Here is a 57,347-nt window from a genome sequence, read left to right as displayed (position 1 = left end):
GCGGTGCCGCTGAATGCAGCTCGTGGCGTCTGAGCTGCCAGCCAGCGAACAGTGAGAAGAGCAGAAACGGCACCAGCCAGACGCCCAGCTGTTCCGCCTGCAACAGCGCAATCAGCAATGCCGTCACGCAGAGCATCAGCCAGCCGCTGCCCGCCAGGTTCAGCGGCTGCGACTTCTCCTCCTTCTGGTGCGACGGTAGCCAGCGCCACAGCATCAGCATGCTGATCAGGCCGATGGGCAGATTGACCCAGAAAATCACCGACCAGCTAAAGTGCTGTACCAGCCACGCGCCGGTCAGCGGCCCCACTATCGCCGCTACACCCCAGACGCTGGAGAGCCAGCCCTGCACGCTGGCGCGTTCGCGCGGCGAATAGATATCCGCCACGATGGTGGAGCTGAGCGGCATGATCGCCCCCGCCCCCAGGCCCTGAAACGCCCGGAACAGGATCAGCCAGGTCATGGTATGGGCAAAGCCACACAGCACCGACCCCACCAGGAAAATCGACGTGCCGACAAAAAACATCGTTTTGCGACCCACCATATCCGCCAGCCGCCCATAGAGCGGCACGCTGACCGCCTGGGTCAGCAGATAGATCGAGAAGACCCAGCCAAACTGCGAAAAACCGCCGAGGTCAGCAATGATGGTGGGCATCGCGGTGGCCACAATAGTGACTTCAATGGCCGCCATAAACATCGCCAGCATGCAGGCGATTAAGATCCAGTGGCGATGTCCGGTCCGGAGTTGTGCGCTTTCAGTCATAGGGTTCCTTTTTTAATCTGCAAGGCTAGCTGAAAAACAGACAATGCAGTTTCCCGCGCGTGCGCATTTTCTGCGCCCCCTGTGACAGTGTCACCAGAAATCGATGAAAATTTTTTATTGTCGCATTAGCCCAGCGGCTACGCGGCTTTAACACCATTTTAACCTGTTTCTATCTCTCTGATTTGTGGCTTAAAAGCTGGCTTGTGCAATAAAGGGCTGCTATAGCATTACACCATCTTATTCAGTATTCACTGAAAAAGAGTGGGTAAACAGTCATTTTATCTACATTTTATCGCAGTTTCGGTATTGGGCGCGGCGGCATTTTTTGCCGTACCTGTCGGGCTGTTTATGGTTGTTATAACAATTGAGATCGTAATCAGGGAGATTCTCCTATGCAAAATGCTTCACTGGCCCGACGCGCCGGTCTGGCACTGCTTGCAGTGGTCGCGGTGATCGCGGTGCTGATCTGGGGCCTTGGCTGGGATCAGCTGGTCGCACGTAAAGTCGATCTGCTTTATCTCGGGCAACAACACCTCTTCTTAGTCTTCTGGTCAATGCTTTTCGCTTTGCTGGTCGGTATCCCCAGCGGCATCCTGCTAAGTCGCCCGTTTGCACGTCGCTGGGCAGAGTACGTGATGCAGATTTTCAATGTCGGTAACACCCTGCCACCACTGGCGGTACTGGCTCTGGCGATGGTTATTATCGGGATTGGCGACCGTCCGGCGCTGATTGCGCTGTTTCTGGCTTCGCTGCTGCCTATCGTCCGCAACACTTTCTCTGGTCTGAGCGCAGTTCCCCCGTCGCTGATTGAGGCGGCCAACGGCATCGGCATGACCAAATGGCAGCGTCTGCGTCAGGTAGAGCTGCCGAATGCCTTGCCGGTCATCCTCTCTGGCGTGCGCATCGCCACCGCCATCAATGTCGGCACCGCCCCACTGGCGTTCCTGATTGGCGCCAGCAGCTTTGGCGAGCTGATCTTCCCGGGCATCTATCTGAATGACTTTCCGACGCTGATACTCGGCGCCGTCGCCACTGCACTGGTGGCACTGGTACTGGATATGATGCTGGCCGCGCTGGGCCGCTTTCTGAGTCCGCACGCTGCGGCCTGACCACAAGGAGCTTTGCAATGCTAACGCGTTGGATTAAGAAAAGCGTTGTCGCGCTGACCGCGACACTGCTGTTAAGCCAGACGGCACAGGCTGCTGCACCGCTGGTGATGGCGACCAAAAGTTTCACCGAGCAGCATATCCTGTCAGCAATGACGGTGCTCTGGCTGCAGAAGAAAGGCTTCGAGGTGGTGCCTAAACGCAATATCGCCACCACCATTGGCCGTAATGCGCTGCTGAATAAGCAGATTGATATGGTCTGGGAATATACCGGCACCTCGCTGATCATCTTTAACCATATCAACCAGCCGATGTCTTCACAGCAGGCATATGAGACGGTGAAAAAGCTGGATGCCAGACTGGGGCTGGTCTGGCTTAACCCGGCACCAATGAACAACACCTATGCCTTTGCCATGACCCGTGAACGGGCCGAAAAAGAGGGCATCAGCACCATGTCGCAGCTGGTTGCGAAGATTGAGCAGGTGCGTAAAACCGATCCGGATCATAACTGGCGACTGGGTCTGGACCTGGAGTTCTCGGGTCGTTCAGACGGCATGAAGCCGCTGCAGAAAACCTACAACCTGACGCTGGATCGCCCGCAGATCCGCCAGATGGACCCCGGTCTGGTCTATAACGCGATTCGCGACGGATTCGTGGATGCCGGTCTGATCTACACCACTGATGGCCGGGTTAAGGGCTTCAACATGAAAGTACTGGAGGATGATAAGCACTTCTTCCCAAGCTACAACGTGACGCCGGTCGTGCGTCAGGATGTGCTGGCGAGTCATCCGGGGCTGGATACCGCGCTTAATCAGCTTTCTGCGCAGATCACCGATGAGGCGATTACGGAGCTGAACAAGCGGGTCGATATCGATCATCAGTCACCGGAAACCGTGGCGCGTGATTTCCTTAAATCCAAAAACATGCTGTAAGGAGGCACTGTGGATACCCTTCACTACATCATGGATAACTGGAGCACCCTGCTCACCCTGAGCTGGCAGCACAGCTGGCTGGTGCTGGTCGCGGTCGGACTGGCAATTGTGATTGGCGTGCCGCTTGGCATTCTGATCGTGCGTGTAAGATGGCTGGCAACGCCGATTCTCGGTATCGCCACCGTGGTGCTGACTATTCCCACCATTGCGCTGTTTGGTCTGATGATCCCGCTGTTTTCACTCATCGGTCAGGGCATTGGCGCGCTGCCGGCGATTACCGCCGTGTTCCTCTACTCGCTGCTGCCGATTGTTCGCAACACCCACACCGCGCTGGAAAATCTGCCGGACGGTCTGCGTGAGGCGGGTCGTGGTATCGGCATGACGTTCTGGCAGCGCCTGCGCTGGGTTGAAATCCCGATGGCGCTGCCGGTGATCTTCGGTGGCATCCGTACCGCCGTGGTGATGAACGTTGGCGTCATGGCGATTGCCGCCGTGATTGGCGCGGGCGGTCTGGGCCAGCTGCTGCTGGATGGTATCAGCGGCAGTGATATTCGTATGTTGATTGCCGGGGCATTGATGATCTGTCTGCTGGCTATTTTTCTTGACTGGCTGCTGCACCGTTTGCAGCAGGCGCTGACTCCAAAGGGGATTCGATAATGATTACGCTGGAAAACCTGACGAAAACCTTTACCCAGAAAAACGGCACCACCAATAAAGCCGTCGATAACGTCAGCCTGCACGTGCCAGCCGGTGAGATGTGCGTGCTGCTGGGACCCTCGGGCTGCGGGAAAACCACCACGCTGAAGATGATTAACCGCCTGATTCCCGCCACCAGTGGCCGGATCCTGATTAATGGCGAAGATACCAGTACGCAGGACACCACTACCCTGCGCCGCAACATTGGCTATGTTATCCAGCAGATTGGTCTGTTTCCCAACATGACCATCGAGGAGAACATTACCGTGGTGCCACGCATGCTGGGCTGGAACAAAAAGCAGTGCCACGAGCGGGCTACCGAGCTGATGAGCATGGTAGCGCTGGATCCCACCAAATTCCTGCATCGCTATCCGCGAGAGATGTCCGGCGGTCAGCAGCAGCGTATCGGGGTGATTCGTGCCCTGGCGGCGGATCCACCGGTGCTGCTGATGGATGAGCCGTTTGGCGCCGTTGACCCGATTAACCGCGAAGTGATCCAGAACGAGTTTCTCGACATGCAGCGTCAGCTGAAAAAAACCGTGATGCTGGTGAGCCACGATATTGACGAGGCACTGAAGCTCGGCGATCGCATTGCGGTATTTGGTCAGGGTAAAATCGTGCAGTGCGCCAGCCCGGATGAACTGCTGGCGACCCCTGCCAATGAGTTCGTCGGCTCGTTTGTGGGTCAGGACCGTACGCTTAAGCGCCTGTTACTGGTGCAGGCGGGCGATGTGACTGACCAGCAGCCGACCATCACCGTCCGCCGCTCTACTCCGCTGGAAGAAGCCTTTGGCACCATGGATGAGAACGATATGCGGTCGATTACCGTGGTCGATGAGGATGGCAAACCGCTGGGCTTCGTGAAGCGTCGCGAGGCGCGTAACGTCAGTGGCCGCTGTGAAGAGCGACTGCACACCTTTAAGGTCACCGGTAAAGCGGAAGAGAACCTGCGCGTGGTGCTGTCAAAACTCTATGAGCACAACACGGTCTGGATGCCGATTGTCGATGAAGAGGGTCGCTACAGCGGTGAGATTTCGCAGGATTATATTGCGGATTACCTCAGTTCTGGTCGTACCCGCCGTCGTCTGAATCCATAATTTCGTCACCTAAATGGGTCTTACCGGCCCATTAAAACAGCAGATATAAGCAGATATACCCAAGCCTGGGTAAATCAGACAGCAACAAACAAGCTTAACGCGCAGGGAACCGGGTCAGAGGAGGAAAGCGTCCCGCGCCATGGACAAAAACGCCGGGAGCGTTTTTGAACAACGCAACGCGTTGGCCCGGTACGGGCGCACCTCAGGGATGAGGTGCGTAATTGCGCGGGCCGAGCGTGCCACGGATGGCGGCTTTTGCGACTTTCCGATCTGACCCTGTTCCCTTCGCAGACTCCATCTTAAAGCCAGTTAAGTCACGGCCTGTCCTGTCTGTCAATTCAGGTAGTAGCTCAGGGAGCATACGCCTGTAGCAACGACGCAAAAGATGCCATCCATGGCATGCTCAGCGCGGCCCATCCCTGGTCCGCGATGCTTTGATACAGGCATATGCTCCCATCGCTTTGGATTTTTGAGCCGTATGTGAGAGATACATCGGCTCTTCTGCTTTTTAGCTCTCCGTCAGCGTTTCCGCCTCCACCTCTTCCACCACAGGCGCCTCGTCCGGCAGCACCATGTTCAGCACAATCGCCAGAATACCGCCGGTCGTCACCGCATGACCAAACAGACTGTTAATCAGCGGCGGGAACTGCTTCAGCACATCCGGCACCGCCTCCACGCCCAGACCAATACCAAAAGCGATCGCCACAATCAGCATCTCGCGGCGACCCAGCGGCGTCTGGGTCATCACACGGATGCCCGCAGCAACCACGCTGCCAAACATCACGATTGTCGCCCCGCCCAGCACCGGCGGCGGGATCTGCTGCAACAGGGAGCCAATAAAGGGAAACAGCCCCAGCAGCGCCAGCATGATTCCCAGCAGCATACCGACGTAACGGCTGGCGACGCCGGTCATCTGGATAACGCCATTGTTCTGCGCAAACGTGGTGTTGGGAAAGGCGGAGAAGACCGCTGCCAGCACACAGCTCAGACCGTCGGCGACAATGCCACCCTGCAGCCGCTGCTGAAAAGGTTTGCCGGTGATCGGCTGCTGTGAAATCAGGCAGTTAGCGGTAAGGTCACCGACGGCTTCAATCACCGCAATCACTGACACCAGCGCGATCGGCAGGAAAATGGTCCAGTCAAAGGCAAAACCAAACCGGAAGAACGCGGGCAGCACCAGCCAGTTGCTCTCCGGCGCAACATTAAGTTGCAGATGACCGGTCAAGGCCGCGGCAACGCATCCCACCGCGATTCCGGCCACCACCGCCACCAGCCGCGCCCAGCGATTTCGCGAGCGGTTCAGCGCCACGATCACCAGCAACGTCAGCGCCCCCAGCGCCAGATTTCCCGGCGATCCAAAATCTGTGGCGTTGTGCCCGCCCGCCCAGTCGGTAATGCTGACTTTTATCAGGCTGATGCCAATCAGGGTGATCACCGTACCGGTCACCACCGGCGTCAGAACTTTGCGCAGCGAGCCAACGCAGCGGCTAATCAGAATCGGAATCAACGCCGCCACCAGGTTACAGCCAAACAGCATCGCCATAATCTCTTCCGGCGAACCACCGCGTCCTTTCACCATCAGACCACCCGAGAGGATCACCCCCAGAAACGCGAAGCTGGTGCCCTGCAGACAGATCATGCCCGCCCCGATGCCATAAAAGCGTCTGGCCTGCATAAACGTGCCTAAGCCGGAAACGAACAATGACATGCTGATCAGATAAGGAATATAGGCCTGCAACCCCAGAACGGAGCCAATAATCAGCGGCGGCGTGATGATTCCCACCACGCTGGCCAGCAGATGTTGCAGTGCGGCGAAAAACGCCGGGGCGGGGCCGATGCGGGCTTCAAGCCCATATAACAAACCTTTCTCGTGCGAGTGCGACATGATGGGGCTCCAGCTCAGTGTGATAAGCGGAGTTAATGCATTTTCTGCGCCATGACGCCACGATTTCGCAATATCCGAGCCAGGTCTTTCAATTCTAAATGGAAATAGTTAAAGACAGCCGACAACAAGCCTGAAACTTTAGCCTCATTGCCGACTCAGATGACTTAGTTTGTTTCATAATCAGGCGATCTTTGCACTCACAGCGTGCAGATTGTTCTGCTCCAGCAGAGAAATATCGATGTAAGGCGTCAAATCGCGCTGTTCTGCACGCGGCAGATAAGGCAGCTCGCCCAGCAGCGGCGCATTAATTTTTTCACGCAGAATCTCAATAATGTCGCTGTACTGCGCCAGTCCCGGATTGATGCGATTGGCCACCCAGCCCACCAGTGGCAGTCCATCCTGCGCTATCGCTTCTGCTGTTAACAGGGCGTGACTGATACAGCCCGACTGGATACCGACCACCAGCACCACCGGCAGCTGCTGCTCAACGACCCAGCAGGAGAGCGGACGTCCATCGTTCATCAGGCTGCGCCAGCCGCCGGTGCCCTCCACGACCACGCGATCGGCCTGCTGCGTCAGGCTGCTTAAGCCCTGTGTCAGCAATGCGTAATCAATGATCTGGCTCGGATGGGTGCAGATCTCCTCTTCCTGAAAGGCCAGCGGATTGATCGCCTGATAGGGTAAATCGATAGATGAAGCGCTTTGCAGAACCTGTGCATCTTTGTTACGCAGGCCGTCAGCGGTTTTGACCGCGCAGCGCGCGACGGGCTTGTACCCGACGGCACTGAGCCTGGCCTGGATAAAACTTTGTAACAGGGCGCGTGACACCACCGTTTTGCCCACTGCGGTGTCAGTGCCGGTAACAAATAGTCTGTTCACTCAACTTCTCCTCTCGAACCGTTGCGGTTAATCGGTGATTAACCTTGCTGCGAACCGGCATTTTAAGGAATGGAGGATGAGAACAGATTGCGTTAGCGCAAGATTAGGCCCGCTTAACCTTGCAACAGTTTCACTAACAGGTGTCCGTTATAGAGCGCGTCTTTGATCAGGGCTGCGCCGCCTAACGTTCCCGGCTCGCTAAATTCGGTAGGTGCCAGCTGGATACTCGCGCTGTAGGCCGGGAGTGATTGCTGCAGAATGGTGTTGCTCACGGCCGGAAACAGCACATCCGCGGCGGCATTCAGGGGGGAACCGATAAGAATATGTTGAGGATTGAAGATGTTGACCATCATCGCCAGAATCCGGCCAACATGATGACCCACGCTGGCGATGGTGTCGCGCGCCAGACGGTCGCCAGACTGCGCCGCCGCGCACAGCGACTCCAGCGTCAGCGGCTGATTATTGAGCAGGCTGTCGGGCTGGGCCGGCAGACGCTGCGCCGCCAGCGCCAGCAGACTGCCGGTGCTGGCTACGGTCTCCAGACAGCCATGATTACCGCAGTAGCACTGCTGACCATACGGGTCGATCTGAGTATGCCCGATCTCGACCAGCGCCCTGCCACTTTTATGCAACAGCTGACCGCCACTGATCACCCCGGCTCCCACGGTTTCATCAATCACAATCTGAATCACATCCTGCGCCCCACGTGAGGCACCAAACAGCGACTCCGCCAGCGTCCAGGCTGAAATATCGTGCTGCACAAACACCGGTAAGCCGGTTCGTGTCGCCAGCGCATCGCCCAGCGGCATATCGCGCACCTCATAACCCGGTAGCCGATGCACCACACCTGACGCGGCGTTGATCAGCCCTGGCAATGTAATGGCAATAGCCGTGAGGCGTTCCAGTTTCTTCTGATGACGAATAAAGAAGGCATCAACCTGTTCAATCAGCGCGGTAAGTAACGGCTGAGCAGACTCATCAGGAAGCGGCAGGCTCTCTTCCACCAGTTCCTTGCTGCTGAGATCGCGCAGCGTAAACGTCATGGCGCCGCGATGCAGGCGAATAGCCAGATAGTGCCAGGCGTCGGTATCCAGTATCAGGCCTATCGCCGGACGACCACGACTGCCGGGATCCTGAAACTCGGTCTCCTGCACTAAATGTGCGTCCAGCATTTCACGCACAATTTTGGTAATGCTGGCCGGAGCAAGCTGGGCACGGCGGGAAAGTTCGATACGCGAAATGGGACCATAACGGTCAATTAATCGATATACGACACCTGCATTAGTCTGCTTGATCTGGTCAATGTGGCCAGGTTGACTGTCCGGATTCACAACCCTGCTCCCGGTTATTTTCGCGCTTCTAAATAAACATGCGCCATGGTGAGCCAGATCCGGCGACAGCGTCAAATATTTGATTAGAAATGTGATTTATCGCACAGATTGATGCGGTGTTGCCCGTGCATCAGGGCCGGTTTCGCCGCAGCAACGCCATCATGTTTTCCATCTGCGCATTTATCTCGCGTCCGGCTGACCAGACCAGCCACAGCTCTGAAATGGCATCCTCTTCCGTTAATGGCAACCAGACCAGATCGGCCAGCCGCGCCCGACGAAATGAGGCAGGCAGAATGGAGACGCCTAACCCGGTTGCCACCAGCCCCAGTATGGTCATCGCCTCACCCACTTCCTGCGTAATAAAGGGCTTGATATGGTAGCGGTGCAGCAGCGCCAGAATATCGCTGTAGAGCGCGGTTCCGCCCTGAGGATCAAAGAAGACAAAAGGTTCCGCCGCCAGGGCGGTGACAGAAATTTTATCAGCGTCAGCCAGCGGATGCGCCTTATGCACCACGGCATAAAGCGGCTCACTCAGCAGCAGCTGATGACGCAGATCGTCGGGCAGTGGCGTGTTGCGCATCACGCCAAGATCGAGCCGTCCATCATGAAGCGGTGCCAGCTGCTGGCGGGTATTAATCTCCTGCATCTGAATATGTACCTGCGGCCAGCGCTGACGAAACCGGAATAGCGCGTCAGAGACCACGGCGGTAAACGGGGCCGAGGAGGTAAAGCCAATCCGCAGCTCCCCCTCTTCACCACGATGCAGGCGGGCGGCGCGATCGGCCGCCTGCTCGACCTGCAATAGAATCGCGCGGGCGTCACTTAGCAGTTGCTGTCCGGCAGCGGTTAGCTGCACGCTGCGGTTAGTGCGATTGAACAGCCTTGCGCCCGTTTCTGTTTCCAGCTGAATAATCTGCTGGCTGAGCGGCGGCTGAGAAATGTTCAGACGCTGGGCCGCCCGCCCGAAATGTAACTCTTCCGCCACCGCAACAAAGTAGCGCAGATGACGCAGTTCGATATTCATATCTTAAACGTCTCATTTGAGATTATTAATATATTAGACATCATAATGCCGCTTTCCTAAGCTGACGACAGATTTTCTAAATTTGAGGAAGATGTGTGAGTCGCTCAACACAGGCTGTCACAGTGGATGAGAATGCGGTCTCTGCGCCGCCAGAGTCTGTTGCCGCTTCAGGTCATATCCGCCGGGATTCCCCACAGTTTATGCGCGTGACGCTGGCGCTTTTCTCCGCCGGGCTGGCGACCTTTGCCCTGCTCTACTGTGTGCAGCCGATTCTGCCGGTGCTGTCACAGCAGTTTGGTATCTCTCCGGCAACCAGCAGCCTGTCACTCTCCATCTCGACCGGCCTGATGGCGCTGGGCCTGCTGGTCACCGGGCCGCTCTCTGATGCTATCGGTCGTAAATCGGTGATGGTCACAGCCCTGATGCTGGCCGCCATCTGCACGCTGGTCTCGGCCACCATGACCAGCTGGCACGGCATTCTGATTATGCGGGCGCTGATGGGGTTGTCGCTGAGTGGCGTGGCGGCGGTCGGCATGACCTACCTCAGCGAGGAGATGGATGCACGGGTCGTCGCCTTTTCCATGGGGTTATATATCAGCGGTAACTCGATAGGCGGGATGAGCGGTCGACTGCTGAGCGGCGTGCTGACTGACCTCTTCTCATGGCGACTCGCCGTGGCGGTAATCGGCTGTTTTTCGCTGGCCTCGGCGCTGATGTTCTGGAAAATCCTGCCTGCGTCGCGCCATTTCCGGCCCATTACGCTGCGTCCGCGTAATCTGCTGATTAACTTCCGGCTGCACTGGCGCGATCCGGGCCTGCCCTGGCTGTTTGCCGAAGGATTCCTGCTGATGGGAGCCTTTGTCACCCTGTTTAACTATATTGGCTACCGTTTACTGGATGCGCCCTGGCATCTCAGCCAGGCCGTGGTCGGACTGTTATCAGTGGTCTACCTCACCGGCTCATGGAGTTCGCCTAAGGCGGGCGCGCTGACCAACCGGTTGGGTCGGGGACCGGTGATGCTGGGTGCTACCGCCATCATGCTGCTGGGTTTGCTGATTACCGCCTTCAACTCCCTCTGGCTGATCCTGCCTGGGATGATGCTGTTCACCGCCGGTTTTTTTGCCGCCCACGCGGTCGCCAGCGGCTGGATTGGCCCCCGGGCGCGCCGGGCACGAGGCCAGGCCTCTTCGCTCTATCTGTTCAGCTACTACGTGGGTTCCAGCGTCGCGGGTACGCTGGGTGGCGTGTTCTGGCATAATTTCGGCTGGATCGGGATTACGCTGTTTATCAGCGTCCTGCTGATCCTGGCGTTACTGGTTGCCTGGCGTCTGCACAGTAAAAAACTCTGAGAACGTCTTCTCATGCCAGGCCTGGCTTCTCCTGCGGGCCTGGCGGTTTATCACAATAAACGCGCTATTCAGAGCCACAGCAAACAAAATGCAGGTTTCCCGCTATAATCGTTTTTATTGTAATAATTCATCTGCTTTGCCTTTTAACACGGCAACAAGGAACGCCTGTGGCTCTCTACTACTACGTCAATAAACAATCAGGATATAACAATAATCATGTGGTTCATGCCGCAGGCTGCCCCCATCTTCCCGACATCGATAACCGTATGTTTCTGGGCAGTTTTTACCATGTGAATGCCGCCATCCTGCAGGCTAAAAAATATTATGCTGGCGCAATCGGCTGTGAAAATTGTTGTCCACTCAAAAATGTTGACCAGCAGGCCACCCAGCTCAGCGTGGCCCTGAAGCACACCCCGGCTTCGCGTTAATCTGATCCACCTGGTAAGGGGGAAAAAATTTTTCCCGCTGCGCTAATTTGTTAAGAATTACCGCTGATTTCCGTTATGTTAATCTTTCTGATTCTCTTTAATGGAATGCACAATGCGGGATAAGTTTGCGCGCGCTCAGATAGCCCTTCACTGGCTCACCTTTTTACTGGTGGTGACGGCCTACGCCACCATTGAACTGCGCGGTTTTGCACAGCGCGGATCCTGGCAGGGTTATGCCATGATCATTACCCATTTCAGCGCCGGCGCGACCATCCTGGTATTGATGCTTGCCCGCCTCTTTTTACGCACCCGGCATCGCACACCGCCCATTACTCCCGCTCCGCCGCGCTGGCAAACCGGGCTGGCACATCTGACTCATACCCTGCTCTATGCTCTGTTTATCACTCTGCCGATCCTCGGCCTGACATCGCGTTATCTTAAAGGTCGGGAATGGTGGCTGTTTGGCATCAGCATGCCGGTCGCGCCTGAACCTGACTTTGATATGGCGGATATGCTGATTGGCTGGCATGAAACCCTGGCACCGCTGGGTTACTGGCTGATCGGACTGCATGCTGCTGCCGCACTGTTCCATCACTATCTGCTTAAAGACAATACTCTGCTGCGAATGATGCCCGCCCGGCGTCGCGGTCAATAACCTCAGGCTATCGCCCTGTGATGGGGCGATAAAAAAATTTCAGCATTAAAAGGCGTTTATAAGGTTTCTCTTCCCGCTTTATTCACTACAATGGTCAGTAATTTGTGACGCAGGTCACTTTCGCTGGATGTTTCTGCCACATCCGATTCGCTGTACTGACTGACTTGACTCCTCATGCAACCAACTACTGTTTCACGTAAAACTGCCTGGCTACGCGTGGTATTGCTGGCCATCGCCGCCTTTGTATTTAATACCACCGAATTTGTGCCGGTTGGCCTGTTATCTGACATCGCTGCTGACTTTTCAATGCAGACGGCTGACGTCGGGATCATGCTGACCATCTATGCCTGGGTGGTTGCACTGCTCTCACTGCCGCTGATGCTGCTGACCCGCAATATTGAGCGACGACTGCTGCTGGGTGTGCTGTTCCTGATCTTTATCGTCAGCCACGTTCTTTCTACCGTTGCCTGGGATTTCCGGTCGCTGATGGTGTCACGCGTGGGTATCGCCCTGTCTCACGCGGTGTTCTGGTCGATCACCGCCTCGCTGGCGATTCGCGTCGCTCCGGCCGGTAAGAAAACTCAGGCGCTAAGTATGCTGGCAACCGGTACCGCGCTGGCGATGGTGCTGGGCGTGCCGATTGGCCGCGTGGTGGGTCAGTATCTTGGCTGGCGTACGACCTTCGGCGCGATTGGCCTTTCGGCACTGGTGCTGATGATTATGCTGGTGCGCATCCTGCCGCGTCTGCCGAGTGAACATACCGGCTCGCTGAGCAGTGTGCCGATGCTGTTTCGCCGTCCGGCGCTGGTCAGCATGTATCTGCTGGTGACGCTGGTCGTTACCGCGCATTACACCGCTTACAGCTATATCGAGCCCTTTATGCAAACCGTGGCCCATTCCAGTGGCAACTTCACCACCCTGCTACTGCTGCTGTTTGGCTCTGCGGGCATTGTGGGTAGCGTACTGTTCAGCACACTCGGTAATAAGTTTCCCTCCGGACTGCTGATTGCGGCCATCGCGCTGATCACCCTGTGCATGGGCCTGCTGATTTTTGCTGCCGTTCGCCCTGCGGCTATTTCAACGCTATGCGTTGTCTGGGGAATGGCGATGATGATGATCGGACTGGGTATGCAGGTGCGGGTGTTGTCGCTGGCACCGGATGCCACGGATGTGGCGATGTCGCTGATGTCCGGTATCTACAATATCGGTATCGGCGCGGGTGCGCTGCTGGGTAATCAGGTCAGCCTGCATCTGAGCATGGCGGAAGTCGGCAATGTCGGCGGGATGATTGGCCTGGTGGCGTTACTCTGGTGTGTTTATATCTTCCGTCGTTATCCACAGTTACGCAGTAACGGATAATAAAAAAAGGCTTCAGATAAGCGGGTTATCTGAAGCCTGTTCAGGGTTATTTACCGATCACTTTATCTATAAAGAACGGCTGTGCCATGCAGGTTGTTGCTGCCAGAGGTCGAAGTGATGCGGAAAGACTTTGCTCCTGCATCGCTGGCCTTTTCTGACAGTTGCTGCTCCAGCGAAAGCAGATTAGTACTGCCCGTTGCGCTGATGACACCGATTTTTTGCTGATCCAGCGGTGTGCTGCTGACCTGCTGGGCCGCTACGCTGGCAAATGACAGACCGCTTAGCACAGCCGCCACGACCATCATATTGATACTTTTCATAACGAACCCCTTCTCACTTATTCTGTTGAAATCAAAATTACTGATAAATCACAGCCGTGCCGTGCAGTTTGTTCTGGCCGCTGGTTGAGGTGATGCGGAACGATTTCGCACCCGCTTCATCCGCTTTAGCACTCAGCTGCGCTTCAACAGAAGACAGATTGGTGCCGCCCAGTACAGAGATGGTGCCAACTGGCTGCTGATTAACAGGTTCGCTGGTCACCAGGTCAGCGGCAGATGCGCCAAAAGTCAGAGTCGTCAGTGCCAGTGCTGCCAGGGTGGTTTTGATGTTTTTCATAATAATCTCTCTATTCAATATTAAAATTCGGTTGGTCTGAATGGGTTGTCACTATTTAATTAATGACCGTTAAACAAATGATAGACCCCGATACGGTTTGTCGTCAACATTTATTTAATGAGCGTTATTTTATTCGCGGAGTGGCGTGATTATGGGCTTCAGCCTCTTTTCTGACTTAACCTAAGGGGCTGTAATAATGCGCTGGCGCACAAAATGGCAACCCCTGCCGGCGACATCCACGCCAGGCCTTGCACATTTTTATAATGATCGGTAATTTAATAGGGTGTTTTACTGTCAGTGAGGGTGTATGAGTCAGGTTCAGGATTGCGATGTAAAGAAATGCCGCGGCCGACCAAAAGTGTTCGATCGCGAAGCAGCGCTCGATAAAGCTCTGACCCTGTTCTGGACGCACGGTTACGAGGGAACTTCTCTGGCCGATCTGGTGGCCGCAACCGGCGCGAAAGCGCCAACCCTCTACGCCGAGTTTGTTAATAAAGAGGGACTGTTTCGCGCGGCGATGGAGCGCTATGTGGAGAAGTTCAGTGCATGGCGTGAAGCGGCATTGGGCGATGACCAGTTACCGGTGCATCGGGCTATTGAAGCCTATTTCCGCGCCACCGCGGCCTGTTTTACCGAACGCGACTCTCCCGGCGGCTGTTTCTTTATCTGCACCTCAACCGCCCTGTCTGCGGCTTCAGCAGAGATTGCCACCATGCTGCAACAGCAGCATCAGTCGCAGGAGCATGTGTTAAAGGATTTTCTGCTGGCGCGTCAGCAGCGTGGTGAACTGAGTGCGTCAGTAAACATTCCCGCGCTGTCACGTTATCTGAGTTGTATGCTGCAGGGCATGTCGGTGCGGGCGCGTGAAGGCGTTGAGCGTGACGATCTGGAGAGCATTATTGATACGCTGATGGCGATGTGGCCGACACTCACCGGCCTGTGTCAGGCTAAGCGTTAAAAATATCAGGGCGGCGATGCCGCCCTTTTCATCTTTTATTCCGGTTTTTATTCCAGAAAGAAAACCGGTTTTAACGGCTCACTGATCGGGCTGTTATCTGCATTCGACGGCATCAGATCTTTCATTGACGCCCACCAGCGCTGACAGACCTCCGTTTCTGCCACCGCGTTCCAGCGCTCCTCAGATTCAATCTCAACACTGGCGAACAGCAGATGCCGCTCGGCGTCCAGCCAGATGGCATAGTTGTGCGCGCCGTGCGCTTTCAGGGTTTCGGCCAGTTCAGGCCAGATCGGTGAGTGCCGACGCTCATACTCTGCATGGCAATAAGGATTCACCTGCATCACAAAGGCTTTACGCAGCATTAGCAGGCCCTGCATCCAGCGCCGGTTGCCACGGCTTCACACCAAAGCGCTCACCCAATGCAACCAGCTGTTCTGTGGTGATACTCTGACGAATACCGCCCATCGACAGCACTTTGACGATCACTTCTGACGATTTCTCCGCCGTATCAATCAGACCAAAAGTCTCATCGAGTGTCGGGCCCGTGCCAAAGACACCGTGGAATGGCCACATCACCAGGGTATGTGACTGCATCTGCCCGGCTGTCGCGGTGCCGATTTCATCGGTGCCGGGTACCATCCAGGGTAAAACACCCACACCGTCCGGGAACACTACCAGACATTCGGTACTCCCTTCCCACAGCAGACGGGTAAAGCGGGCGGAATCCATCTCAACTACATAACTTAAGGCCATAAAGTTGGTAGCGTGACAGTGCATGATCACCCGGTCTGCACCATTACTGACCGCTTTACGCACCGCGTGAGACTGAAAGTGTGACGCCAGCTCAGAGGTGGGCAAACCGCCATTCGACAGGCCCCAGTGAATTTTATAAGAGAGCCCTTTGTCATCGACCTGCAGCAGTGCCAGACAATCCGCCGGATCAAGCTGGACATTACGCATGAATTTTCCTGACCCGGTCACCAGAAACCAGTCGTTCGCCAGCGCCGGCGCAGGTTGTGTCAGCTCAATACAGCGCGGTTGCAGGCAGAAATCAGCGGCAAAAGGTTTAACCTCCTCTTCCAGCAGACGCAGGCTGACGTTGCCGCCGTTACGTTCGTCCCAACCCTTCAGCCACATATCGCTGGTTGCTTTGACCATTCCCTTAACAAACCCGGAAGAAAGAATGCTTTGCATAGTGAAATCCTTAACGTTGGCTCAAAATCTGTTGTTCATAATGACGGACGTCGCCTAACCAGCTGGCATCAGCCGGGACGTCATGGCGCAGGCACCAGGCTTCCCATACCGCCTGCCACGGCAATGATTTTTGCTCTTCCAGCAGCGTCAGCCGCGCGGTGTAATCGCCCTCGTTCTCGGCCTGGCGCAGACGGTCGGTTGGCTCCAGCAGAGCACGCAGCAGCGCTTTTTTAGTGTTACGGGTGCCGATAACCCAGGCGGCAATCCGGTTGATAGAGGCGTCGAAGAAATCGAGTCCGATATGCACTTTGTCGAACAGCTGATGGCGGACGATCTCGCTGGCGATCGCCTGAGTTTCATCATCCAGCAGCACCACATGGTCGCTGTCCCAGCGCACCGGGCGGCTGACGTGCAGCAGCAGACGCGGCACATAGAGCATCGCGGCAGAAATTTTGTCGGAGATCACTTCGGTGGGATGAAAATGTCCCGCATCCAGGCATAGTGCCGTCTGGCGGCTGGCGGCGTAACCAAGATAAAACTCATTGGAGCCCACGGTGTAGCTCTCTGCGCCAATGCCAAACAGCTTGCTCTCAACCGCGTCGATATGGTGCTGCGGGTTCAGTTTTTCTGAGATGACCTCATCCAGTGCACTCATCAGACGCTGACGCGGGGCCAGGCGATCCACGGTAATATCTTTCATGCCGTCCGGCACCCAGATATTCATCACTGATGGCGTGCCAAGCTGCTCACCAAACGAAGCGGAGATGCGGCGACTCGCTTTGCAGTGATCGATCCAGAACTGACGCACGGTTTTATCACTGTGCGACAGCGTAAAACCGTCGGCACTCATCGGATGCGAGAAGCAGCTGGGGTTAAAATCCAGCCCTAAGTTGTGCTCTTTCGCCCAGGCGACCCAGTTGGCGAAATGGGCAGGTTCAATGGCATCCCGATCTACTGGCTTGTCACTTTCCAGATAGATAGCGTGCAGGTTCAGACGTTTTGCGCCTGGGATCAGAGACATCGCCTTGTCGATATCGCTGCGTAATTCACTGGCATTGCGTGCCCGCCCCGGATAGTTGCCGGTCGCCTGGATGCCGCCAGTCAATGCGCCCTGTGGGTTCTCAAAGCCCCGGACATCGTCCCCCTGCCAACAGTGCATCGAGACAGGAATGCCGTCCAGCTGGCGAATGGCCTGTTCAACATCAACTCCATTGTCAGCGTAGCGTTGTTTAGCCAGTTCAAAAGCCTGTTCAATCTGCTTAGTCATAAGCGGGTTCCTTAGCGGGTTGACTCAGCGTCGCGAAGCGTGCCTGACTGGCACTGAAGACGCTGTGAGTTTGCGGTTCGAATTTTTCCAGTGGGAAGTTGTTGATGACGCTGCAGCGGAAATCAGCCACATCGATCAGTTCGCCAAGTGCAATCAGCTGGCAACCAACGTTACCCAGCGTGGAGGCTTCAACCGGACCTGCCAGCACCGGAATCTGGCAGGCATCGGCACAGAGCTGGTTAAGAAAACGGTTCTGGCTGCCGCCCCCTACCACGTGAAGCTGGCTGAAAGGTTTGCCTCGCAGCTCTGCCAGCTCCTGGATCACCTCGCGATAGAGCAGTGCCAGGCTGTCAAATATGCAGCGGGCCAGCGCGGCGGCAGATTGTGGCACCGGCATTCCCTGCTCTGCGCAGGCGTTCTGAATCTCGTTAACCATACTGTCGGGATTGATGAAGCGCGCATCGTTGGGACTAATCAGTGAAACACAGGCGGGCTGGCGGGCCGTCTGATCAATCAGTGCGCTGAGATCGTCAATCTGAAGTTCGCCGCAGATGCGCTGCAACAGCCATAAGCCCATGATATTTTTCAGTACGCGGTAGCCTTCTGCGCCGCCCTCATTGGTGATATTGGCGCGTAACGCGCCATCGCAGGCATAAGGCTGCAAACTTTCAAAGCCCATCAGCGACCAGGTTCCGGAACTGAGATAGGCGGCATCGTCCTGCATTAGCGGCGTTGCCAGAACCGCGCTGGCGGTGTCGTGGGTGGCGACAGCAATAACCGGGACCGGGACACCTGCGCTATTGACCCAGTGGCCGACGGTGTTGCCCGGTGCCTGCGGCTGGCCGAACCATTCAGGAGCAACGCCCGCCCAGGCGAGCAGATCACGATCCCATTCGCCGCTGTGAATATTGAGCATTTGCGTGGTGGTGGCGTTGGTGTATTCCCAGTTGAGATTTCCGGTCAGGCGATAATGCAGGTAGTCCGGCATCATCAGCGCATGCGCCACGCGGGTCTGCCAGTCGGGCTGCTGCTGATGCAGGGCGCGCATCTGATAGAGCGTATTGAATGGCAGGAACTGAATGCCGGTTCGGGCGTAGATGGCACTGCGGCTCAGTTCGTGCTGCGCCTGCTCCATCAGGCCGTGGGTGCGCGCATCGCGGTAGCTGACCGCCTCACCCACCGGCTCGCCCTCTGCATCCAGCAGCACCATATCAACGCCCCAGGTGTCGATACCGATACTGTCTGGCACGATCTTCTCTTCATCTAACTGAGCCAGCCCGGCGCGTATCTCCTGCTCAAGCATCGTCAGATCCCAGCAGTCATAACCGGCACGACGCTGGCGCTTATTTTTAAAGCGCCGGACCTCACGAAGCGCGAGCTGGCGCTGCGCAGCATCCCAGCTTGCGAGCATGACGCGCCCGCTGGATGCCCCGAGATCAATAGCAACAATGTTTCTCCTGGTCATGGCGACTTTTCCCTGTGATTGAGTGGTCACAGAGTAAAAACCTGGCCGGTTAAAGACCTTCCCCGGAGTGCCAGCGGCTGATAAGCCCTGGCAGACTTGCAAAGAACTTCGTGAGAGAGATCACAGAGGCGAAAGGCAGGAGGATGTGACCCCTGCCGCAAATCTGTTAACTGCTGAGGATTTCTTGAAAAATCAGCATGATTCCTGCTGAGTCAGGCTGAAAATTCAAGGTAAGGTTAGAGCGTGCTGATTAGACTGCGTTACGGTTTTGTTAAGCAGCGAGAGATGACCATGACCATATTGCACAGTGCGGATTTTTTCCCCGAAGGCGATTACGCCATTGCGATTGAACCCCGCGTACCCCAGGCCGCCTTCCCGGAACATCATCATGATTTCCATGAAATTGTGCTGGTTGAGCAAGGCTCTGGCATTCATGTGTTTAATGGTCAGCCACAAACGCTGTGCGCCGGTTGCGTCTGCTTTGTGCGCGATCACGATCGTCATCTTTATGAGCAGACCGACAACCTTTGCCTGACCAACGTGCTTTATCGCAGCCCCGGCGCGTTTCGCTTTCTCTCCGGGTTACAGGCTTTACTGCCCTGCGATCAGGACGGGCAATATGCTTCCCACTGGCGCATCAATCAAAAGGTGATGACGCAGGCGCTGAGTGTGGCGGCGCAGATGCAGCCGGATGATACCTGGTCGATGGAAAAACAGGCGCGTCAGGAACAGCTCTTTTTACAGTTGCTGGTGCTGTTGCGTGAGGCGTGCATTGACGGACAGAGTCAGGATCAGGAGGCGCGGCTGCATCGTCTGCTCGACTGGCTGGGTGAGCATTACAGTGATGAGATTATCTGGGATGAACTGGCTGACCGCTTCTCCCTGTCGCTGCGTACCCTGCATCGGCAAATGAAGCAGCAAACCGGTAGCACGCCGCAGCGCTACCTGAACCGTGTGCGGCTGTTGCAGGCCCGTCATCTGCTGCGTCACAGTGATATGCGAATTACCGATATCGCCTTCCAGTGTGGATTTGGGGACAGCAACCATTTCTCAACCCTGTTCAGGCGCGAATTTGGCTGCGCACCGCGAGCGGAGCGCCAGCAGATGATGTAAAGGAGCCAATCATGGCATTGATACTCAGTCGGGATGACTATTTTCCCGCCACTACTCTACCGGTGGCGGTCGCCGAAAGGATGCCACAACCCTCTTTCCCGCCGCATCGACACGAGTTCAGTGAAATCGTGATTGTCTGGCGCGGCAATGGCCTGCACGTCCTCAACGATCGCCCCTGGCTGATTACCTGTGGCGACGTTTTTTATATCCGCGACAGTGACTGCCACAGCTACGACAGCGTTAACGATCTGGTGCTGGATAACATCCTCTACTGTCGGGATCGCTTTGGTCTTGCCCTTGACTGGAATCAGCTGCTGCCGCAACAGGGACCGGATGCGCCAGGCGGCTGGCGGCTGACCACGCGAGGGATGGCGCTGGCCCGGGGAGTGATCAGCCAGCTGGAGCGTGAAAGCCGCAAAAGCGACCCCCTTTCAGTTCAGCTCTCGGAGGCGCTGTTTTTACAGCTGGCGCTGATTCTGCGCCGCCACGGCTACGCGGCCGACCGCCCCTGGGCGTTGCCGGAGGGGGAACAGCTCGATCTGCTGATGTCAGCGTTACAGGGTGCGATTGCCCGCCCCTTTGATCTCGCGGAGTTTTGTCAGCAGAACCAGCTCAGCGAACGGGCGCTGAGGCAGCTTTTCCGTCAGCAGACCGGGATGACCATCGGTCATTACCTGCGTCAGCTGCAGCTCTGTCAGGCAAAATATCTGCTGCGCACCCAGGATTGTCTGATTAGTGAGGTTGCTGCCCGCTGCGGCTTTGATGACAGTAACTATTTTTCGGTGGTTTTCACCCGTGACACCGGTTTACCTCCCAGCGCCTGGCGACAGCAATTTATCGCGCCACGCCAGGCACTGAAAAGTGCCGCGTCTTAATAAAACGGGCCTGCATAGCAGGCCCGTTGAGGTAACAGAGAAAAGCTGTTCCACATTGCCGGGAAACAGTGCCTGCGAATTAAACTAATGTGTTGTTGTAAGTAAAACCCCGACGGAGTGAGCCATCAGTCTGGCAGGCCCCGCCTGCATAAAGACAGAGTCACTATTCGCGATCAGGCCGCCATGCCAAGTCCCACAATATTGGCGGCAATGATAATCACCACACAGCCGATTGATAACACGCTGACCGGGCGGCGTCCCGCAGACTTCCACTCCTTCATCAGCAGCCCCACCAGACCACCACACAGGACGTATAGACTCATGTGCAGCATCCAGCTGACATAGTCATACTGCGCCGGGATTCTGGCATGGCCCCAGGCATAGAAGAAGAACTGCAGATACCACATGGTGCCGCCGAGCACCGCAAAAGCGGTATTGGTAATCAGCAGCGACTTCCCGACCGAGAAGTCTTTACGCACCGACAGCTCTGGCCGGGTGGCCAGCCGCCAGAAACAGAAGGCCAGATTAACCAGAGCCCCGCCGCCCATAATGATCACGTAGCTGGGCAGAGCTACATACAGCGGATCGATGCCCAGATTAGCGGCGGCCTGATGCATGGGCTTAGCCGCATCCATGGCAAAGGACATACCCGCCGAGAAGATGCCGCACATCACCGCCAGCACCAGTCCTTTTCTGAGATTAAACTCTTCTGCGTTAATCCCCAGCGCCCGCTCCTTTAACAGCCCGGCACGCGACACAATCCCGACGCCAATCAGTGCCACCAGTACGCCCAGCAAGGTTAACCGGCCACCCGCCGACGCGAAGAGCTCACCAAAGCGCCCCTGCAGAAGCGGTGTCATCAGCGTGCCGACCACCAGGGTAATGCCAATCGCGATACCGATTCCCATCGACATGCCGAGATAACGCATGGTCAGGCCGTAGTTGATATTGCCTATGCCCCACATCGCGCCAAACAGAAATACCGGCGTCAGCTGGGAAAGCGAGAAGCTGCTGTAATAGGCCATAAAATCTGGCAGTAAAATGGCACTTACCGCCCACGGCAGGATCAGCCACGACATCAGGCCACCGATCGACCACATGGTTTCCCATGACCATCTTTTCACCTGTTTAAAAGGCGCGTAGAAACACGCGGCGCTGGCAGCTCCGACAAAATGCCAGAAGATACCCGCAATAATGGCACTGTTCATTGTTATTCCCCGGTTAGGTTGAGGCCTGTCGGAAACCTGTCTGCTTCCGCTCAGCAGGCAGTCTACGTTCAGCAGGAATTCCTCAGCCTTTGGATAAATGCCGGAAGCCACAGTGAAGTGGCAATATTTACCCGTTGTGCCCATCAGGGATCACAATTTCACCGTTGTCAGAAAACCGGACGATTAGTTAAGTAAGTAACTTATTATTCAATGTTTTTTTCATTTTTGCTGTGTGGCGCAGCACAATTCTGATCTGACTGCCATTCACAAGGGAAGGTTGGCAAATGTGCAAAGAAGCCTTTCATTAACGCGGGCAAGGTCGTATAAACTGGGGAAAATTGATCGGATCAGGGAATGGGATGACGACAAAGTGGTTAACGCTGTTTCTTTCGCAGTCAGTCAGCCAGGTCATGCTGGATGATCTGCGCGCGATATTACCTGCAGATGCGATAAAGGTGTTTGTGAATGGCCTGGATGAAACCCACTATGCCACCCTTGAGTGTGTGCAGGCGGATCAGCATTGCGCCCTGATCGCCTCAGCGATAGTGGTCTGGCGTCAGCTCGGACATGTTCACCATATTCTCTATAAAAAAGGTGAGGTGTTGCGGGAGGAAAATGATGCAACGCAGTTCCAGCTGTTCACTCTGCTGAAAACCCACCGCGCCGTATTGCAGATCTCATGATAAGATCGCAGCCCCTGAAATCGCTGTTTGCAGCAGGTAAATTATGAGAATTGGAATTCTGTTTCCGATCGCCATCATTGTGGCGGGCGTGGGCTTTCTGGCGTGGTTTATTGGCAGTGGCCTGGCGATGCCAGGCTCCTGAAGGTCAGCGCAACTGACTGTCTTTACTGCCCCGACGGTTATATAAACTGCTGGTCTGCTGCTGCTTGTCGATTTTTTCCTGACACGCCACACAATAGTGCACGCCTTTAAGCGCCTGACGACGCGCTTCGGGAATCGGCTCGCCGCAGAGCTCACATTCGGTGGCGCTTTCGCCCTGTCCGATCGACTGTCTTACCCGCTCAATGCCGTCATTGACGGTGCTATCGATCTGTTCCTGTACTGCGCCTTCTGACGCCCATCCATTTGCCATGATTTAACCCCTTTATCACCACTTCACTCCTTTAAATCTACAACATATTGACGTTTTTGCCGCAGAACTCACCGATATCTGTGATTGGCTGCCAGCCGCTCCCGGCAGCTGGCAATCAGCTAAAGGTAGCCCTGAGCAATCTGTTTCACCCTGCTATCACATTACTGCAACGTATCGATAGCGGAGAGCTAAGCGAATGACAACACATCATCAACATTTCATTAATGGCGAATTTGTAGCCCATCAGGGTGACCGTTGGATTGAAGTGATCAATCCGTCCACGGAGGCGTTGCTGTCCCGTATTCCCCAGGGCAGTCGTCAGGATGCCAGCCTTGCCATCAGCGCCGCAGAAGTGGCTCAGCCTGGATGGGAAGCGCTGCCTGCAGTAGAGCGCGGCGTCTGGCTGCACAAAATTGCCACCGCTATCCGCCAGCGTGAGCCTGAACTGACGGCAACCATTGTGGCTGAGGGTGGAAAAACCCAGGGGCTGGCGAAGACCGAAGTGATGTTCACCGCCGACTACCTCGACTACATGGCGGAGTGGGCGCGTCGCTATGAAGGTGAGATCATCAACAGTGACCGCCCCAACGAAAATATCTTCCTGTTCAAAAAAGCGATCGGCGTCACTACCGGAATACTGCCGTGGAATTTCCCCTTCTTCCTCATTGCCCGCAAAGCGGCACCGGCCCTGATCACCGGAAACACCATCGTGATCAAACCCAGTGAGCTGACACCGAATAATGCGGCACTTTTTGCCGACATCATACAAAAGCTGGGTCTGCCTGCTGGCGTCATTAACTTTGTTTATGGTCTGGGACCGGAAGTGGGACAGGAGCTGGCGGCAAATCCTAAGGTCGGTCTGGTGAGTCTGACCGGAAGCGTCGGTGCGGGCATTGCCACCATGGAAGCCGCGGCTAAAAATGTCACCAAAGTGTCGCTGGAACTGGGTGGCAAAGCCCCTGCCATCGTGATGGATGATGCCGACCTCGAGCTGGCTGTGCGGGCGGTCGTCAGCTCGCGGATCATTAACAGCGGACAGGTCTGCAATTGCGTAGAGCGGCTCTATGTGCAGGAAGGCATTTACGATCGTTTTATCAGCGCACTGACCGCCGCGTTTCAGCAGGTGACATTTGGCGACCCGGCCGAACGCAGCGATATCGATATGGGTCCGCTGATTAATGCCGCAGCACGGGATCGGGTGGAGCAGAAGGTGGCAGAGGCCGTCGCCGCAGGGGCGAAAGTGGTTCTGGGCGGCAAGCGCGCCGGAGACAGAGGCTTCTTTTTCCAACCCACCTTGCTGACTGAGGTGCGCCAGGAGATGGCGATTATGCAGGAGGAGATTTTTGGCCCGGTTCTGCCGGTGATGAGTTTTAAAACGCTTGACGAGGCGATTACGCTGGCCAACGACTGCGAGTATGGGCTGACCTCCTCGATTTATACGCAGAATCTGAATACCACCATGACCGCGCTGCGAAAGCTGAAGTTCGGCGAAACCTATGTTAACCGTGAAAACTTCGAAGCGATGCAGGGATTTCATGCCGGGTGGCGTAAATCGGGTGTCGGCGGTGCCGATGGAAAACATGGTCTGGAGGAGTATCTGCAGACCCATGTTGCCTATTTACAGTTCAGTTAATCACTGGCTCGATCTTACCGCCTCCCGTACCTGACGTTGTCAGTACCAGAGTGGGCCAGTAATTGGCCCACTCTTTTATGCCACCCGCTTACTGCAGCGCAGCAGCGCGATGCCACTCAGCACCGCCACAGCCATCAGGTAGTATCCAGGCGCCAGACTGCTGCCGGTGGCGGCAATCAGCATGCTGCAAATCAGCGGTGCAAACCCGCCAAATACCGTCACGGCCACGTTGTAGCTGATCGCCATGCCGCTGGCGCGCGTGGTCGCCGGGAAGAGATCGGCCATCACCGACGGCACCGTGGAGAAATAGACCGACTTGAGTAGCGCCATCCACGCCACCAGCAGGATCAGCGTGGTGGGCGTAGTGTGATCGACCATCCATTTGAAGGCGGGATAGATCGTGACCATCAACAGCAGCAGCGATCCCCACATCAGCGGCAATCGGCCTATCCGCTCCGCCCACAATCCCATTATGGGCGTCACCACCGTCAGGATAATCCCTGCGACCAGCGTGGCGGTGAAGGCCACCGATCCCGGCAGATGCAGCGTTTTGGTGGCGTAGGTCGGAATGTAATTGAGCATGTAGTTGACCGCGGTCGAGATCACCATCACCCCAATCGCCAGGGTGATCAGCGCTTTCTGCCGCCCGAACAGCGTTTTCAGCGGTGCGGCTTCCTTCTCCTGCGTCGCAAAGCTGGCGGGCTCCTGCACGTGACGGCGAATGTAGATCCCCAGCGGCCCAATGAGTAAGCCGAAGGCAAACGGGATACGCCAGCCCCACGCCTGAATCTCGCTTTCGCTCAGCCAGTGTGTCAGCCCCAGGCCGAACGCCGATGCCATCAGAGTACTGGCGCCCTGTGTGGCGAACTGCCAGCTGGCGATAAAGGCTTTGCGCTCGGGAAAGTGCTCTACCAGGAAAGCGGTGGAACTGCCAAACTCGCCCCCGGCAGAGAAGCCCTGAATCAGACGAGCCAGAATAATCAGCAGCGGCGCCGCCAGACCAATAGTGGCGTAACCCGGCATAAAGGTAATGATCGCCCCGCCCAGCATCATCAGATTGATTGAGAGCAGCAGCGCTTTTTTACGGCCATGACGGTCGGCATAGTTGCCCAGCACGATGGCACCCAGGGGACGGATCAGGAATGAGATGCCGAAGCTGCCGAAGGTCAGCAGCAGCGACACCGACGGATCGCTGACCGGAAAGAAGACGTGCGCGATGTAGCTGGCGAAGAAGCCATACACTGCGATGTCGAACCACTCCAGCGCGTTACCAATGCAGGTAGCGAACAGCGTTTTGTGCAGGCTCGGTTTCACCTGCGGAGTACTCTGCGCGATGCTGCTCATTGTTCACCTCTCCGCCACTGATGGTGGCGCGACATCAGTTGTTCGCCCTCTTCACCCAGTTGCCAGAAAAGGCGGGTCATGATCGCCAGCCCTTCACGTGCAACAGAGGTGAGCATGTGTTCGTTAACGCCGTGCTGGCCGCAGGCCGGATAGGAATGGGGCACCCACAGCGTCGGGAGGCCGAGGATATCGGCAAATACCTCATTGGGCAGTGAACCGCCGAGATTGGGCAACAGCGCCGGTTTTTTACCGCTGCTGCGGGCCAGCGTGTCCAGCGCCCAGGCCACCAGCGGATCCTGCGGATCGAGTCGCGTTGCAGGTGAACCGCGCATAAACTCCACGCTGACGTTATCGAAGCCGTGCTGATGCAGGTGACTTTCGACATGCCGGACCAGATTTTCCCAGTCGGTGCCGACCACAAATCGCAGCTGACACACCGCCGTGGCGCTGCCGGGAATGGCGTTCATCGGGCGTGCCGGGTTACCGGTTTCAAACGCCAGCACCTCCAGCGTGTTCCAGCCATAAAGACGCTCCGCAGGCGTCAGTCCCGGCTCGCCCCAGCCGTCGGCCAGCGCCGGATCGCCCGGCATTCCGCCCACCTCGATATCACTGAGGATGGCGCGCACCGCATCGGTCAGGGAGTCCGGTTTCAGCGCGGCGACCTGCAAAACACCCTGTGCATTCACCAGGCAGGCGAGCGCATTCGCCAGCTGGGTGCCGGGATTGCTCAGCAGTCCGCCCCAGTTGCCGGAGTGATAGGCGTTGTCGCGCGCCCTGATAGTCAGACGAAAGTTCGCCGCGCCACGCGAACCCAGGAACAGTGTCGGCCGCACCGCGTTCAGTCGCGGGCCATCAGAGGCGATAAAGAGGTCGGCCTGTAACAGCGCCCGCTGCTGCTGACAAATCTCCGCCAGCCCCGGTGAACTGATCTCTTCACCCATTTCAAACAAAATTTTGCAGTTGAAGCCCAGTGCGCCACCGCGTGCCTGCCACACCTGCTCCAGCGCCGCGAGATTGATGCAGTGCTGGCCTTTGTTGTCCGCACTGCCGCGCCCATACAGGCGGTCATCTTCAGCCGTGAGTCGCCACGGTGATAAACCGTCGCGCCAGTTCTCATCGTCGCCGAACACCACATCGCCGTGGCCATAGCAGAGCAGCGTCGGTCTGGAGGGATCTTCAATGAGCGTGGCGATCAGAAACGGCGGGCTGCCGGGCTGCGGATTCTCAAACGGGTGCAGCGTAAAGCCCATCGCCGCCAGCTGCGGGCCAATCTCCTGCTGCAGATAGATCTCAAGCTCCACCTGCCTGCTGGCGTGCTGGCTTTCAGTTACGCAGGAAATTCGTCGTGCCAGCAGCTGCTGAAACTCGCCACTGTCGAAATAGTGCATCGCCTGGTCAACGGTCTGTTGCTCTGTCATGTTTGCCCTGTCTGTTCTTTTTATCGTGCTTTATCTTTGACAAACTTCTCTCTTTGCCACAATTATTAATTTATCGAGTGAGCCTTGCTTTTAAAGCAAGCCACGCCTGCCCTTTTATGATGCGTTTTGTTGGAGTGACCATGTTAAGCAGTGAGATCCGCTATTTCCTGGCGGTCGTACAGTGCGGATCGCTCAGCGCCGCCAGCGAGCAGCTCTTTGTGGCGGTGTCGGCGATTAGTCGCCAGATCCAGCGCCTGGAAACGCAGGTGGGTGTGCCGCTGTTTGAGCGGCATGCACGCGGCATGGTATTGAACGAAGCCGGTGAAATATTCGCGCATCATGTGCGCAAGAGTCAGCTCGATATGGAATATGCGCTGGCGGAGATTAAGGGGCTGAAAGCAATGCGGCGCAGCCTGATCCGCATCGCCTGTACCGACGGAATGGCGTTCAGTCTGCTGCCGGGTCTGCTGGCGGAGTTTCGTCAGGCCAATCCCGGCGTGCTGTTTGCGCTTAACGTGACGCACTCGCAGGGCGTGGCGGCATGCGTCAGGGCTGGGGAATGTGATGTTGCGCTGCAGTTCAGTCTGCAGCCGGAGCGCAGCGTTGAGGTGCTCGGCTCGTGGCCGGCGCCGGTGTTACTGGCGATGCATCTGTCGCATCCGCTGGCGTCGCGTCAGGTGACGCTGGCCGATCTGCATGGCTGGCCGCTGGCGTTGCCAGGTCAGCATACTACCGTGCGGCAGTTGTTTGACCTCTCCTGTCAGATGAATGACTGCGTGGTCGAGCCGGTGCTGACCTGCGACTATTTCGCTACGCTCTACCACTTTTTGCTGCATACACCGCAGGCAGTAACCATTTGCAGTGCGTTTACCCTGTTGTTTGAGCGCAACACGCAAAATCTGGTGTTGCGTTCGATGGGGGTGGATCAGCTGAGTCAGCGAACGTTGCAGCTTCAGACGGTGTCCGGCCGCCAGCGGAATGCGGCGCTGACGCTGTTTCTGCAGTTTTTGCAGCAGCGGCTAACGGAGATGGATCAGCAGGTGAGGATGGGATGAGTGATACAGGCTTAAAGGAGTTTGGTTGTTAAAGTCTGCGCTGGATGGCTGTCAGATAGTGCTGGCTTAGGGAACACGACCCGATCGGAAAGTCGCAAAAGCCGGCCTCCATGGCATGCTCGGCCCGCGCGATTACGCACCTCATCCCTGAGGTGCGCCCGTAGCCGGGCCAACGCGTTGCGTTGTTCAAAAACGCTCCCGGCGTTTTTATCCGGGCGGCGGGACGCTTTCCTCTTCGGGGCATGTTCCCTTCGCATTGAACTTATTTATTGCTGTCAGTTCTTTTTAAGCTGAGCCAGACAGCAGAGGCCCACATGTGTATGCGCCCCTGCTGATAGCTGTTACCGTTTACTGCTTAATATCCACCTGATAGAAGATGTGCTTGCCGAACGGATCGACCTGATAGCCGCTGACCGATTTGCGCACCGGCTCAAAGATGGTGGAGTGCGCAATCATCACCGCAGGCATCTGGTCATGCATCATCTGCTGTGCCTGCAGATAGAGCGCGGTGCGTTTGCCCTGATCCGGCTCGGCGCGGGCTTCGGTGATTAACTTCTCGAACGGCTGATAGCACCATTTTGAGGAGTTGGAACCGCCCTGTGCAGAGGTACAGCTGTAAAGCGGGCCAAAGAAGTTGTCCGGATCGCCGGTGGCGGTGGTCCAGCCCATCAGCGCCGCCTGATGCTCGCCGCTGCGCACGCGTTTCAGGTATTCGCCCCACTCATAGCTGACGATATTGGCTTTGATGCCCACTTTAGCCCAGTCCGACTGAATCATCTCCGCCATGCGGCGCGCATTCGGGTTGTAAGGCCGCTGAACCGGCATCGCCCAGAGCGCAATTTCGGTACCCGGTTTCACACCCGCCTGTTGCAGCAGGGCTTTGGCCTTCTCTGGATCGTAGTCGTAATCTTTCAGATCTTTGTCGGCGCTCCAGACGCCCGGTGGCAGGATATTTTTCGCAACCGTGCCGGTGCCTTTAAAAATCGCCTCGATTATTGCCGGTTTGTTGATCGCCATCGCCAGCGCCTGACGCACTTTAACGTTATCGGTTGGCGCTTTAGTGGTGTTAAACGCCAGGAAGCCGGTATTCAGACCCGCCTTTTGTTCCAGGGTGATATCCGGGTTAGCGCGCATCTTTTCAAGATCGGCGGGATTAGGGAAAGGCATCACCTGACACTCGTTCTTCTCCAGCTTGGCGTAGCGCACGGAGGCATCCGGCGTGATGCTGAACACCAGCCGATCGAGTTTCGCCTTGCCCTGCCAGTAGTCCGGGAACGCTTTGTAGAGAATGCGGGAATCTTTCTGATACTGCACCAGCTCAAACGGTCCGGTGCCGATCGGGTTCATATCGACCTTCTCCGGCGTCCCCGCTTTCAGCATCGCGTCTGCATATTCCGCCGAGTGGATCGAGGCGAAGTACCAGGCGAGATCGGCAAGGAACGGCGCTTCCGGATGGGACAGCGTAAAACGCACGGTGTGGTCATCAACCCGGTCGATACTTTTAATCAGCGTGGAGAGTTCCAGGCTTTCGAAGTTGGAATAAGTGCCGCCAGAGACATTGTGGTAGGGATTTTTAGGGTCCATCTGGCGCATAAACGAGAAGATCACATCGTCGGCGTTGAAGTCGCGGCTGGGTTTGAAGGCTTTATTGCTCTGAAACTTCACGTTCTTGCGCAGATGGAAGGTGTAAACCGTGCCATCCGGGCTGATTTCCCAGCGTTCCGCCAGGCTGGGCACCAGGTTGGTGGTGCCAGGCGTAAAGTCCACCAGCCGGTTGAAAACCGGCACCGCACTGGCGTCAACGCTGGTCCCGGAGGTATAGAGCTGCGGGTTAAAGTTCTCTGGCGATCCCTCAGAACAGAAGACCAGCGTTTTGGCGTTAACGCTGCCAGCCAGCGCTATCCCAGCCGTAACAAGCGCTAAGGTGGCTATCTTGATTTTCATTATTATCCTCGCTTTGTATTGACTTCCGGTGATCACAATATCTAAATGAATCATTCAGATGCTTCATTGATAGCACGATTCGGCACCATAACGAACCCCGCCGGTGGCTGACTAATAAGGAATAGTGATGACAGACAAACTTGAGTCGCAGCTCACAGAACGTTTTTTCCGTTACCTCGCCATCAGCAGTCAGAGCGATGCCAAATCCACCACCCTGCCCAGCACGCCGAGCCAGCACGCCATGGCGGAACTGCTGGCGGATGAGCTGCGCGCGTCAGGGCTGGATGAGGTAGTGATTGATGAGCATGCTACGGTGACGGCGGTGAAACGCGGCAACCGGCCTGACGCGCCGCGCATCGGGTTTATTACGCATATCGATACCGTTGATGTCGGTTTGTCGCCCGATATCCACCCGCAGATCCTCACCTGGCAGGGCGAAGATCTCTGTCTGAATGCAGAGCAGGATATCTGGCTGCGCCGCGATGAACATCCGGAGATCGCGCCCTACGTCGGTCAGCAGGTGATCTTCAGCGACGGCACCAGCGTGCTGGGCGCGGACAACAAAGCGGCGGTCACCGTGGTGATGACGCTGATGCAGAACCTTAACGGCGACCACGGCGACATCGTGGTGGCCTTTGTGCCGGACGAAGAGATTGGGCTGCGCGGCGCGAAAGCGCTGGATCTGGAAACGCGCTTTAATGTTGATTTCGCCTGGACCATCGACTGCTGCGAACTGGGCGAAGTGGTCTATGAAAACTTCAACGGTGCCGCTGCAGAAATTGTGTTTACCGGTGTACCCGCCCATCCGATGTCGGGCAAAGGGGTGCTGGTCAATCCGCTGCTGATGGCCCATGACTACATCAGCCTGTTTGATCGGCAGCAGACCCCGGAGCACACTGAAGGCCGTGAAGGCTATATCTGGTTCAATGAGATTCAGGCCAACGCCAGCAAGGCAACGCTGAAGGCCTCAATCCGTGATTTTGATCTGACCAGCTTTGCGGCACGTAAGCAACAGTTGCAGCAGGCCTCAGAGGATCTGGCGGCGCGTTACCCCACCGGCAAGGTGAACGTGAGTATCAGCGATACTTACAGCAATATCAGCAATGCCCTGGGCGAGGATCGTCGGGCGATTGACCTGATCTTCAGTGCTTTTGCCGCGCTGGAGATTGAGCCGAAGGTGATTCCGATGCGTGGCGGTACAGACGGTGCCGCGCTGTCAGCCAAAGGTCTGCTGACGCCGAACTTCTTTACCGGCGCGCACAACTTCCATTCACGCTTCGAATTTCTGCCGGTAACGTCGTTTGTGAAGTCCTATCAGGTGGCGGAAAAGCTCTGTTATCTGGCGGCGGAATAAGCGGAGGAATCGGGCGCAGAACGCGCCCGATTGCGATTATGGCTTCGCGCTGACATCAATGCCTGGGAAATATTTTTCAGCCAGCTTTTTGATGGTGCCATCGCCCTGCACTTTAGCAATCGCCGCATCCAGTGACTGCTTCAGCTGCGCGTCATCTTTGCGCAGGCCGTAGCCGATGCCTGAACCAAGAATCGCGTCATCTTCGACTGGCTTGCCAACAAACCCAAAGCCTTTGCCCTGCGGTTTATCGAGGAAGCCAGACTGACCGGCAGCGGACATCACCAGTGTGCCATCCAGACGGCCCGCGACCATGTCGTTGTAAACCTGGTTTTGATCCTGATACGAGGTCACGGTCACACCCTGCGGCTCCCAGTGCTTCTTCGCATAGGTTTCCTGGATGGATCCCTGTAATACACCGATGTTCTTGCCCTTCAGACCTTCGGCAGTCGGTGCCAGATTTTCACCGGTCTTCGCCACTAACATGGTCGGAATACGGTAGATCGGCTGCGTAAACGCAATGCTTCTGGCGCGCGCTTCGGTGATGTTCATCGCCGAGTTAATGGCGTCGAACTTTTTCGCCTGCAGTGCCGGGATCAGCGCATCAAAGCTGCTCTCAACCCAGTGGCAGCTGAAGTTGCCCGCCTTACAGATGGCATTGCCCAGCTCGATATCAAAGCCTTCCAGTTCCCCTTTAGCATTGCGGCTTTCAAAAGGCGGATATTGTGACTCCACGCCGTAGCGTAAATCCTGTGCCAGTGCCTGTACCGATGTCATCATGCCCAGAGCGAGAAAAAGCGCGTTCAGTTTCTTCATTATGTTATTTACCCCGAAAAGTCCTGGTTACCTGTTCCCCGAGCTGCCTCACGCGGTGGCGTGAATCAGTGAGAAAAAGCACATAGCGCAGCCGCGCCAGCCTCAAGTGTCGCCTCGTCTTTAGCAAAAGAGAGCCGAATCAGTTTGTTATCTGTGCCATCCATATAAAACGCCGACAGCGGTATGGTCGCCACACCGTGATCGACGATAAGACGTTTTACCATTTCACTGTCCGGTTCGTCACTGAAATGTCCATAGCTGGCGAGCATAAAGAACGAACCAGCACTCGGCAGCAGCCGGAACGGGGAGTTCTGCATCAGGGCAATCAGCCGATCGCGCTTCTGCTGATAGAAGGCACTGAGCGACAGATAGTTCTCTGGCGTCTGCAGATAGTGTGCGAAACCGACCTGCATCGGTGTATCGGCGGCGTACATCATAAACTGATGCACTTTCACCAGCTCAGTCATCAGCTCTGCCGGTGCCAGACAGTAGCCTACCCGCCAGCCGGTGACGTGGAAGGTTTTGCCAAACGAAGAGACAATGACGCTGCGGGCTGCCAGCTCCGGATGCGTCGCCATCCCACAATGCGGTCGCCCATCAAACAGAATATGCTCGTAAACCTCATCGGAGAGCACCACGATATCGGTGTTGCGGATTAAGGCTGCCAGCTGATTCAGGTCGTCGGGGGTCAGCACCTGCGCGCTGGGGTTGTGCGGCGTATTAATAATGATCATCCGGGTGCGCGGCGTGATTGCTGCCCGCAACTGATCCCAGTCGATAGCAAATGACGGCACCTGCAACTTCAGGCCAATCGGTTTACCGCCCTGCAACCGCACCACCGGCGCGTAGCTGTCAAACGCCGGTTCAAAGAAGATCACCTCATCGCCCTGATGAACCAGCGCGGTAATCGCCATATAGAGCCCCTGGCTGGCGCTGCCGGTGATCAGCACTTCACTGGTGGCATCATATTGTTGTCCATAGAGCGCCTGCACTTTGCTGGCAAGCGCGTCGCGTAAGGCGGGCAAGCCCATCATGGCGGCATACTGATTATGTCCTTCCTGCATCGCGCGGCTGACTGAGTCGACCAGCGCCGGATCACAGGGGAAATTGGGCGCGCCCTGCGACAGGTTAATCGCCTGATGCTGCGCCGAAAGCTGGCCAATCACGCTGAAAATAGTGGTGCCGACGTCCGGCAATTTTGAGTGGATAGCGACAGGCGTTTTCAGGGACATACTCTCTCCGTCAGGGGCTTAACCGCTCAGATGCGGTAAATAGCTATTCAACGGGCTGCGACTTGAGTCGGCAAGCGAAATGTCGTCATAATAGCCATGACAAAAATGCATAGCTGAGGTTCACCGTGTCACGCTTATCGCTGCCGCTTAATGCCATTCACGCCTTTCTGGTGACCGCCCGACATCTCAATCTGACTCACGCTGCCCGCGAACTTTGCCTGACGCAGGGCGCCGTCAGTCGTAAGATTGCCGCCCTGGAGCAGTGGCTGGGCGTGACGCTGTTTGACCGCCACGCGCGCGGTCTGCGCCTGACCCCTCAGGGCGCGGCGCTGCTGCCCGACTTACAGCAGGGTTTTGAGCTGATGGTTCAGGCCAGCGAGAAGGTCCGCCGTAGTCAGGTCAGCATTCGCCTGAAAGCGCCAACCTGTGCGATGCGCTGGCTGGTGCCCCGGCTGATGGCGCTGGAGCATCATCGTCCTGAACTGCATGTGGCCCTGACCACCACGCTGGATCATGCCGCGCAGCTGGAGAACTTCGATGTGGCGATTGTCTATGGTAAGCCGCACCCTGACGGAATTTGCCTGTTCAGTGAGTCGCTGACGCCAGTGATGGCGGCCGATCAACCCCGCCCGGACTCCCCGGCGGCACTGGCCACAATGACCTTTTTGCATCCGACGGCAGATACGCGTGACTGGCAGTGCTGGCTGCAGGCGCAGCAGGTGACGCTGAACATGAAGCGGAACCAGCATTTTGCCACCATGGACTTAGCGATCAGTGCAGCGATTCAGGGGTTTGGTGTGGCGATGGCCGACAGCAATCTGGTGGAGAGTGATATAGCCAGCGGCAGGCTGATTAAGCCGTTCGCTGGCGAGGCAAAAACCGGTGCGGTTTACAGTTTACTGAAACGGCCCGCGCAGGATGCGCCACCGTTCCTGGCGGAGCTGGTGGCGTGGCTGTGCAGGGATCAGAAGGTGACCCAGTCGCCGTTATCCGCCGGTTTAGCCTGAGGCGCACTCAGCACGGTTGCTTTCGGCGCGGCAGGTTTATTCGTGATGACCGGTGCGGTCTGGCGGTTGCTGGAGAGACGGAACTTCGACACAGAAGCCTGCAGCGCTTCCGTCTGCAATGCCAGTGCGCTCGCCGCGGCAGAAACCTCTTCAACCAGTGAGGCGTTCTGCTGGGTCACGCTATCCATTTCGGTTACCGCAGCACCCACCTGAGAGATGCCTTTGCTCTGCTCTTCTGAGGCGGAAGCAATCTGTTTCATGATCGCATCAACATCCTGCACCGATTTCAGAATATTGTTCATGGTGCCGCCGGTGGTGCTGACCAGCTCGGCGCCTTTACCTACACGCTGAACCGAATCTTCAATCAGCGTCGCAATCTCTTTCGCGGCATTGGCGCTGCGCTGTGCAAGGTTACGCACTTCAGAGGCAACGACCGCAAAACCCCGCCCCTGTTCGCCAGCACGTGCCGCTTCGACGGCGGCGTTCAGCGCCAGAATATTGGTCTGGAAAGCGATGCCGTTGATCACGTTAGTGATTTCAGCGATTTTCTTCGAGCTGCCTGAGATGCCATCCATAGTGCTGACGACTTCACTGACCAGCTGACCGCCACGTTGTGCCGTGGTGGTGGCGGTTTCTGCCAGCAGGCTGGCCTGGCGGGCATTATCGGCGTTGAATTTTACCGTGGCCGTCAACTGCTCCATGCTGGCCGCAGTCTGTTCGAGCGCAGCGGCCTGCTCTTCGGTACGTGAAGAGAGGTCGTTGTTACCGGCAGAAATCTCTGCGGCACCGCGCGAGATATTCTCAGTGCCGCTGCGAATGGCGCTGACCGCTTCACGCAGGCTATCCTGCATGGCGCTCAGCAGCGGCACCAGTTTACCGACGCAGTTGCGTCCGAAATCGGATACCGGCTGACTCAGGTCGCCCGTGGCAATGACCGCGAAGTGGGTACGGATACTTTCCAGCGGACGGACCAGCATCGCCACCAGATAGCGGTCGGTAAACAGCAGAATAAACAGGCCGATAATTACCGTGATGGTAATAATCGTTTTGGTCATCGCGGTGAGGTGATCCACTTCAACCCGGGTTGCATCCAGCTTTTCAGCTGCGCCCTGGCTGAATTTCTCTGCGCTGATGCCAAAGGCACGACTGAGTGGCGGTGTAACGTTATTTGCCTGCTGACGATAAGCATCAGGCGAGGCCTGACGGGCCAGCTGCAACTGTGGCGTGACGCCCGCATCCAGCAGCTTTTGCCAGCTCTGAATCACCCCATCCACGACATCCGGGTTCATCGGGCCGGGTGCCAGTTGTTTAAAGCGCGCCAGTTGCTGGGTCATGCTGTCCAGCGCCTGCTGCACCGGAGCATAAGCCTCATCGTTCAGGGTCTGACCTGCGGCTTTGCTTTCCATCACGCGGGATAAGCGCGTGATGACACGAAAATATTGATCGTTGCCTTTGCTCAGCACCGTCATTTGCTCAACCAGATGACGGTCCACATCATTCCCTTCGCTGAGCGCGCCAAGAGAGTGAATGCTATACAGCCCGACGCCGCTCCACAGTAAACAAAACAGTCCCAGAATAGAGAGCATCACTGCGCGAATGGTAAAATTTTTGAGCATTCCCATACCAAAATCCTATACACGTTGACCCGCAAGCGTCGGGCATAGGAGGTTTATCGGCATGCGATTGTGAAGATGTAACTGTTTTGTTACCTAATATTTTACAGCGTCCCTAAGGCAAATTTCACTTTATAGCCTTTTTATTCAGCAGGTTAACCTTTAAAAAGCAGATTAATTCCATTCGCGCAATTTGATGGTTAGCAGGCTAACCATGAGCTGCCGTTTAAAGCCTGACCATACGAGTCATTAATAGCCGGAAAAGCCGCATACGGGCGCGCATAAAGTTCCGCTTCAGAACCAGCCCGCTCTTCCGATCATCACCGAGTGACATTGTCACGTCAGAGCCTGGGTGCCAGGCTGGCCACACGACTTCCCCCTCCAGCTGATGCTTGTATTCCGTAGCATCACGGGCAAAGGTAAACCAGTATTCGCTGACCCGTGCCGCAAATGCCCGATCGGCCTCACTGAAGGGTCGTTCTTCGTTGGGATCCGGCATCTGACTCAGCGTGTTCAGCACATAAGGCACTTCGTTGCCGTGCCAGGTGCCGTGCGGATAGAGGTCACGGGCATGTTCAGAGACATAATCAAACCAGTAGCGCCAGCCTGGCATTCCGGCATTGTGCTGCGCCCGCATCACCAGCCACGGCACCAGGCTGAAGGCCATATCGCGCGCCACGGCACGTCCCAGCCGCTGATCGTCATGAATGTCATACATCCATTTCAGCGTCCGGTAAGTGAGACGATTTTTATCGCGTAGCTGATGCAACACTGCGGTGGCATCCACGCCAAAATATTCCAGCACGCTGGCTTCATCGCTGTTGCTGCCCGCCATCAGCGGCAGACGGTGCTGTTTTGCAGCCATAAAGGTTTTCAGCATCGGCTCAGGCAGAACAGCGTCACCCGCAATCGGCACCGGCGGGATCGCCAGCGGCCCTTCCAGCGACCAGAAGGCATCGGCAGGCAGTGCGCGCAGGTCATCAGCGCTGGCATCGGGCGGCAGACCGAAATGGCGGGCCACCGCCATACCCTGCTGACGCGCTTTTTTCAGCGGCGTATCAGGCAGGCTGTAGGCGCTCTGCACAATCCCTTTATGAAACAGCCCTTCGGCCAGTGGCGAACAGCAGAGTGACAGCACGCTGCGTGCGCCTGAGGATTCACCGAAAAGTGTCACATTGCGGCGGTCGCCGCCAAAGGCAGGAATGTTGCGCTGCACCCACTGCAGTGCGGCAATCTGATCCAGCAGGCCAAAATTGTTGACCGTGCTGGCAACAGGGTATTCAGCATCCAGGGCCGGATGAGAGAAGAAACCGAGATGGCCTAGCCGGTAGTTGAGCGTCACCACCACCGCGCCGCGTGAAGCCATCGGCTTGCCGTTGTAAGGTGCCAGCCCGCCAGCACCAATGGTGTAGCCACCACCGTGCAGCCATACCATTACCGGCAGGGGTTTCACGGGCGCGACATCGGGCGTCCAGACATTAAGGTAGAGGCAGTCTTCGCTGAACTCACCCGGATCGCCACCGCCCACGGCCTGGCAGTAAGTGCGATTTTGCCAGCCGGAAGCCCCAAACGCGGTGGCGTCGCGCACCTGCTGCCAGGGCGTAACCGGCTGTGGCGGACGCCAGCGCAGTGCGCCAAGCGGTGCCGCCGCATAAGGTATGCCTTTGAATACGAAAAGGTCATCGTCCATGCATCCACGCAACTCCCCCTCAGCAGTCATGATCCTCAGACCTGTTTCGTTTTTCATTCCTGTTTCCCTGTTCAAACGTCCCTCCATTATTTGCAGGCCCGCCAGCATTGTCCAGGTACGGAAGGGATTTGCAGAATATGCCGAAGCGTGAGGGGCAGGCGTGAACATGCTCATCAACAGGTTCAGAGAGTCAGTTACGGTTATGATTCAACGTTGTTTATCTTTTCGCGATTGGTCAATGACGCTGCCAGCGCCGGAGTGGCGCGTCGTTGCTCTGTTATCACGTGCGGTTGTGCGGCTGTTAATCAGTCAGCCTGCTAATAGATTAAGATACTCACGCGGGTAAACCTGCGCTGAGCGGTAAAGCGTTGTTTTTCCCCAGTCCTGTCAGCATATTACCCGCGTTGCTCTACTTCAGGTCCACTGGCCTTAGCAGGGCGAGTGCGGAGAAAGCGTTGCGGGCAACGCGCCTGTTGCCCGCAGAGGCGTCAGTCTGGCCGTAAGCCGCACTGTGCCAGCGAGCGCTGCTGCCGCTCTTCGTATAACGCCATCTCATCCAGCACGACAGCGCCCAGCGCGGCTTCAAATGCCTGGCGGCTCGCCTGTCCCGCCGAACGAACCTGCGCCCGATCGCCGAGGTTGGACTGGAAAATGCCCGCCGCGCTGACGGGCAGAAAATCTTCGTAGATGATGGGGTCTGCCAGCACACGACCTTCTTCGATGAGAGTCTCCAGCGATTCACCCTGAGCCGGCGGCGTCGCGATGCCCTTTTCACTCAGGCGATAATGGAACCAGGCCAGCTCCTGCTGGCGCAGCGTGGTTTCGTCGTCGGGGAAGTCACGGAAAATCGCCGCCAGATGTTGCTGATGCTGCTGATTATCCTGACCGCTGCCCGCCTCGCTGAGTAGCCGATCGTAGAGCGCACGGCCCTGAGGCGTCAGCGCCACGCCGCGCTGCTCAATTTCACCGAAGCGTGCAGTATGGGTTCCCTGATGCCCATCCTGAAAGATGATCGGCTCTTCCAGCGCTTTAAAGCTGGTCTGACGTAACAGGATCGGTACCTGACGACGCGGTGGTCCCTCGATCAGGGTTTTCGGATCGATACCGCGCGACGGCATCAGTTGCTGTACGCGGTCAATATCCAGCGTGCGCGGCGTGAGATGGTTGATGTGGCAGCCGGGAAAGCAGACTACGTCAGCGATCAGCCGATGCTGCTGGTTCAGCGCCTGATAGGTCTGACTGTCCACGCTGCTATGGGCATGCCAGCGGAAGGTTTCCAGTGCTTCGGTAACAAACTCAGTGGCCTGCTCGTCAGTTAATCCGCCCTGCTGCTGATGCAGTTCCAGAAGCGCCCGGCAACGGGGGGTGAAAATGTCACGCGCGGCAAGAATCTCCGCCGCCTTTTCACGCAGCGCGTGGTCGTCGATCAGTTCAGGGCGTAACAGCGAGGTAAAGACCCGAAAGGGATTGCGCCGCAGCGCCGCATCGGTGACCGGCCGGAACGCCGTGGAGTGCACCGGCACACCAGCCTGAGAGAGATCGTAATAGCCAACCGGGTGCATTCCCATCACCGCGAACAGCTGCCGCAGTGTGGCTAATTCATCTGCCGTGCCCACACGGATCGCACCGTGACGTTCCAGGTTGAGTCGGTCGATCTCATCGGCTGCGGTGAGACGATCTTTCAGCGCGATATCCGCTTCCAGCACGCGGTCGTTGACGGTCGCCACCAGCTGCATCAGCGTGCCATATTGCGGCACTTCCTGCTGATACATAGCTGACATCGCCTGAGAGAAACGGGTGCGGATGAGATCCGCACTGAGAAAGTTGTCCATCTTATCCACCTGACACCGTTAGCGTTGCTGCTAATGTAATGCAACAGGCTGGCCTCAGCGGAAAAAATCACGAATCTGTGATCGGCTTAAAGCCGTAGCGGTTTTTTAACAGCAGCATCAGGGTAGTGATCACAGCCGGTATTGCCAGCAGCAGAAAGATTACGCTGAAAGACCATCCAAGAGACATCATCTCTGCGCCAACAAAGGCGCTTAAAATCGCGCCGATGCGGCCCACTCCATGCATCCAGCTGGAACCGGTAGCGCGGGCGTGGGTAGGATAATAGCTGGCGGATAAGGCATTCATACCAGTATTGGCCCCGTTGAAACAGAAGCCACTGCAAAAGGCGATCGCACTCATCATACCCACTTCCGCGGGTGAAAAGCCCAGTGCCACAATAAACAGCCCGCCGCAGCCGTAGATCGCCGCCAGGGCCAGGTTAGCGTTGAAGCGATCCATCATCCAGCCCGCAAACAGGGAGCCCAGCGTCCCGCCCGCCTGATACATCGCGGTGATAATCGCCGCTTCGGTCACTGACATGCCCAGGGTGTTGACCAGCGACGGCAGCCAGCTGCCAATCAGGTAAACCATGAACAGCCCCATAAAGTAGCCGCCCCACAGCATGGTGCTGCCAAACAGATAGCGGCGTGAAAGTACGGTGCCTATCGCGCCGCTCACCGGCACGGTGGCCTCTGGCGCGTGAAACGCACAGTCGGGCGCGGTTTTGCCCGGCATCATCCGGTCGAGGATGGCGTGAATGCGGGCAGCCGGTGCGCCACGGCTGATAAGAAATCGCACCGACTCCGGCAGGCCGCGGATCAGTAATGGCAACACCAGCAGCGGCAGAATACCGCCCAGCAGCAGCACGGAGTGCCAGTCATAGCGCGGTAGCAGCCAGGAGGCAGCAAATCCCCCGCTGGCGGCACCAAAGGTAAAGCCGCAGAACACCACCGTGATGATAAAAGCCCGCCGCCGCTCAGGTGCATATTCCGCCACCAGCGTGCCGACGTTGGGCATCGCCGCACCCAGTCCCAGCCCGGTCAGGAAACGGAACAGCATCATCTGCTCAATGTTTTGTGACAGCGCCGTTGCCAGCGTCCAGAGACCGAAAAAGAAGACGCTGAGGATAATCATCATGCGACGGCCATAGCGGTCAGCCAGTGGCCCTGCCACCATGGCACCCAGCGCCAGCCCGATTAACGCTGCGCTGATGACGACCCCGAGCTGATGATTGCTCACCCCCCACGCGGCTTTCAGTGTCGGCGCAATAAATCCCATGATCGCAATGTCCATGCCATCGAGTGCCACCACGATAAAACAGAGCGCAATGAGCCGCTTTTGCCAGTGGCTCAGCCCCTGCTGGTTGATAAGCTGGCGGACATCTACCGCCTCGACGCTGGTCAATGAACACTCCTCTGGAGTAACGAAATCTGACATCAGTTTAAGTAAAAAAAACGGCGCTAATGATAGCCGATCGTTAACCTTAAGCGGTCAGATTTTTATATGATATTGAGAATTATTCAAATTTAAGCTGTTAAGTTATTGATATACCGTAGTCAGAGGATGGCGTATTTCAGCGGCATACCCGGCTGAGCGCTTTTTAATCAGAGAGTTAAAGGGTAACGCGGTCATTTCGAATCTTTTGTTAAAATAAATTTGCAGCAAAGTTAACAGAATTCATTTTTAACAGTTGCCTGAAGCCGGTCATTCTCATTAAGTTTAGGATATGGAAAAAAATATCCTTTTCAATCAGCGCATTCGCTTGCGCCATCTACATACCTTTGTTGCGGTTGCGCAGCAAGGCACACTGGGCCGGGCGGCAGAGACGCTTAGCCTCAGCCAGCCTGCCCTCTCCAAGACCCTGAATGAGCTGGAGGAGCTGACTGGCGTTCGTCTGTTTGAACGTGGCCGGCTGGGCGCGCAGCTGACCACCATGGGAGAGCAGTTTTTGACCCATGCGGTACGGGTACTCGACGCGCTGAACCATGCCGGACAGAGTTTTAATGAGCAGCCGGGCGATGCGCCGGTGATTATCCGGCTGGGGGCATTGACCACTGCTGCGATGGGGATGCTGCCACGCATCCTGGATCGTTTTCATCAATTGCAGCCCAACACCACCATTCAGGTGGCGACACTTCACAATAATGTGCTGCTGGCGGGCTTGCGCGGCGGTGAGTTCGACATTGGCATTGGCCGGATGGCGGACAGCGCCATGATGACCGGGCTGACCTATGAATTGCTGTTTCTGGAGTCACTCAAGCTGGTAGTCAGGCCGGAACACCCGCTGTTAAGTGACAACGTCACGCTTTCGCGTGCGATGCAGTGGCCGGTAGTGATATCGCCCGAGGGCACCGCTCCGCGCCGGATTGCCCAGCAGATGCTGGATGAACAGGGCTGCACCCTTCCGCCTCACTGCATTGAGACCTCTTCGACTTCACTGGCACGCCAGCTGGCTCTTCGCTACGACTACATCTGGTTCGTCCCTTCCGGGGCGATTAAAGAGGATCTGAGCCACAACGCTGTTTGTGCGCTGCCGATCGCTTCTTCCGGGCCGGGCGAACCGGTGGGCATCATTACCCGCACCGGCGCAGAGCTTAGCCTGAGTGCTGAAGTGCTGATGTCCACCATCCGTAAGTTTCACAGTTAGCGGCTGCGTTTCGCATGCCGCTCGCGGTTTTCAAGCCGGGCTTTATCGGTTTTGCGCAATCCGACATAAAGCGCCCCGGCCCCGCCATGCCGGGTCTGGGCCACACAAAAGGTCTGTACGTCATCAAACTGCTTTAGCCAGCGCGCCAGATAGCTGCGCACAATGTTGGCATGCGATTCATCATCACGACCTTTGCCGTGGATGATCAGCAGATTGCGCATTCCCTGTTTGTGCGCCTGCATCATAAAGTTAAAGAGCGCCTGACGACAGGTTTCGACCGGTTGCCGCAACAGGTTGAGGCTGGCATCCAGCTGATACTCTCCTCTGCGCAGTTTATCCAGAATCCCCTGCTGAATGCCGTCGGCTTTATATTCCAGCGGGGTATTGAGTGGAACGATCTCCAGATCGCCCCGGGTCAGGAAATTTTCCTCCTCCGATTCACCTGGCGGTTTTCGTGGCGCCTTCGTTGAGGGTGCTTTGAGCCACAAGGTTGTGGTGGTGTCTTTTAACGGCGTGACATCGCCCATGGCATCCCGAAAGAGATCATTATCATCAAGGTTCATGGTTTTCTCACACCTGGTTAATATTGATGGAATGTGCAAATCACGCTTTACCCGTTAGCGTAGCAAAAGCTGGAATTACCGGCCCACCCCACTTTTTCGAAAGTCACTGCCAGTGCAGAAGCGTGTGACAGATCACATAAGCGGAAAGTTTTCTTGACAGTCGGCCCTGTCGGGATTCTGAGAAGCCCGTCACATCAGCGTTTATCGTTGTGTGCTTAGTCCATAATATTTGTAAGTGTAAAACTGCTCGGATGAGTTCCCTTCAGCACAAAAAATGTTAAAATTGACCCCAGTCAATAATCGTCGAGCAAACCATTATGATCCCTGAAAAACGCAGCATTCGTCGTATTCAGTCGGGCGGTTGTGCCATTCACTGCCAGGATTGCAGCATCAGTCAGCTCTGCATCCCCTTTACGCTAAATGAACATGAGCTGGATCAGCTCGACAATATCATTGAGCGTAAAAAACCCATTCAGAAAGGGCAAACGCTTTTCAAAGCAGGCGATGAACTCAAGTCTCTGTATGCGATTCGCTCCGGCACCATTAAAAGCTACACCATCACTGAACAGGGTGATGAGCAGATCACTGGTTTCCATCTGGCGGGCGATTTAGTCGGCTTTGACGCAATTATGGGCTCCAGCCATCCCAGCTTTGCGCAGGCGCTGGAAACGGCCATGGTGTGTGAGATCCCTTTTGAAACGCTTGATGATTTGTCGGGCAAAATGCCGGCCCTGCGTCAGCAGATGATGCGTCTGATGAGCGGTGAAATCAAAGGCGATCAGGACATGATCCTGCTGCTGTCGAAGAAAAATGCTGAAGAGCGCCTGGCGGCGTTTATCTGGAACCTTTCCCGTCGTTTTGGCCAGCGCGGCTTTTCACAGCGCGAATTCCGCCTCACTATGACGCGTGGCGATATCGGTAATTACCTGGGCCTGACGGTTGAAACCATCAGCCGCCTCCTGGGGCGTTTTCAGAAGTCCGGTATGCTGGCGGTGAAAGGCAAGTACATCACGATTGAAAACCATGCCCTGCTGGAAGAGCTCGCCGGTCAGAGCCACCAGGCCGCCTGATCCTCAGCCGGATCAATAAATCTTATTTTGTTGATCCGGCAGTAACTTTTTCACTTCTTCCGCTGTGCAACATAGGCTATCTTTATTCCAGTCGCTCTGGTTTAAGGAGAACGCCTCATGTCCCAGTACCAAAATGTTCTGGTCGCCATTGATGCCCAGCAAGACGATCAGCCCGCGCTGCGACGTGCGGTCTATCTGAATCAACGTCTTGGCGGAAGAATTAAAGCCTTCCTGCCTATCTATGACTTCTCATATGAGATGACCACCCTGCTTTCGCCGGACGAGCGCGCGTCGATGCGCCAGGGCGTGATCAGCCAGCGTACCGAATGGATCCGCGAGCAGGCCCGCGCTTATCTTGATGCCGGTGTCGAAATTGACATCAAAGTGATCTGGCACAACCGTCCCTACGAAGCCATTATTCAGGAAGTGCTCGCCCATCAGCATGACCTGGTGCTGAAGATGGCGCATCAGCACGATCGCCTTGAGTCAGTGATTTTCACTCCAACCGACTGGCACCTGCTGCGTAAATGCCCGTGTCCGGTGTGGATGGTCAAAGATCAGCCGTGGCCGGAAGGCGGTAAAGCGATTGTCGCGGTCAATCTTGCCAGCGAAGAGCCGCATCACGATGGCCTGAATCAGAAGCTTATTCGTGAAACGGTGATCCTGGCGGAAAAGGTGAATCAGACCGAAGTGCATCTGGTCGGCGCCTACCCGATTACCCCTATCAATATTGCTATCGAACTGCCCGATTTTGATCCCAGCGTCTACAACGACGCGATCCGTGGTCAGCATCTGGTGGCAATGAAAGCGCTACGGCAGAAGTTCTCGATTGGTGAAGAGTTCACCCATGTGGCTAAGGGCCTGCCGGAAGAGGTCATCCCCGATCTGGCGGCACATCTGGGAGCCGGTGTGGTGGTGCTGGGCACGATTGGACGCACCGGACTGTCGGCGGCATTCCTCGGCAATACGGCGGAACAGGTGATTGATCATCTGCGTTGCGATCTGCTGGCGCTTAAGCCGGACGATTTCAAATCGCCGATTGACCTGGATGATGAAGAGGATGAGGAGGATTAATCCTCCTCAGAAACAGAGAGGGCGGCTGATTAGCCGCCCTTTTTTTATTACAGCGCTTTAAGAATCGCTTCCACGCTGGCTTTGGCATCGCCAAACAGCATCTGGCTATTCTCTTTGAAGAACAGCGGATTCTGCACCCCGGCATAGCCAGTGTTCATTGAGCGTTTGAACACTATCACGTTGTGCGCCTTCCACACTTCCAGCACCGGCATGCCCGCAATCGGACTGCGGGGATCATCCTGCGCCGCCGGGTTGACCGTGTCGTTAGCGCCAATGACCAGCACCGTGTCAGTGTCACTGAAATCGTCGTTGATCTCATCCATCTCCAGCACCACGTCATAAGGCACTTTCGCCTCTGCCAGCAGCACGTTCATGTGACCCGGCAGACGCCCCGCCACCGGATGGATACCGAAGCGAACTTTGATGCCAAGCGCACGCAGTCGGGCAGTCATTTCCGCGACCGGATACTGCGCCTGCGCTACCGCCATGCCGTAGCCTGGGGTGATAATCACCGAGCTGGAAGCCTTGAGCATCTCAGCGGTCTCTTCAGCCGTAATCTCACGATGCTCGCCCGCTTCCTGACTTTCATCGCCACTGCTGGCTTCAGTACCAAAGCCGCCCGCGATCACGCTGATAAACGAACGGTTCATCGCTTTACACATAATGTAGGAGAGGATCGCACCGGATGACCCCACCAGCGCACCGGTCACAATCAGCAGATCGTTGCTCAACATGAAACCGGCAGCGGCGGCGGCCCAGCCTGAATAGGAGTTAAGCATCGACACCACGACCGGCATATCCGCGCCGCCGATCGACGCGACCAGATGCCAGCCAAACGCCAGCGCAATCACCGTCATCAGCAAGAGTGCAAACACCTGCACAGCCGTGCTGCTGGTGTTAACAAACCACAACAGCAGCAGGAACGAAACCACCAGCGCCAGCAGATTCAGCTTGTGACGATGCGGTAACGTTAACGGCCGTGAAGAGATTTTGCCGCACAGTTTGCCAAACGCCACCAGCGAGCCGGTGAAGGTGACGGCACCGATAAAGATACCGATAAACACTTCGCTGAGATGGATATTCTCCATCACCGCTGGCAGGCCAGGCGCATGGTCGATATAGCTGTTGATGCCCACCAGCACTGCGGCCAGGCCAACAAAGCTGTGCAGAATCGCCACCAGCTCTGGCATTTCCGTCATTTCGACTTTCTTCGCCAGACGAATGCCGATAGCGCCGCCGATGACCATCGCCAGCAGGATCCAGACCACATTACCGCTGTCCGGGCCAAATATGGTGGCGATCAGCGCAATCGCCATACCGCTGATACCGAAAATATTACCCCGCTTAGAGGTCTCATGACGCGAAAGACCAGCAAGGCTACAGATGAACAGAATCGCAGCCACAATATAGGCTGCAGTGACTAATCCGCCAGACATGTGTTACCCCTTACGAAACATTTTCAGCATGCGCTGGGTGACGGTGAAGCCACCAAAGATATTGATGCTGGCAATCAGCACGGCAATAAAGGAGATAAAGGTGACCCAGCCACCGTGGCCCATCTGCAAGACCGCACCGATAACAATGATGCCGGAAATGGCATTGGTTACGGACATCAGCGGTGTATGCAGCGCATGACTGACGTTCCAGACCACGTAATACCCCACCACGCAGGCGAGCGCGAACACGGTAAAATGGGAGAGGAAGTCGGCCGGTGCCACGTTTGCCAGGCAGCCAAACAGCACAATAGCCAGGGCGATCAGCAGATATTTACGCCACGGTGAAACGGGCTTCGCCTCAATCTTTTCTGACGGCTTGGCGGCGGCAGCGGCAGCCTGTGGCGCGGCGGAGACCTGAATCGGCGGGGCTGGCCAGGTCACTTCGCCTTCGCGTACCACGGTGACGCCACGCACCACCACATCTTCGAAATCGACCTGGATTTCGCCATTCTTCTCTTTACACAGCAGCTTGATCAGATTGACCAGATTGGTGCCGTAGAGCTGGGAGGATTGTGTCGCCAGACGGCTGGGCAGATCGGTGTAACCGATGATTTTCACGCCATTCGGCGTGACGGTAACCTGGTCAGCGACGGTCAGCGCGCAGTTGCCGCCGGTCTGCGCCGCCAGATCAACAATGACGCTGCCCGGCTTCATGCTGGCGACCATCTCTTCGGTGATCAGTTTCGGAGCCGGTTTGCCTGGGATCAGCGCCGTGGTGACAATGATGTCCACGTCTCTGGCCTGACTGGCAAACAGCGCCATCTCAGCTTTGATGAAAGCCTCGGACATGACTTTGGCATAGCCGTCGCCGCTACCCGCTTCCTCTTCAAAGTCGAGCTCAAGGAATTCGGCGCCCATACTCTGCACCTGCTCTTTGACTTCGGGACGGGTATCAAACGCCCGCACAATCGCACCCAGGCTGCCCGCTGCGCCAATCGCGGCCAGCCCGGCAACACCGGCCCCAATCACCATCACTTTTGCCGGTGGCACTTTACCGGCTGCCGTGATCTGACCGGTAAAGAAGCGGCCAAATTCATGGGCGGCTTCGACAATGGCGCGATAACCGGCAATGTTCGCCATAGAACTCAGGGCATCCAGCGACTGCGCCCGTGAGATACGCGGCACTGAATCCATTGCCATTACCGTGACCTGACGTGCGGCCAGCTTTGACAGCAGTTCGGGATTCTGTGCGGGCCAGATAAAACTGACCAGCGTGCTGCCCGCACGCGTCAGCGCAATCTCTTCGTCATCCGGCGCATTCACCTTCAGCACGATATCGGACTGCCAGACCTGCTCTCTGTCGCTGAGTGTGGCACCGGCTGCGATATAGCTTTCATCATCGAAGCTGGCGCGTTTACCGGCGTCATGCTCAAGGGTGACGCTGAAACCCAGCTTGATGAGTTGTTCCACGGTCTTAGGCGTGGCGGCCACGCGCGACTCGTTTGGCAACCTTTCCTTGGGTATTCCAATTAACATAGTGTTTCCTTTCATCGGTTAAAGGATGTTGGCCCGAACCTGCACCACGAGAGCGCGACTGAAACGCGATTTCAGCCGCTTTTGGACGAAACGCAGGTATTTCAAAGTGTTTATAAGCTACTGAAAATGTGACGAGCGATCTACAGCGACTACGCAGAGTGATGACATTCACCCAATTATGCAGTGTTCTGTTAAGAAACCTGCGTTATCCCACTGCAAAATAGTCTCACAGGCAGATAATCTGCCAGAGATAATTGTACCCGGACGAATTAACCAACAACAAAAACCTTTATTTAACAATGCATTAACTATTTTAGCGCTAACAGTTACCGCTTTTAGTGGTAACTGTCACTAAAACTGGCCGTAACTGCGTTTGATGACAAACAAATGAAAAAATCATGGTTGAATAACGCGATCTGACACAAAAAATCGCTGCGACAGTCTGTTTATAACATGCAATAATCAGCGGCTATTCTGTTATACATCAAGAGTCCAGCACGTTTTCGTACTCATTTTTGCGTAAGGCGAAGGATTATTTTTATGAAGCTGAAGAACACTATTCTGGCGACCACTCTGTTGTCCCTGCTGGCAGCCAACGCATTCGCTGCGCAGGAACTTACGCCAGAAAAAGCGGCCGCGTTGAAGCCATTCGAACGTATTAATATTACCGGCCGTTTCAACGCAATTGGCGACGCTGCTGATGCGGTATCTAAGCGTGCAGATCAGATGGGCGCTGCCTCTTATTACATCCAGGCGATCAACGACAGCAACGGTAACAGCGGTAACTGGCGCGTTACGGCTGACCTCTATAAAGCCGATGCCCCGGCAGCCACAGAGTCAACGACTTACCGTCGTTTCAACGGCGTAAACGAACTGCCAAAAGCAGAAGCGTATAAACTCGAACCCTTCGATACCGTTTCGGTCAGCGGCTTCTTTGCCAGCCAGCCGGATGTAAACGACGCAATTTCGAAAGCCGCAAAACAGAAAGGCGCAGCCTCCTTCTTTATCGTTCGCCAGATCGATGCCAACAGCGGCGGCAATCAGTATGTCACCGCCTATGTCTATAAAGCGGATGCTAAAGAGCGCGCAGTGCAGACACCGAATGCGATTCCTGCCGATTCAGAAGCGGGTAAAGCCGCTCTGGCTACCGGTGGCGCTGCGGCGGCTAACGTAGAGATTCCAGGCGTAGCCTCGTCTGAAACGCCAAGCAACAAAGTGGGCCGTTTCTTCGAAACCCAAAGCTCTACCGGCAAGCGCTATACCGTTAATCTGCCAAACGGCAAATCGGTGCAGGAAGTCAACGCCATTACTGCTGCGCAGATGCAGCCGTTCGATACTGTAACCTTCACCGGTCACTTCGGTACGCCAACAGAGATTTCAGAAGAAGTGGCGAAGCGTGCGGCGGACAAAGGTGCCAAGTTCTACCACGTTACCCGCCAGTGGCAGAACCAGAGTGGCGGTAACCTGACCGTCACGGCTGACCTGTTTAAGTAATCCTCCTCAGGGCGGCGCCTGCCGCCCTGCTGTTTGCATAATTCCTGCGCTGTTTTGCATAGTCACGCATTGCCATCCCCTGCCACACTCCGTAAAATCCTCCGCCTGTTTTACCGGATATTGTCCCTGTATTGTGCCTTTGGTGTGACATAACCCAGCGACAGAATCCGATTTACCCAGCCATATATGCTAGCGGGAAGGTTGTTTTGGAGAAAAAATTAGGTCTCGGTGCGCTGACGGCGCTGGTGCTCAGCTCAATGCTGGGCGCAGGCGTGTTCAGTCTTCCGCAAAATATGGCTGCAGTGGCCGGTCCGGCGGCGCTGCTGCTGGGCTGGCTGATTACCGGCGTCGGCATCATCTTTCTGTCGCTGGCGATGCTGCTGCTGACCCGCCTTAAACCCGAGCTGGATGGTGGCATCTTTACCTATGCCCGTGCCGGTTTCGGCGAGCTGATGGGCTTCTGCTCCGCGTGGGGCTACTGGCTGTGCGCCGTGATCGCCAACGTCTCCTATCTGGTGATTGTCTTCTCTGCCCTGAGCTTCTTCACCGATACGCCGGACCGGATTATCTTTGGCGATGGCAACACCTGGCAGGCGATGCTGGGTGCATCCGTGCTGTTGTGGCTGGTTCACTGGCTGGTGCTGCGCGGCGTGCAGACCGCTGCCAGCATTAATCTGATGGCGACGCTCGGCAAGCTGGTGCCGCTGCTGCTGTTTATTGTGCTGGCGGTGATGGCGTTCAACTATGATCGCTTCCGCTTTGATTTTTCCGGCGTCACGCTGGGGCAACCGCTATGGGAGCAGGTCAAGCAGACCATGCTGATTACCCTGTGGGTCTTTATTGGCGTCGAGGGGGCGGTGGTGGTCTCTGCACGCGCGCGCCAGAAAAAGGATGTGGGCCGGGCTACACTATTCGCCGTGCTGGCAGCGCTGCTGGTCTATCTGCTGGTGACACTGCTGTCGCTTGGCGTGGTTCCACGTGCTGAACTGGCTCAGATGCGTAACCCCTCCATGGCGGGATTGATGACCCGACTGATGGGCAACTGGGGCGATGCGGTGATTGCGGTGGGTCTGGTTATCTCTGTGTGCGGTGCCTATCTGAGCTGGACGATTATGGCCGCTGAAGTGCCGCTGATTGCCGCGCAACAGGGTGCATTTCCACGCAGTATCGCCCGGCAAAACCGCCATAACGCGCCAGCCGCCTCACTGTGGCTGACCAACGGCAGTATTCAGCTCTGCCTGATCCTGATTGCCCTGACCGGTGCGAACTACAACAACCTGCTGACTATCGCCTCTGAGATGATTCTGGTGCCCTATCTGCTGGTGGGGTTATATCTGATCAAAGTGGTACGCGGACAGCATAAGCCGCTGGCGATGGCGACCGGTATCGGTGCCAGCCTGTATGGCATCTGGCTGCTTTACGCCTCGGGGCCATTGCACCTGATGATGTCAGTGGTGCTCTATACACCGGGCCTGCTGCTGTTTCTGTTTGCACGACGCGGTGGCCGCGCAGAGTTTGCGCTAACCTCGCTGGAGCGGATTGCAATGGGATTGCTGATTGCCGCGACGCTGCCCGCCGTATGGCAGCTGACAACTTAGCGCCTGGCCCGGCAGGCGTAATGGTTGCAGGCAGTGCGAACCCGGCCAGCGCGGAGCAACCCGGCGTACAGATAGTACGTGAGGATGGTGAGCACTGCCCAGGTTCAGAGCCTGATGGGAGAGGTTCTCAGTGTGACTGCACAGGTATTGAGACACACAGCAGGTCATCCTGCTGTGTCAGATTCAGCGGTCTGGAATATTCATGATGGATCGCGTCCAGCTGTTCCGCCGAAAGCGGATAAGGAAGCTGAATATCGAAGCGACTAATCTGCTGTTGTTCCGCAAGGGTAATCAGGCGCGCGATATTAATTTCGTCGCTGACCTGAGTAGAAATGATTTGTAATGCTAATTCTTTTAACGGGTCGTCACTGCCCTGTAAGCGGTGTGCCGATTTACGTGTCACCATGCCAAATATCGGCATCACACCATAAATAGCATCGACGAAGCTCCAGCGCTTTTTGCAGGAAGCGGAGAGAAAGTCACTGTAATTGAAGCAGATGCGGTCGGGGTATATGGCTGATGCCAGCTCTTTATCAGACACACTAACGCTCCTCATGATAATCATCAATATCCCAAACCTGGCGCAAAAAGGCCGCGCTAATGATTGCACATTTTGCCGGTTATATACCAGCAAGCCACGGATATTTCGTGCGGTAACGTAGAGCTCAGGACCAGGAAAAGATATGCTTCCGTCCATCCCTGTCTCTGCTTTGTGAACTATGAACAAAATTGTTTATGTAGAAGATGAACCCGAAGTGGGCTCACTGATTGCGGCCTATCTGGGTCGTCATGATATTGAGGTGATTGTCGAGATGCGCGGCGACCGTGCTGAAGCCGTCATTGCCGAACAGCAGCCCGATCTGGTGATGCTGGATATCATGTTGCCAGGCAAAGATGGCATGACTATCTGCCGTGACCTGCGGGCCAACTGGCAGGGGCCGATCGTGTTGCTCACCTCACTGGACAGCGACATGAACCATATTCTGGCCCTGGAGATGGGTGCGCAGGATTACATTCTGAAAACCACGCCGCCGGCGGTACTGCTGGCCCGCCTGCGCCTTCATCTGCGTCAGTCGCAGCAGGGACAGCCGGACGATGCGCCCAGCGCACCCGCCGCCAACCGTATGCTGCGTTTTGGCTCGCTGACCATCGATGCGCTGAACCGCCAGGTCACGCTGTTTGACGAGCAGATCGCCCTTTCCACCGCAGATTTCGATCTGCTGTGGGTACTCGCCAGCCATGCAGGCCAGACGCTTAACCGTGATGCGCTGCTGAAAACGTTGCGCGGGGTCAGCTATGACGGCCTTGACCGCAGCATCGACGTGGCCATCTCCCGGTTGCGCAAAAAGCTGCACGACAGCGCCACCGAGCCGTTCCGCATTAAAACCATTCGTAACAAAGGTTATCTGTTTGCGCCCCAGGCCTGGGATACCCGCGGACTATGAGAAAGCTTTTTATTCAGTTTTATCTGCTGCTGTTTGTCTGCTTTCTGGTGATGGCGCTGCTGGTGGGGCTGGTCTACAAGTTCACCGCTGAACGTGCGGGCCGCCAGTCAATGAATGACCTGATGGCCAGTTCGCTCTACCTGATTCGCAGCGAACTGCGCGAGATCCCGCCGCGTGACTGGAATAAAACCATCAAGAGTCTCGATCTCGGCCTGTCGTTCGATCTGCACATCGAGCCGATGAACAAATATCAGCTTGATGAAGGCAACATGCATCGGTTGCGCGCCGGAGAGATCGTGGCGCTCGACGATCAATACACCTTTTTGCAGCACATTCCGCGCAGCCACTACGTATTGTCAGTCGGGCCGATTCCCTATCTCTTCTATCTGCATCAGATGCGACTGCTGGATATTGCCCTGCTGATCTTTATAGGGATGTCACTGGCGCTGCCGGTGTTTATCTGGCTGCGCCCCCACTGGCAGGAGATGCAGCGACTGGAAAAAGCGGCTCAGCGCTTTGGCCGTGGCGAGCTGGACGTGCGCACCCATTTCGACAGCACCTCCAGCCTGTTCCGGCTCGGCATCGCCTTTAACCAGATGGCCGAGAACATCAATACGCTGGTCGCCAGTAAGAAGCAGTTGATTGACGGTATTGCGCATGAGCTGCGCACACCGCTGGTGCGCCTGCGTTACCGGCTGGAGATGAGCGACAACCTCACTGATAGCGAACGGGTGGCGCTGAATCGCGATATCGGCCAGCTAGAAAGCCTGATTGAGGAGCTGCTGACCTATGCGCGTCTTGATCGGCCGCGCGTCGATCTCAATCTGAAATCGCTGGATTTGGCCAACTGGCTGCGCGAGCGGCTTGACGATTTCCGCACTATCAATCCCGACGTGCGGCTCGACCTTGAGCTGCCGCAGCGTGAAAACATCGGCATTTCTGATACCCGCCTGATGGAGCGGGTACTGGATAACCTGGTCAACAATGCACTGCGTTATGCGCAACAGCGGCTGCGCGTCAGTTTGTGGTTCGACGGTCCGATAGGGTGTCTGCAGGTGGAAGATGACGGTCCCGGCATTCCGCCTGAAGAGCGTGAACGGGTTTTCGAACCCTTTGTCCGGCTGGACCCCAGCCGCGATCGCGCTACAGGCGGCTGCGGACTGGGACTTGCGATTGTGCACTCTATTGCCCAGGCGCTGAGCGGCAATGTGACTATTGAATCCAGTCCGCTGGGCGGCGCCAGCGTTCGCTTTTGCTGGCCGGTTGATCTAACCTTGCGGGAAATTCCGCTGCGTTAAAAACCACAAGGAGTCTTACGTGACCTCAGCGTATCAACAACTTACCAAGACGTTCCAGCGCCTTTCCCGTTTCAGCCACGTCACGGCCATCGCCGGATGTGACATGCAAACCACCATGCCGCCGGGCGGCAGTCAGGCGCGTGGTGAAGCGCTGGCCGAAATGAGCGTGTTGCAGCACCAGATCCTCACTGCCCCTCAGGTTGGTGAGTGGCTCAGGGCCGCAGAGCAGCAGTCACTCAACGATGTTGAGCGGGCCAATCTCAACGAGATGCAGCGCGCTTACCAGCAGGCCACCCTGCTGCCTGATGATTTTGTAGAAGCCAAATCAATCGCCGGTTCGGTATGTGAACATGCATGGCGCACTCAGCGTCCCGCCAACGACTGGCAGGGCTTCGCCGCCAATCTCAAAGAGGTGGTGCGTCTGAGCCGCGAAGAAGCCCAGCGCCGCGCCGACGCCACTGGCAGCTCGCGTTACGATGCGCTGCTGGATCTTTATGAACCGGGGATGACCCGCGCCCGGCTGGATGAAACCTTTGGCGAACTGAAAACCTGGCTGCCCGATCTGTTACAGCAGGTCGTGGAAAAACAGGCGCAACAGACTGTTGTCACGCCGCAGGGGCCGTTCGCCCTGCCTGCTCAGCGTCAGCTCGGCCTGAGCATCATGGAAACGCTGGGTTTCGACTTCAACCATGGCCGGCTGGATATCAGTGCGCATCCCTTCTGCGGTGGCGTGCCGGAAGATGTGCGCATTACCACCCGTTACAACGAGAATGAGTTTCTCAGCGCCCTGATGGGCGTGATTCACGAAACCGGCCACGCGCGCTATGAGCAAAATCTGCCGCAGCAGTGGCGCGGGCAGCCGGTGGCGCTGGCGCGCTCCACCGCTATCCACGAATCACAAAGCCTGTTTATGGAGATGCAGCTTGGTCGCAGCCGCGAATTGCTGCAGCGCATTCTGCCGCAGGTCATCGCCACTTTTGGCGATCAGCCTGCCCTGCAGCCGGATAATTTTGTGCGCCTGACCCAACAGGTTAAGCCTGGCCTGATCCGGGTTGACGCCGATGAGCTCAGCTATCCGGCACATGTCATTCTGCGCTATGAAATCGAGCAGGCGCTGATTGAAGGCGAGATTGAGGTTGAGGATATTCCGGCGCTGTGGGATGAGAAAATGATGCAGTCGCTGGGTCTGGATACCCGGGGTAATTACCGCGATGGCTGTATGCAGGATATCCACTGGACCGACGGCGCCTTTGGCTACTTCCCGACCTATACGCTGGGCGCGATGTACGCCGCACAGCTGTTCCGCTCGGTACATTTTGCGATTCCTCAGCTCAGCGAACTGATTCAGCACGGTGAGCTGCAGCCGGTATTCGACTGGCTGCAACAGAACATCTGGCAGCACGGCAGCCGTTTCTCCACCGATCAGCTGCTGATCAACGCCACCGGCGAAGCGCTGAATCCGGCTTTCTTCCGCCAGCACCTTGAACAACGTTACCTGAATAGCTAAGCTCTCGGGCGGTCAGCTGACCGCCCTTTCCCGCCTTTGTACAATCGGTTACACGCCGATACCAAACACCCACGGACACCGTTCATTGATATCCCTATAGTCTCTTCACCGGCCCCGCAGTGGGCTACACATGAAAAAATAGTCTTCGAGGGATTTGCAATGAAAAAATTATTTGCACTGGTTGTCGCCGCTGCTATGGGTATGTCTTCTGTTGCTTTCGCTGCTGACACCACAGCTGCTCCAGCTGCTGCGCCAGCCGCAACAACCACTACTACCGCTGCAGCACCGGCTAAAACCGTTCACAAAACTGCGCACAAGAAACACCATAAAGCGGCTCAGAAAGCGCAGGCTGCTAAGAAACACCACAAAAAAGCTGTGAAAAAAGATGCCGCGCAGAAAGCGCAGGCTGCAAAAAAAGTTCACCATAAAAAAGTAGCTAAACCTGCTGCACAGAAAGCCCAGGCCGCTAAAAAAGTTCACCACAAAAAAGTCACTAAACCAGCTGCTCAGAAAGCCCAGGCCGCTAAAAAAGTTCACCACAAAAAAGCCACTCAGCCAGCCGCTCAGAAAGCCCAGGCTGCTAAAAAAGTTCACCACAAAAAAGTAGCTAAACCAGCTGCCCAGAAAGCTCAGGCTGCTAAAAAAGTTCACCACAAAAAAGTTGTGAAACCAGCAGCTAAAAACTAAGGTCGCCTTCAGCGCACGGCCACGAGATGATGATTAAAAACACCCGGTTCTGCCGGGTGTTTCTTTACTGGAGTGGATGATATGGTGCGTCGCTATCGCTTCGAAATTATTCTGCTGGTGATGATCCTGTGTGGCATTGTTGCAGCAAGCTTTTTTGTTTAACCGCTGTAGCGTACTGATTAACCAATAAAACTCCCTTTTTCAACGCTCACCGACTATAGTTACCGTACTTACGTAATAACAATAACGTTAATTTTTTCTCGCCATTGAGATTTCTATGCGCCTGGCTACCCTGTTAATGGTTGGACTCTTCAGCTTTGCCACCACGGTTCATGCCGATGATGACGATGACTCGCCTACTCCTGCTGAAATTAAGATGCTGTTTTTCGGTAAGGATCATCGCCAGGCAATCACCGATATTACCGCTGCCCCCTGGGATGCCATTGGTCAGCTGGAAACCGAAAGCGGCAACCTCTGTACTGCCACACTCATCTCTCCGCATCTGGCGCTGACCGCCGGACACTGCCTGCTTGCCCCGCCGGGTAATTTCGATAAGCCGGTTGCGCTGCGATTTATGGCCAGCGATAAAGGCTGGCGCTACGAGCTTCATGATATTGATGCGCGGGTTGAACCCTCGCTGGCGTCAAAGTTAAAAGCGGATGGTGAAGGCTGGATCGTGCCGAGCAGTGCAGCCCCCTATGATTACGGCATCGTGATTTTACGCAATCCGCCCTCAGCGATTACGCCTATTCCGCTGTTCGATGGCTC

General features: G+C 56.2%; 53 protein-coding genes (2 of these 53 cut by a window edge). 27 read left to right on the top strand and 26 right to left on the bottom strand.

The window, feature by feature from the left end:
• Positions 1–760, bottom strand: the 5' portion of a protein-coding gene (locus NR195_RS15140) for an MDR family MFS transporter (RefSeq protein WP_256844672.1). The gene continues 707 nt to the left of window position 1, outside the view; the window shows 760 of its 1,467 coding nt (coding positions 1–760); its start codon is at positions 758–760; its stop codon lies off the left edge, out of view.
• A gap of 392 nt (positions 761–1,152) precedes the next feature.
• Between NR195_RS15140 and NR195_RS15135 the strand changes: the two genes are divergently transcribed.
• Genes NR195_RS15135 through osmV form a run of 4 tightly spaced genes read left to right on the top strand, consistent with a single transcriptional unit; the run spans position 1,153 to position 4,591 of the window.
• Positions 1,153–1,869: an ABC transporter permease gene (locus tag NR195_RS15135; protein WP_010244807.1), complete on the top strand. Its 717-nt coding sequence runs from the start codon at positions 1,153–1,155 to the stop codon at positions 1,867–1,869.
• A gap of 17 nt (positions 1,870–1,886) precedes the next feature.
• Complete coding sequence (locus tag NR195_RS15130; RefSeq protein ID WP_010670177.1) at positions 1,887–2,798, top strand: glycine betaine ABC transporter substrate-binding protein; 912 nt, start codon at positions 1,887–1,889, stop codon at positions 2,796–2,798.
• 9 nt (positions 2,799–2,807) lie between these two features.
• Positions 2,808–3,455: an osmoprotectant ABC transporter permease OsmW gene (gene osmW / locus NR195_RS15125; RefSeq protein WP_010244802.1), complete on the top strand. Its 648-nt coding sequence runs from the start codon at positions 2,808–2,810 to the stop codon at positions 3,453–3,455.
• Positions 3,455–4,591, top strand: coding sequence for an osmoprotectant ABC transporter ATP-binding protein OsmV (gene osmV, locus NR195_RS15120; RefSeq protein ID WP_010244799.1), 1,137 nt, complete (start codon positions 3,455–3,457; stop codon positions 4,589–4,591). Before osmW ends, osmV begins: the two co-directional genes overlap by 1 nt.
• 508 nt (positions 4,592–5,099) lie before the next feature.
• Here osmV and NR195_RS15115 read toward each other — a convergent pair.
• The 4 genes from NR195_RS15115 to NR195_RS15100 all read right to left on the bottom strand — a co-directional run bounded on the left by NR195_RS15115 (position 5,100) and on the right by NR195_RS15100 (position 9,710).
• Positions 5,100–6,476, bottom strand: a complete 1,377-nt coding sequence (locus NR195_RS15115; protein WP_010670178.1) for a nucleobase:cation symporter-2 family protein — start codon at positions 6,474–6,476, stop codon at positions 5,100–5,102.
• Positions 6,477–6,656: 180 nt separating this feature from the next.
• On the bottom strand, positions 6,657–7,355 hold the full coding sequence (bioD, locus tag NR195_RS15110) for a dethiobiotin synthase (protein WP_256844671.1): 699 nt from the start codon (positions 7,353–7,355) through the stop codon (positions 6,657–6,659).
• Positions 7,356–7,468: 113 nt separating this feature from the next.
• Positions 7,469–8,686, bottom strand: coding sequence for an ROK family transcriptional regulator (locus NR195_RS15105; RefSeq protein ID WP_256844670.1), 1,218 nt, complete (start codon positions 8,684–8,686; stop codon positions 7,469–7,471).
• Between the two features lie 130 nt (positions 8,687–8,816).
• Entirely contained in the window at positions 8,817–9,710 is an 894-nt protein-coding gene (locus NR195_RS15100; protein ID WP_132498668.1) for a LysR family transcriptional regulator, read from the bottom strand.
• Between the two features lie 95 nt (positions 9,711–9,805).
• Between NR195_RS15100 and NR195_RS15095 the strand changes: the two genes are divergently transcribed.
• The 4 genes from NR195_RS15095 (at position 9,806) to NR195_RS15080 (ending at position 13,501) form a co-directional block, all read left to right on the top strand.
• Positions 9,806–11,059, top strand: coding sequence for an MFS transporter (locus tag NR195_RS15095; protein ID WP_029519071.1), 1,254 nt, complete (start codon positions 9,806–9,808; stop codon positions 11,057–11,059).
• A gap of 167 nt (positions 11,060–11,226) precedes the next feature.
• Positions 11,227–11,487 (top strand): hypothetical protein, encoded by a 261-nt coding sequence (locus NR195_RS15090; protein WP_010244780.1) that lies wholly within the window; start codon positions 11,227–11,229, stop codon positions 11,485–11,487.
• Positions 11,488–11,599: 112 nt separating this feature from the next.
• Complete coding sequence (cybB, locus tag NR195_RS15085; RefSeq protein ID WP_010244777.1) at positions 11,600–12,142, top strand: cytochrome b561; 543 nt, start codon at positions 11,600–11,602, stop codon at positions 12,140–12,142.
• 174 nt (positions 12,143–12,316) lie between these two features.
• Complete coding sequence (locus tag NR195_RS15080) at positions 12,317–13,501, top strand: sugar transporter (RefSeq protein WP_010244774.1); 1,185 nt, start codon at positions 12,317–12,319, stop codon at positions 13,499–13,501.
• A 62-nt stretch (positions 13,502–13,563) separates the two neighbouring features.
• Here NR195_RS15080 and NR195_RS15075 read toward each other — a convergent pair whose 3' ends face one another.
• Both NR195_RS15075 and NR195_RS15070 read right to left on the bottom strand, forming a co-directional pair.
• On the bottom strand, positions 13,564–13,821 hold the full coding sequence (locus tag NR195_RS15075) for a YdgH/BhsA/McbA-like domain containing protein (RefSeq protein WP_010670183.1): 258 nt from the start codon (positions 13,819–13,821) through the stop codon (positions 13,564–13,566).
• A 37-nt stretch (positions 13,822–13,858) separates the two neighbouring features.
• The gene (locus tag NR195_RS15070; RefSeq protein WP_031592385.1) at positions 13,859–14,116 is read right to left on the bottom strand and encodes a DUF1471 domain-containing protein; all 258 of its coding nucleotides are present in this window, start codon (positions 14,114–14,116) and stop codon (positions 13,859–13,861) included.
• 307 nt (positions 14,117–14,423) lie between these two features.
• On the opposite strand from NR195_RS15070, the gene NR195_RS15065 reads away from it, so the two are divergent.
• Positions 14,424–15,074, top strand: coding sequence for a TetR/AcrR family transcriptional regulator (locus NR195_RS15065; RefSeq protein WP_256844669.1), 651 nt, complete (start codon positions 14,424–14,426; stop codon positions 15,072–15,074).
• A 47-nt stretch (positions 15,075–15,121) separates the two neighbouring features.
• On the opposite strand, the gene rhaM is transcribed toward NR195_RS15065, so the two are convergent.
• Genes rhaM through rhaB form a run of 4 tightly spaced genes read right to left on the bottom strand, consistent with a single transcriptional unit; the run spans position 15,122 to position 19,000 of the window.
• On the bottom strand, positions 15,122–15,436 hold the full coding sequence (gene rhaM / locus NR195_RS15060; RefSeq protein WP_010670186.1) for an L-rhamnose mutarotase: 315 nt from the start codon (positions 15,434–15,436) through the stop codon (positions 15,122–15,124).
• On the bottom strand, positions 15,426–16,268 hold the full coding sequence (gene rhaD, locus NR195_RS15055; RefSeq protein WP_061901427.1) for a rhamnulose-1-phosphate aldolase: 843 nt from the start codon (positions 16,266–16,268) through the stop codon (positions 15,426–15,428). Before rhaD ends, rhaM begins: the two co-directional genes overlap by 11 nt.
• 10 nt (positions 16,269–16,278) lie before the next feature.
• Positions 16,279–17,535, bottom strand: coding sequence for an L-rhamnose isomerase (locus tag NR195_RS15050; RefSeq protein WP_050680446.1), 1,257 nt, complete (start codon positions 17,533–17,535; stop codon positions 16,279–16,281).
• On the bottom strand, positions 17,528–19,000 hold the full coding sequence (gene rhaB, locus NR195_RS15045; RefSeq protein WP_033757732.1) for a rhamnulokinase: 1,473 nt from the start codon (positions 18,998–19,000) through the stop codon (positions 17,528–17,530). The genes NR195_RS15050 and rhaB overlap by 8 nt, the downstream gene beginning before the upstream one ends.
• 291 nt (positions 19,001–19,291) lie before the next feature.
• Between rhaB and rhaS the strand changes: the two genes are divergently transcribed.
• Positions 19,292–20,113 carry an HTH-type transcriptional activator RhaS gene (gene rhaS, locus NR195_RS15040; RefSeq protein WP_029519526.1) on the top strand — a complete coding sequence of 274 codons (822 nt, stop codon included), beginning with the start codon at positions 19,292–19,294 and terminating at the stop codon, positions 20,111–20,113.
• Positions 20,114–20,124: 11 nt separating this feature from the next.
• A complete protein-coding gene (rhaR, locus tag NR195_RS15035; protein WP_256844668.1) occupies positions 20,125–20,988 on the top strand; it encodes an HTH-type transcriptional activator RhaR in 864 nt (287 codons plus the stop codon).
• Between the two features lie 173 nt (positions 20,989–21,161).
• On the opposite strand, the gene rhaT is transcribed toward rhaR, so the two are convergent.
• Positions 21,162–22,196, bottom strand: coding sequence for an L-rhamnose/proton symporter RhaT (gene rhaT, locus NR195_RS15030; RefSeq protein WP_010670192.1), 1,035 nt, complete (start codon positions 22,194–22,196; stop codon positions 21,162–21,164).
• A 359-nt stretch (positions 22,197–22,555) separates the two neighbouring features.
• On the opposite strand from rhaT, the gene NR195_RS15025 reads away from it, so the two are divergent.
• Together NR195_RS15025 and NR195_RS15020 are read left to right on the top strand one after the other, a co-directional pair.
• Positions 22,556–22,879 (top strand): hypothetical protein, encoded by a 324-nt coding sequence (locus tag NR195_RS15025; protein ID WP_010244743.1) that lies wholly within the window; start codon positions 22,556–22,558, stop codon positions 22,877–22,879.
• Positions 22,880–22,922: 43 nt separating this feature from the next.
• Complete coding sequence (locus NR195_RS15020; RefSeq protein WP_008925225.1) at positions 22,923–23,021, top strand: YoaK family small membrane protein; 99 nt, start codon at positions 22,923–22,925, stop codon at positions 23,019–23,021.
• A 3-nt stretch (positions 23,022–23,024) separates the two neighbouring features.
• Here the strand turns inward: NR195_RS15020 and NR195_RS15015 are convergent, their stop codons facing one another.
• Positions 23,025–23,291 (bottom strand): DksA/TraR family C4-type zinc finger protein, encoded by a 267-nt coding sequence (locus tag NR195_RS15015; protein ID WP_010244737.1) that lies wholly within the window; start codon positions 23,289–23,291, stop codon positions 23,025–23,027.
• Positions 23,292–23,487: 196 nt separating this feature from the next.
• Here NR195_RS15015 and aldA point away from each other — a divergent pair, with 196 nt between their 5' ends.
• Positions 23,488–24,924, top strand: a complete 1,437-nt coding sequence (aldA, locus tag NR195_RS15010; protein ID WP_010244734.1) for an aldehyde dehydrogenase — start codon at positions 23,488–23,490, stop codon at positions 24,922–24,924.
• Positions 24,925–24,999: 75 nt separating this feature from the next.
• On the opposite strand, the gene NR195_RS15005 is transcribed toward aldA, so the two are convergent.
• Both NR195_RS15005 and NR195_RS15000 read right to left on the bottom strand, forming a co-directional pair.
• Entirely contained in the window at positions 25,000–26,268 is a 1,269-nt protein-coding gene (locus NR195_RS15005; protein ID WP_010244731.1) for an MFS transporter, read from the bottom strand.
• On the bottom strand, positions 26,265–27,686 hold the full coding sequence (locus tag NR195_RS15000) for a M20 family metallopeptidase (protein WP_256844667.1): 1,422 nt from the start codon (positions 27,684–27,686) through the stop codon (positions 26,265–26,267). Before NR195_RS15000 ends, NR195_RS15005 begins: the two co-directional genes overlap by 4 nt.
• A gap of 140 nt (positions 27,687–27,826) precedes the next feature.
• On the opposite strand from NR195_RS15000, the gene NR195_RS14995 reads away from it, so the two are divergent.
• Positions 27,827–28,741 (top strand): LysR family transcriptional regulator, encoded by a 915-nt coding sequence (locus NR195_RS14995; protein ID WP_256844666.1) that lies wholly within the window; start codon positions 27,827–27,829, stop codon positions 28,739–28,741.
• A 348-nt stretch (positions 28,742–29,089) separates the two neighbouring features.
• Here the strand turns inward: NR195_RS14995 and NR195_RS14990 are convergent, their stop codons facing one another.
• Positions 29,090–30,685 carry an ABC transporter substrate-binding protein gene (locus NR195_RS14990; RefSeq protein ID WP_010244722.1) on the bottom strand — a complete coding sequence of 532 codons (1,596 nt, stop codon included), beginning with the start codon at positions 30,683–30,685 and terminating at the stop codon, positions 29,090–29,092.
• Positions 30,686–30,812: 127 nt separating this feature from the next.
• Between NR195_RS14990 and pepT the strand changes: the two genes are divergently transcribed.
• On the top strand, positions 30,813–32,039 hold the full coding sequence (gene pepT, locus NR195_RS14985; protein ID WP_060680252.1) for a peptidase T: 1,227 nt from the start codon (positions 30,813–30,815) through the stop codon (positions 32,037–32,039).
• 36 nt (positions 32,040–32,075) lie between these two features.
• Here the strand turns inward: pepT and NR195_RS14980 are convergent, their stop codons facing one another.
• Together NR195_RS14980 and NR195_RS14975 are read right to left on the bottom strand one after the other, a co-directional pair.
• Entirely contained in the window at positions 32,076–32,852 is a 777-nt protein-coding gene (locus NR195_RS14980; protein ID WP_010670199.1) for a transporter substrate-binding domain-containing protein, read from the bottom strand.
• A gap of 65 nt (positions 32,853–32,917) precedes the next feature.
• Positions 32,918–34,084, bottom strand: coding sequence for a methionine aminotransferase (locus tag NR195_RS14975; protein ID WP_033787791.1), 1,167 nt, complete (start codon positions 34,082–34,084; stop codon positions 32,918–32,920).
• Positions 34,085–34,209: 125 nt separating this feature from the next.
• On the opposite strand from NR195_RS14975, the gene NR195_RS14970 reads away from it, so the two are divergent.
• Positions 34,210–35,091, top strand: coding sequence for a LysR substrate-binding domain-containing protein (locus tag NR195_RS14970; RefSeq protein ID WP_010244709.1), 882 nt, complete (start codon positions 34,210–34,212; stop codon positions 35,089–35,091).
• On the opposite strand, the gene NR195_RS14965 is transcribed toward NR195_RS14970, so the two are convergent.
• From NR195_RS14965 to NR195_RS14950, 4 genes are all read right to left on the bottom strand, one after another.
• Positions 35,049–36,713, bottom strand: coding sequence for a methyl-accepting chemotaxis protein (locus NR195_RS14965; protein ID WP_163851586.1), 1,665 nt, complete (start codon positions 36,711–36,713; stop codon positions 35,049–35,051). The genes NR195_RS14970 and NR195_RS14965 overlap by 43 nt on opposite strands.
• A 217-nt stretch (positions 36,714–36,930) precedes the next feature.
• Positions 36,931–38,451 carry a carboxylesterase/lipase family protein gene (locus NR195_RS14960; protein ID WP_029519079.1) on the bottom strand — a complete coding sequence of 507 codons (1,521 nt, stop codon included), beginning with the start codon at positions 38,449–38,451 and terminating at the stop codon, positions 36,931–36,933.
• 431 nt (positions 38,452–38,882) lie between these two features.
• Positions 38,883–40,226, bottom strand: a complete 1,344-nt coding sequence (locus tag NR195_RS14955) for a VOC family protein (protein WP_256844665.1) — start codon at positions 40,224–40,226, stop codon at positions 38,883–38,885.
• A 67-nt stretch (positions 40,227–40,293) separates the two neighbouring features.
• Complete coding sequence (locus tag NR195_RS14950) at positions 40,294–41,628, bottom strand: aromatic acid/H+ symport family MFS transporter (RefSeq protein WP_010244695.1); 1,335 nt, start codon at positions 41,626–41,628, stop codon at positions 40,294–40,296.
• Between the two features lie 322 nt (positions 41,629–41,950).
• On the opposite strand from NR195_RS14950, the gene NR195_RS14945 reads away from it, so the two are divergent.
• A complete protein-coding gene (locus NR195_RS14945) occupies positions 41,951–42,871 on the top strand; it encodes a LysR substrate-binding domain-containing protein (protein ID WP_010670205.1) in 921 nt (306 codons plus the stop codon).
• On the opposite strand, the gene smrA is transcribed toward NR195_RS14945, so the two are convergent.
• Positions 42,868–43,434, bottom strand: coding sequence for a DNA endonuclease SmrA (smrA, locus tag NR195_RS14940; RefSeq protein WP_033767330.1), 567 nt, complete (start codon positions 43,432–43,434; stop codon positions 42,868–42,870). The genes NR195_RS14945 and smrA overlap by 4 nt on opposite strands.
• A gap of 317 nt (positions 43,435–43,751) precedes the next feature.
• Between smrA and NR195_RS14935 the strand changes: the two genes are divergently transcribed.
• Together NR195_RS14935 and uspE are read left to right on the top strand one after the other, a co-directional pair.
• A complete protein-coding gene (locus NR195_RS14935) occupies positions 43,752–44,504 on the top strand; it encodes an FNR family transcription factor (RefSeq protein ID WP_010244686.1) in 753 nt (250 codons plus the stop codon).
• Positions 44,505–44,621: 117 nt separating this feature from the next.
• Positions 44,622–45,578 (top strand): universal stress protein UspE, encoded by a 957-nt coding sequence (gene uspE, locus NR195_RS14930; RefSeq protein ID WP_010244683.1) that lies wholly within the window; start codon positions 44,622–44,624, stop codon positions 45,576–45,578.
• A gap of 47 nt (positions 45,579–45,625) precedes the next feature.
• On the opposite strand, the gene pntB is transcribed toward uspE, so the two are convergent.
• Together pntB and pntA are read right to left on the bottom strand one after the other, a co-directional pair.
• On the bottom strand, positions 45,626–47,014 hold the full coding sequence (gene pntB / locus NR195_RS14925) for a Re/Si-specific NAD(P)(+) transhydrogenase subunit beta (RefSeq protein WP_256844664.1): 1,389 nt from the start codon (positions 47,012–47,014) through the stop codon (positions 45,626–45,628).
• A gap of 3 nt (positions 47,015–47,017) precedes the next feature.
• On the bottom strand, positions 47,018–48,550 hold the full coding sequence (pntA, locus tag NR195_RS14920) for a Re/Si-specific NAD(P)(+) transhydrogenase subunit alpha (RefSeq protein WP_010244677.1): 1,533 nt from the start codon (positions 48,548–48,550) through the stop codon (positions 47,018–47,020).
• A gap of 540 nt (positions 48,551–49,090) precedes the next feature.
• Here pntA and ydgH point away from each other — a divergent pair.
• Positions 49,091–50,044 (top strand): DUF1471 family protein YdgH, encoded by a 954-nt coding sequence (ydgH, locus tag NR195_RS14915; RefSeq protein ID WP_010244673.1) that lies wholly within the window; start codon positions 49,091–49,093, stop codon positions 50,042–50,044.
• A gap of 206 nt (positions 50,045–50,250) precedes the next feature.
• Positions 50,251–51,642: a basic amino acid/polyamine antiporter gene (locus NR195_RS14910; RefSeq protein WP_033757764.1), complete on the top strand. Its 1,392-nt coding sequence runs from the start codon at positions 50,251–50,253 to the stop codon at positions 51,640–51,642.
• Between the two features lie 127 nt (positions 51,643–51,769).
• Here NR195_RS14910 and NR195_RS14905 read toward each other — a convergent pair whose 3' ends face one another.
• On the bottom strand, positions 51,770–52,183 hold the full coding sequence (locus tag NR195_RS14905; RefSeq protein WP_010244668.1) for a hypothetical protein: 414 nt from the start codon (positions 52,181–52,183) through the stop codon (positions 51,770–51,772).
• Positions 52,184–52,361: 178 nt separating this feature from the next.
• Between NR195_RS14905 and rstA the strand changes: the two genes are divergently transcribed.
• The 5 genes from rstA to NR195_RS14880 all read left to right on the top strand — a co-directional run.
• A complete protein-coding gene (rstA, locus tag NR195_RS14900) occupies positions 52,362–53,087 on the top strand; it encodes a two-component system response regulator RstA (RefSeq protein ID WP_010244666.1) in 726 nt (241 codons plus the stop codon).
• Entirely contained in the window at positions 53,084–54,385 is a 1,302-nt protein-coding gene (rstB, locus tag NR195_RS14895; protein ID WP_256844663.1) for a two-component system sensor histidine kinase RstB, read from the top strand. The genes rstA and rstB overlap by 4 nt, the downstream gene beginning before the upstream one ends.
• Before the next feature lie 19 nt (positions 54,386–54,404).
• A complete protein-coding gene (locus NR195_RS14890; RefSeq protein ID WP_256844662.1) occupies positions 54,405–55,892 on the top strand; it encodes a carboxypeptidase M32 in 1,488 nt (495 codons plus the stop codon).
• A 159-nt stretch (positions 55,893–56,051) separates the two neighbouring features.
• Entirely contained in the window at positions 56,052–56,579 is a 528-nt protein-coding gene (gene asr, locus NR195_RS14885) for an acid resistance repetitive basic protein Asr (RefSeq protein WP_071785070.1), read from the top strand.
• 277 nt (positions 56,580–56,856) lie between these two features.
• Positions 56,857–57,347, top strand: partial view of a serine protease gene (locus NR195_RS14880; RefSeq protein WP_010670211.1) — the 5' portion only. Its footprint extends 319 nt past the window's final position; the window shows 491 of its 810 coding nt (coding positions 1–491); its start codon is at positions 56,857–56,859; the stop codon falls past the right edge of the window.

Source organism: Pantoea sp. Ft-CA_14 (assembly GCF_024520875.1).
Classification (GTDB): Bacteria; Pseudomonadota; Gammaproteobacteria; order Enterobacterales; family Enterobacteriaceae; genus Pantoea; species Pantoea agglomerans.
Note: the sequence above shows the minus strand (reverse complement) of the source record. Positions and strands in the feature narration are given on the sequence as shown.

Excerpts from the sequence above, each read along its gene's own strand:
- NR195_RS15135 (WP_010244807.1), top strand. The coding sequence starts at position 1,153 with ATGCAAAATGCTTCACTGGCCCGACGCGCCGGTCTGGCACTGCTTGCA.
- NR195_RS15130 (WP_010670177.1), top strand. The coding sequence starts at position 1,887 with ATGCTAACGCGTTGGATTAAGAAAAGCGTTGTCGCGCTGACCGCGACA.
- osmV (WP_010244799.1), top strand. The coding sequence starts at position 3,455 with ATGATTACGCTGGAAAACCTGACGAAAACCTTTACCCAGAAAAACGGC.
- NR195_RS15115 (WP_010670178.1), bottom strand. The coding sequence starts at position 6,476 with ATGTCGCACTCGCACGAGAAAGGTTTGTTATATGGGCTTGAAGCCCGC.
- NR195_RS15100 (WP_132498668.1), bottom strand. The coding sequence starts at position 9,710 with ATGAATATCGAACTGCGTCATCTGCGCTACTTTGTTGCGGTGGCGGAA.
- cybB (WP_010244777.1), top strand. The coding sequence starts at position 11,600 with ATGCGGGATAAGTTTGCGCGCGCTCAGATAGCCCTTCACTGGCTCACC.
- NR195_RS15080 (WP_010244774.1), top strand. The coding sequence starts at position 12,317 with ATGCAACCAACTACTGTTTCACGTAAAACTGCCTGGCTACGCGTGGTA.
- NR195_RS15075 (WP_010670183.1), bottom strand. The coding sequence starts at position 13,821 with ATGAAAAGTATCAATATGATGGTCGTGGCGGCTGTGCTAAGCGGTCTG.
- NR195_RS15070 (WP_031592385.1), bottom strand. The coding sequence starts at position 14,116 with ATGAAAAACATCAAAACCACCCTGGCAGCACTGGCACTGACGACTCTG.
- NR195_RS15065 (WP_256844669.1), top strand. The coding sequence starts at position 14,424 with ATGAGTCAGGTTCAGGATTGCGATGTAAAGAAATGCCGCGGCCGACCA.
- rhaM (WP_010670186.1), bottom strand. The coding sequence starts at position 15,436 with ATGCTGCGTAAAGCCTTTGTGATGCAGGTGAATCCTTATTGCCATGCA.
- rhaD (WP_061901427.1), bottom strand. The coding sequence starts at position 16,268 with ATGCAAAGCATTCTTTCTTCCGGGTTTGTTAAGGGAATGGTCAAAGCA.
- NR195_RS15050 (WP_050680446.1), bottom strand. The coding sequence starts at position 17,535 with ATGACTAAGCAGATTGAACAGGCTTTTGAACTGGCTAAACAACGCTAC.
- rhaB (WP_033757732.1), bottom strand. The coding sequence starts at position 19,000 with ATGACCAGGAGAAACATTGTTGCTATTGATCTCGGGGCATCCAGCGGG.
- rhaS (WP_029519526.1), top strand. The coding sequence starts at position 19,292 with ATGACCATATTGCACAGTGCGGATTTTTTCCCCGAAGGCGATTACGCC.
- rhaR (WP_256844668.1), top strand. The coding sequence starts at position 20,125 with ATGGCATTGATACTCAGTCGGGATGACTATTTTCCCGCCACTACTCTA.
- rhaT (WP_010670192.1), bottom strand. The coding sequence starts at position 22,196 with ATGAACAGTGCCATTATTGCGGGTATCTTCTGGCATTTTGTCGGAGCT.
- NR195_RS15025 (WP_010244743.1), top strand. The coding sequence starts at position 22,556 with ATGACGACAAAGTGGTTAACGCTGTTTCTTTCGCAGTCAGTCAGCCAG.
- NR195_RS15020 (WP_008925225.1), top strand. The coding sequence starts at position 22,923 with ATGAGAATTGGAATTCTGTTTCCGATCGCCATCATTGTGGCGGGCGTG.
- NR195_RS15015 (WP_010244737.1), bottom strand. The coding sequence starts at position 23,291 with ATGGCAAATGGATGGGCGTCAGAAGGCGCAGTACAGGAACAGATCGAT.
- aldA (WP_010244734.1), top strand. The coding sequence starts at position 23,488 with ATGACAACACATCATCAACATTTCATTAATGGCGAATTTGTAGCCCAT.
- NR195_RS15005 (WP_010244731.1), bottom strand. The coding sequence starts at position 26,268 with ATGAGCAGCATCGCGCAGAGTACTCCGCAGGTGAAACCGAGCCTGCAC.
- NR195_RS15000 (WP_256844667.1), bottom strand. The coding sequence starts at position 27,686 with ATGACAGAGCAACAGACCGTTGACCAGGCGATGCACTATTTCGACAGT.
- NR195_RS14995 (WP_256844666.1), top strand. The coding sequence starts at position 27,827 with ATGTTAAGCAGTGAGATCCGCTATTTCCTGGCGGTCGTACAGTGCGGA.
- NR195_RS14990 (WP_010244722.1), bottom strand. The coding sequence starts at position 30,685 with ATGAAAATCAAGATAGCCACCTTAGCGCTTGTTACGGCTGGGATAGCG.
- pepT (WP_060680252.1), top strand. The coding sequence starts at position 30,813 with ATGACAGACAAACTTGAGTCGCAGCTCACAGAACGTTTTTTCCGTTAC.
- NR195_RS14980 (WP_010670199.1), bottom strand. The coding sequence starts at position 32,852 with ATGAAGAAACTGAACGCGCTTTTTCTCGCTCTGGGCATGATGACATCG.
- NR195_RS14975 (WP_033787791.1), bottom strand. The coding sequence starts at position 34,084 with ATGTCCCTGAAAACGCCTGTCGCTATCCACTCAAAATTGCCGGACGTC.
- NR195_RS14965 (WP_163851586.1), bottom strand. The coding sequence starts at position 36,713 with ATGGGAATGCTCAAAAATTTTACCATTCGCGCAGTGATGCTCTCTATT.
- NR195_RS14960 (WP_029519079.1), bottom strand. The coding sequence starts at position 38,451 with ATGAAAAACGAAACAGGTCTGAGGATCATGACTGCTGAGGGGGAGTTG.
- NR195_RS14955 (WP_256844665.1), bottom strand. The coding sequence starts at position 40,226 with ATGGACAACTTTCTCAGTGCGGATCTCATCCGCACCCGTTTCTCTCAG.
- NR195_RS14945 (WP_010670205.1), top strand. The coding sequence starts at position 41,951 with ATGGAAAAAAATATCCTTTTCAATCAGCGCATTCGCTTGCGCCATCTA.
- smrA (WP_033767330.1), bottom strand. The coding sequence starts at position 43,434 with ATGAACCTTGATGATAATGATCTCTTTCGGGATGCCATGGGCGATGTC.
- NR195_RS14935 (WP_010244686.1), top strand. The coding sequence starts at position 43,752 with ATGATCCCTGAAAAACGCAGCATTCGTCGTATTCAGTCGGGCGGTTGT.
- uspE (WP_010244683.1), top strand. The coding sequence starts at position 44,622 with ATGTCCCAGTACCAAAATGTTCTGGTCGCCATTGATGCCCAGCAAGAC.
- pntB (WP_256844664.1), bottom strand. The coding sequence starts at position 47,014 with ATGTCTGGCGGATTAGTCACTGCAGCCTATATTGTGGCTGCGATTCTG.
- pntA (WP_010244677.1), bottom strand. The coding sequence starts at position 48,550 with ATGTTAATTGGAATACCCAAGGAAAGGTTGCCAAACGAGTCGCGCGTG.
- ydgH (WP_010244673.1), top strand. The coding sequence starts at position 49,091 with ATGAAGCTGAAGAACACTATTCTGGCGACCACTCTGTTGTCCCTGCTG.
- rstA (WP_010244666.1), top strand. The coding sequence starts at position 52,362 with ATGAACAAAATTGTTTATGTAGAAGATGAACCCGAAGTGGGCTCACTG.
- rstB (WP_256844663.1), top strand. The coding sequence starts at position 53,084 with ATGAGAAAGCTTTTTATTCAGTTTTATCTGCTGCTGTTTGTCTGCTTT.
- asr (WP_071785070.1), top strand. The coding sequence starts at position 56,052 with ATGAAAAAATTATTTGCACTGGTTGTCGCCGCTGCTATGGGTATGTCT.